We start from the raw sequence: 57,671 nt of genomic DNA, 5'->3' as shown, positions 1-57,671 counted from the left end.
CGGGCAATCATGGTGTGTTGACCAATACCAGTTGCACGAACTTTCAGTACGCCATGGTGGTTGACTGTTCCTGCAAAAAGTGAATCATCGGGCTGCTTGGAAACCGGCATGCTTTCACCCGTGAGCATTGCTTCATTTACTTCAGAATTGCCCTCAATAATTATTCCATCTACCGGAATGCTTTCTCCAGCACGAACAATAAAAATATCATTAAGCGCAAGCTGATCGACATCCACATCAATAATTTGACCATTGATCTCTTGATGTGCCTGTTTTGGCTGTAAATTTAACAGCTGCTCAATGGCTGCTCCAGTTTTGGCTTTGGCACGTGCTTCAAGTAATTTACCTAATAACACAAGGGTAATAATACTGGCACTGGCTTCGAAATAGACATGCTCTGATAAGTTGAAAAACAAAACAACACTACTAAACAAATACGCGGCACTGGTACCTAAAACCACCAATACATCCATATTGGCAGAACCGCCTCGTACTGCATTTAAGGCATGCTTATAAAAAAAACGACCACACCAAAACTGTACGGGAGTAGCCAATAGCCACTGTATACCTCGCGGAATAATTTCATGGTAGCCCAGCATCATCGCCAGCATTTCAATGAATAACGGAAGAGTAAATAATACAGCAGTTAAAAATAGCCATTTTTGTTGTTTAAACTGGGCAGATCGATTGGCACTTTCGGTATCAATACCTGTCTTTTTTTGCTGAGCTGAAAATCCAGCTTTCTCAATGGTCGAGATAATCTCTTGTGGCGTAATCAAGCCCTCTACATAACGCACAGATGCCGTTTCGGTGGCAAAATTAACCTGAGCATTCAGTATTGGCTGGCGTTTGAGAACTTTCTCGATACGTTGGCTGCAAGCCGTACAACTCATGCCCTCAATGTTTAATTCAAGCGTGTTTTCATGAAGGGCAAAACCTGCCTTTTGAATCCCCTGAATCACGTCTTCTATCGAACTGGCGCTGCCTTGCAAACGTACTTGTGCACGCTCATTGGCGAAGCTGACCTCGGCATGAACATCTGGTAAGCGATTCAGTACTTTTTCAATCCGCATGGCACAAGCTGTGCACGACATGCCGTGAACAGGAAGATTAAAGTGACGCACTTGATGTGTATGTACTGACATTTTAATTTCCTGTAAAATAAAATCAATAATACCCCAATGGGGTATGTTTGTGAAGGACTCTCAATATGTCAAAACCTCAATCCGGCACCTCGAAGCACAACACATCAGAGGCTGATTCAAGTACTCAGCTTTCAGCTTGTATGCAATGTGAGACATCTGAAACTCAAACTGGCCAAAGTCCGAAGCAGGTGATTCAACCGCATAAAAAAGCATTGCTGAATCGATTGAGTCGAGTGCAGGGGCAAGTCAATGGCGTCAGCCAAATGATTGAAAATGATCGTTATTGTGTCGATATCATCACTCAAATTTCTGCCATTCGATCTGCGCTTGACGCAGTGTCTAGGCAATTACTTGACGATCACGTTAAAGGCTGTGTGCGCCGTGCGGTGTTAGATGACAATACAGACGAGGTCATGGATGAGCTTTTAACGCTCATTAAAAAAATGCGCTAGAAAATTGATCGTATCGCTATGAAAAACTTAACCAAGTTCTAGTTGGGAAAATAACTAAATTTCAGTATCATGATTTGCAAAGGAGAGCGTTCATGAAAAAATTTCTACCGTTGACTGTCTTGGTTGCACTGGTTGGCTGTGGCGAAAAAAAACCACTTACCCCTGAAGAACAGTGGCATGGCTACTGTACCAGCATGGGCAATGCGGCGCGTTCAATTTTGCTCGATCGTCAAAATGGCATTCAGAAAACACAAGCCGTTGAACATGCCAATAAAATTGAAGAGCCGTTCACCAAAACTTTTATTTTAAGTATTGTTGAACAGGTGTATGCACTACCACAACAGCAAGTGACAGATAAGCCAGATGCAATCCGTGAGCAGATCCGAACTGAAGTGACGCAAAAATGTTTGGCAACTCCACACGATAAAGTGCCAAATTACAAGCAGTTCTAATTTTAAGAGATAAGCTTAATTACTTTATAAAATAATGCCATATGATTGATTCGCCCATGTTGGCGAATCGTCTTTGAATAAAATCAAGCAACCACATGATCGATTGGAATTCTGATTAATTCAGATCACTGGGCCTGACAATTCTACAGTTTAAAACAATTTTGATTATTGCATCATGTCTAACACGGCTTTCCTTATATTTGACATTGTGTTTGCTAAAAATTCACTCATTTTATTGGCACACTCGTGTAGATAAATAGATGATTTCTTTTAAAGGATCTGCAAGGTGGATATCGCATTTCATGATTAAATCATGCATGATGCATCTGCATTTTGATGAATGCAAAAGGGAGCAAAAAATCAGGAAGCAATTGCAAGAACTACAGGTATTTTGAATGGTTTTTAGCGCTGTTTAGGGTGTACTACTATTTCGCTATAAAATAACGAGAATCACGGAGAAATACGGTCCTTGCATTAACTTTTCACTTGATTTTTAGTAAAATTTTGCTGTCCATATTACTTGTGAAGCTTTAATAAGCAGGAATTCACAAGTAAATTTTTAAAAAGAGGAATAACACTGTGCTAGAAGCTTACCGCCAACACGTTGAAGAGCGTGCCGCACTCGGTGTACCACCGAAGCCACTTGATGATGCTCAAACTGCTGACTTAGTCGAATTACTTAAAAACCCGCCAGCAGGTGAAGAAGCATTCCTCGTCGACTTGCTTGAAAATCGCGTTCCAGCAGGTGTCGATCAAGCGGCATATGTTAAAGCTGCTTTCTTGGCAGCCTTGGCAAAAGGCGAAGCGACCTCTCCACTCGTTTCGAAAGAACGTGCAGTGTATTTACTTGGCACCATGCTTGGTGGTTACAACGTTGCACCATTGGTTGAGCTACTGGATGATGCCCAACTCGGTGCTTTAGCAGCAGATGCACTGAAAAAAACACTTCTTGTATTTGATGCATTCCATGATGTGGCAGACAAAGCAAAAGCGGGTAACACTAACGCGAAAGCAGTTTTGCAATCTTGGGCAGATGCTGAGTGGTTTACCAGCCGCAAAGATGTACCAGAAGAAATCAAATTAACCGTATTTAAAGTGACGGGTGAAACCAACACCGACGACTTGTCTCCAGCGCAAGATGCTTGGAGCCGTCCGGATATCCCATTACACGCAAATGCAATGTTGAAAAACGAGCGTGATGGCATCAACCCTGAAAAACAAGGTGAAATTGGTCCACTAAGCCAAATTAAAGAACTTATTGCGAAAGGCAATCAAGTTGCTTATGTTGGTGATGTTGTGGGTACAGGTTCATCTCGTAAATCTGCAACAAACTCTGTGCTTTGGTTCTTCGGTGACGAAATCGCGCACATTCCAAACAAGAAAGACGGTGGTTACTGCTTAGGTTCTAAAATCGCGCCGATTTTCTTCAACACCATGGAAGATGCTGGTGCGTTACCTGTAGAGATTGATGTTGCCAACATGAACATGGGCGACGAAATCGTTCTTAAGATTGACCATGCAGCAGCTAAAGTCACTGCGTTCAAAAACGGCGAGCAAATTGCTGAATCTGAACTTAAAACGCCAGTACTTCTAGACGAAGTACGTGCGGGTGGTCGTATTAACTTGATCGTAGGTCGTGGTTTAACTGCGAAAGCGCGTGAAGCTTTAGGTCTTGAGCCATCTACATTATTCCGTACGCCAGTACAACCTGCTGCAACAGGCAAAGGTTTTACTTTGGCTCAGAAAATGGTGGGTCGCGCTTGTGGTCTTCCAGAAGGTCAAGGCGTTATTCCGGGTACTTACTGTGAACCTAAGATGACGACTGTTGGTTCTCAAGATACCACTGGTCCAATGACACGTGACGAGTTAAAAGATTTGGCTTGCTTGGGCTTCTCTGCTGACTTGGTTATGCAATCGTTCTGTCACACTGCTGCTTATCCAAAGCCAGTCGACGTACAGATGCAACACACATTGCCAGATTTCATCATGAACCGTGGTGGTGTGTCGCTTCGTCCAGGTGACGGTATTATCCACTCTTGGTTAAACCGTATGTTGCTTCCAGATACAGTCGGTACTGGTGGTGACTCACATACACGTTTCCCAATTGGTATTTCGTTCCCAGCAGGTTCTGGCCTTGTTGCGTTCGCGGCAGCGACTGGTGTTATGCCACTCGATATGCCTGAATCTGTACTTGTGAAGTTTAAAGGTAAAATGCAGCCTGGTATCACGCTACGTGACCTTGTACATGCAATTCCTTACTACGCAATCAAAGAAGGCGATTTGACTGTCGAGAAGAAAGGTAAGAAAAACATTTTCTCTGGTCGTATCTTAGAAATCGACTTGTCGGAAATGGAAACTGACTTGACCGTTGAGCAAGCATTTGAATTGTCTGATGCGTCTGCTGAACGTTCGGCAGCGGGTTGTGCAATCACACTTTCTGAAGAGAAAGTAGCTGAATACTTGCGTTCAAACATTACCATGTTGAAGTGGATGATTTCACAAGGCTATGGCGATGCACGTACAATGGCGCGCCGTGTTGAAAACATGGAAAAATGGTTGGCTAATCCATCACTTCTTAAGGCGGATGCGGATGCTGAATACACCAAAGTGTATGAAATTGATCTTGCAGACATCAAAGAGCCGATTCTTTGCTGCCCGAACGACCCAGACGATGCGAAACTTCTTTCTGACGTTCAAGGCGACAAAATTGATGAAGTGTTCATCGGTTCTTGTATGACCAACATTGGTCACTTCCGTGCAGCGGGTCAGTTACTTGAGAAAGTACCAAGTGGTTCATTAACAACTCGTTTATGGTTGGCACCACCAACACGTATGGACGAACACCAGTTAATGGAAGAAGGTTTTTACAATACTTATGGTCGTGCTGGTGCGCGTACTGAAATGCCGGGTTGCTCACTATGTATGGGTAACCAAGCACGTGTTGCACCGAACACAACAGTTGTATCGACTTCTACACGTAACTTCCCGAACCGTTTGGGTCAAGGCTCTAACGTATACTTGGCATCTGCCGAGCTTGCATCTGTTGCTGCTGTACTTGGTAAATTACCAACGCCAGAAGAGTACCAACAATATGCAGCACAAATCGACAGCATGTCTGCCGATATCTACAAGTATTTGAATTTCGACCAAATGAGCGAATATACCAATGCTGCTGATCAAGTAGATACCAAGAAAATTGCTGCGGCTCAGTTAACTTAATCGATTGATGATTGAGTTTAAATGAGTTAATAATAAGGGCTGAGTAATCGGCCCTTATTATTTTAGAAAAAATGAAAAATTTCGATTGTTTAAGACAAGAATATCTGGATATATTAAGAAAAATAGATGAATCTTTCTTCAATACAAATCATGAAAATAGTAAAGTAACAGAAGGTTTATCGGGTTTATTTCTAGCTAGTGAACCAGATAACTATTGGAATGCTAAAAATAAAATTATGATAATAGGTGCAGAGACTAGAGCATGGAATATTAACTTACAGCAAGATTATTCCCTGAATAAATATTTATCAGAATCAATAAAAAAGAATAAAAATTTTTTTAAAAAAATGTTGAGTGAGCCTAGAAGTAAAAAAATCACTTTCCATGACTTTACTAGATCTATTGCAGATCATTCGGGGAGTGATGGGCTAGTTTATTGCAACTTATTTTGCTTTTCTTGGAAAGAAAAAAGTCCAATAAACTCTAAATACTTTTCTTTCATTAAAGATCTTTCTTTCGAGCTTTTAAATGCGCAGATAAATTATTTTGAACCTCATATTATTATTTTTGCAAATGGTAGTCAAAATACAGTTTATCGAAGAGAATTATTTAATCCATGTTTTTACTCAGAGGGAAAGCATTATGCTGATCAGGGCATCAGTAAAAATCAGCTTTATCAATTTATCTACAAGAAGAAAATTATATGCTATAAAATACAACACCCATCTACCATTCGTGGAAAGAGTTTAGCTAAAGCAGCTCGTGTTAAGTTGCTTGAATTGTTACCTATAAAATAATAAAAAGCCCCGCATATTAGCGGGGCTAGTCGTATACGAATCGAGTCATATACTGTATGAGGCTCATCTCAAACTGCGCGTATTAAATCATATTTAGCTGTCAGTTGCAGCAACTATCTTCAACATTATTCAATCAGCATAAAATCTGCGGTATGCGCCAATTTTAATGGACGTAGTGCAAAAGTCGAACGTGTATGCCGAATTCCTTTAATGGAATAAAGTTTCTTTCTTAAAAACCGCTCATAGTGTTCTGAATCCTTCACCGCAACTTTTACAAGATAATCATATTCTCCTGTAACCAAATGCGCCTCAATCACTTCTGGAATTTCTGCAAGTGCTTCGCTAAAGTTTTCGAGCATTTCATCGTCATGCCGTTCGAGTGTAATTTCAATAAAAAATAATTCATTAATTCCAATGGCTTTGGCATTAATATTAGCAGTATAACCATCGATAATTTTAAGTGATTCAAGCCGCTTTAGTCGTGTCCAGCAAGGTGAGGATGATAAACCGACCTCTTCGGAGAGTTGTGCAATCGTGAGTCGGCCATTACCACGAAGGGCAGATAAAATTTTCCGATCTGTACGGTCTAATGTGTATTCTGTGCTGTTCAAAATTTAAACCAAAGAAAATTATGCTGTATATTTTCAATATACATAAATTTTATGCTGTTAAAACTAAAAAAAATTGAATATTCGGTAAAATTTTTGAGAGCGTTCAAGTTAAGATGTTTTTATTCAATCAAAGTCATATGGGTAGTGATTTTGATGTGCAGCGAGTCTATTGAAAAGAAGGGTGCTTTTCAATAGGCTTACTTCACGCGCTGAAATAGTAAAATAAGCATAAAAAAACGCAGAAATATCTGCGTTTTTTTATGCAAAATACATTTATCGAGATGCCAAAAAGTCATCAATTTCTTGACGCCATGGCACAGACGGCTGGGCACCAGATCGGGTAACGGCAATTGCGGCGGCTGCATTGGCAAAGCGTGCAGCGTCTTGTGCGGTTTTTCCTTCAAGAAGTGCCGTCACAAATGCACCGTTAAAGGTATCGCCTGCGGCAATGGTATCGATTGCATTTACTTTAAACCCTTCAATCAGTTTGCCCTGACCGTATTCACTTAGCCAAACACCACGAGAGCCCATAGTAATGACTACAGTTTTAATGCCTTTTTGATGCAACACATTTGCCGCTTCAGCAGCGTCGTGATCATCATGCACAATCACATTAGTAAGGCTCAAAGCTTCAGTTTCGTTGGGCGTAATAATATCGACCAAACGTAGTAATTCTTCTGGCAACTCACAAGCTGGCGCCGGATTTAAAATCACTTTTACGCCAGCAGCTTTGGCGAGCTTTGCAGCGTGCAAGATAGTCGCCAACGGTGTTTCAAGCTGTAAAAGAATTGCGCTTGAGCGTTGAATTAGCTCTGCATGCTGATCGATATACGCAATATCAAGCGCAGCATTGGCACCGGCATGAATACCAATAAAATTCTCTGCATGCTGATTAACAAAAATCAGTGCGACACCTGTGGTGAAACCTTCAACGGCACGTACGGCTTGAGTATCAATGTGGTCTTTGATGAGCTGGTGACGAATTTGTTCGCCCACGGCATCGCCACCTACACAGGCAATAAAACTGGTATTGGCGCCACTTCGGCCTGCTGCTACTGCCTGATTTGCACCTTTGCCACCAAACGCGACCTGATACTCCTGACCATTCAGGGTTTGTCCCGGATGAGGGAAGTGTTCAAGAGAAAGGATATGGTCAACATTGATGCTGCCAATTACAGTAAGCAAAGGACGGGTTGAACTCATTAGAAACTCTAAATTAAAAAAGCGGCGTATTATGCCTTTAATTTTAAGCGATGTATAATTTAACAAACAAGCGCTTAAAAAAAGTGGCCCATATTGCTGATTAGTTATTCAGCTTTTTTAAGCAAAGTAACAAAAATTAATAATGTTATCGTATTGTGAGAATGATATGCATAAGGAGGTGTTTTAAGACTAATTTAAGATAGAAATCCTAAAACGAATGAGTGGCATACAAACAATGATATTCTAGACTGTTGAAGGAGTCAGAGATGAATCTGCATTATACTCATAAGCCGAACTACTATTTCTTTGCACACAAACTTGTTTTGTTCCTAGAAAACTACATCAAGCATCATCCAAATCATGTGCAAGAAACCTTCAACCTAAATACGATTTATGATCTCTTTGATCATGACTTCGCTTCGAGCAGTACCAACTTAGAAGGTATTCTCAATATCGTGGACGAATACGTGATTGAAACCAATAATGGAAATGAACCATTGGTGAAATCTTACCATATCAGCCATGACAACCATATTTTAACTATCGATTTTAACAGTAACGCAATTGCGCATCTGGCACAGGGTAAAGTGATTACCTATCCAAAGGCGGCATAACAAATGAATTCTCCATAAAACAAGCACATTTCGTGCTTGTTTTTTTGAATCTCAGTGCTGTATTTCACTAAGTTCATAAAATTAAATGTATAAAAACGATTCAATACGCACTGTTTTTTACCGTTAGTTCAAAAAAGGCAACGTCTTAGACCATCACTGGTATTCATAAGCAGAATTTTGTAATGCTATAAATTTTTATTATGAGTTTGATATAATTAAGTCACGATTATAAAAAGAAAAAAATAAAAAAATGCGATACTGCTTTTTAATTTGATCAAAATTGATCGGGCAGTCTAAAAAAAACATTCGAAATCTCTGCAAAATTTTGTTAAATTTACCGCCCGATAAATAGCCCAATTAAATATTTGTTTAAAAACAAATGCTTATTTTTAGGCTTTTTGCATTATTTGCCCCTTGTATAAAGCTGGCAAAATCATGATTGGTAAGATAATTTTCAGATTCATGCTGTTTTTTGAGATGGCATGATCTTTGTATTGTCTCCAATTCCTCATTTTACAAATCAGTGATTATGAAGCATCACTGAATGGCGCGATAAGGTAATTCGAGTACAGGGCGATCAGTAACGACATCTTGGTTTGTTTATACAGCAGGTACAACGATGTTGACATGAGTTGCTGGAATGGGGTGTGCTCAGGTTACGGAGATGAAAATGTTTGAATATCGTGGATTGATCGGTATTTTTATTCTTTTGTTGATTGGATATATTTTTTCCAATAACCGAAGCATGATTAAAGTGAGAACGATTTTACCGGCTTTGGGCTTGCAGTTCCTGCTTGGAATTATCATTTTGTATGTTCCATTAGGAAAATACATTTTTGAACAGCTTGCCAATGGCGTAAACCATGTGATTGGTTATGCAGATTCAGGTAGCGCTTTCTTGTTCGGTGCCTTGGTCGGCGATCAGATGAACACAGTATTTAATGGCGCAGGTTTTATTTTTGCACTGAAAGTACTGCCAACCATTATTTTTGTTACTGCCCTGATTTCGATTTTGTATTATTTAAAAATCATGACGGTATTTATTAAAGTACTGGGTGGTTTGTTTCAAAAAGCGCTGGGTATCAGTAAGGTTGAGTCCTTTGCTGCGGTGACGACCATCTTTATTGGTCAAAACGAATTACCAGCTGCGTTGCGTCCATTTTTGTTACGTATGAATAAAAATGAACTGTTTACCGTCATGTGTAGTGGTATGGCTGCTGTTTCTGGTTCGGTATTGGTTGGCTATGCCGGATTAGGCGTACCCATGGAATACTTATTGGCGGCTTCGCTGATGGCGATTCCTGGCGGTATTCTGTTTGCACGTTTATTGAGTCCAGCCACTGAGCCTTCAACTGTTGAAGTATCGGATCTTGAGTTTGGCGAACAACGTCCATCCAATATCATTGAGGCCGCTGCGAATGGCGCCATGATGGGGCTTAAAATTGCAGCAGGTGTCGGAACCGTGATTATGGTTTTTGTTGGCCTGCTCAGTCTGGTGAACGGTATCTTCGGTTTCGTGGGTGGATGGTTTGGCTATTCAGGCTTGAGTTTAGATGCCATTTTTGGTTATGTCCTTTCTCCTTTAGCTTATGTGATGGGCGTAGACTGGAATGAAGCGCAGTTAGCAGGTTCTTTGCTTGGGCAAAAGCTGGTCATCAATGAGTTTGTTGCTTACCTAAACTTAGCGCCGCATCTGGCAGATCAAACCATTTCGGCACATACCGCAGCCATTATTTCTTTTGGGTTGTGTGGTTTTGCCAACTTCAGCTCGATTGGTGTAGTACTCGGTGCTTTTGGTATGGTAGAACCAAAATTGACGCCCGTATTATCTAAACTTGCCATCCGTGCGTTGTTGGCCGCGACTTTGTCAAACTTGATGAGCGCAACAATTGCCGGTATTTGTCTAGGCTTCGCGCTCTAATTGCGTTGTCGCAGATAGTTTTAATGCATTCAGTTTTGACCAAATACTGACAAAAATAGCCGTATTTCATTCTATAAATACGGCTTATTTTTTGCTTCCATAAACACAATAACATGGAGTTCTTATGCACATTGCAACCATTGATTATACGCATCCCCAAGCAGGGGCTGCATTTGCACAGTCGTTACGTGAAACTGGTTTTGCCGTGATTATCAATCATCCGCTGGACTGGTCATTAATCCAGTCGATCTACACTGAGTGGCTGACATTTTTTAAATCTGAGTATAAAAACAATTACCGTGTTCGCCCCGAACAAAAAGGCGGATTTTTTCCAACCGACTTATCCGAAACAGCCAAAGGTGAAACGGTCAAAGATTTAAAAGAATTTTTTCATATTTTCCCTTCTGGTGTATTTCCTTCCGAATTATCAGCGCTGAGCTTAAATTATTATCAACAAGCATTCGGCTTGGCTAAACATCTTTTACAATGGATTCAGGAGTTTACACCCGAGCATATTCGCGCTGCCTATAGTGAGCCGTTGCCAAGTATGATTGAGGGCGCGGAGGGTTTATTACGCGTATTACGTTATACACCTGTAGCGACAGATCAAGATTATGTTCGTGCTGCTGCGCATGAAGATATTAATCTCATTACCATTTTGCCTGCTGCGACAGCACCGGGGCTTCAGGTAAAAAATGCAGCAGGTGAGTGGTACGATGTGCCTGTCGAGCCGAATTCACTGGTTATTAATATTGGCGATATGCTTCAAGAAGCGTCCCAGTTCTTTTACCCGTCGACCACCCATCGTGTGGTGAAATTCAAAGATCAAGATGCACAGCAAGAACGAATTTCGATGCCATTCTTTTTACAACCACGTGGTGATGTGGTGCTCTCGTCACGCTATACCGCCGGTGAATATCATGCAGAACGAATGCGCGAACTCAAAGTAATCCAAGATGGCAAAATTTTGCTATAACGTTTAGATCGATTTATATATTGCGTTTTGGCTTGAGCACGAGTTCAGGCTGTTTTTTAAAAAAAGGTAGTGGAATGACTAATACACCTCGTCAAATTATTATTGATACAGATCCAGGGCAAGACGATGCAGTTGCGATCTTACTGGCGCTGGCCAGCCCGGAACTTGATGTTTTGGCAATTACGACAGTTGCTGGAAATGTACCTTTAAGTTTGACCAGCGTAAATGCCAGAAAAGTGTGTGAATTGGCTGGTCGTCCAGACATTCCTGTATTTGCAGGATGTGATCGTCCGCTCAAACGTCCATTAATTACTGCAGAAAATGTGCATGGCAAAACGGGTTTAGATGGAATTGAATTACCTGAACCGAAAATGCCGCTTCGTCCTGAGCATTCAGTCGAATTTCTAATTGAAACCTTTCGCCGTGCACCAGAAAAATCGATTACGATTTGCTCGTTAGGCCCAATGACCAACACGGCTCAGGCACTGCTCAAAGCCCCTGATATCGCCACGCGTATTGAGCGAATTGTCCTCATGGGGGGTGGTTTCTTTGAAGGCGGAAATATTACACCATCAGCTGAATTTAATATGTTTGTCGATCCTGATGCAGCAAAAGTTGTGTTTGCAGCGGGCATTCCACTTACCGTCATTCCATTAGATGTGACTCATCAGGCATTAACCTCAAAAGAGTGGGTGGATGGTCTGCGTAAAATGAACAATAAGGTTGGACCGGCTGTTGCAGCATGGACTGACTTCTTTGAGCGTTACGATATGGAAAAATATGGCTCGGAAGGTGCGCCATTACATGATCCATGTGTGATTGGCTACATGATTAATCCAGCGTTATTTACAGGCCGTTGGATTAACGTTGAAATTGAAACAGATAGCCCGCTGACTGTGGGTGCAACGGTTGCCGATTGGTGGAATGTGACTGGGCGTAAGGCCAATGCCGAGTTTTTACGTAGCATTGACCGAGATGCCTTCTTTCAATTACTGTCAGAGCGACTGGCGACTTACGCGTAATTGAAGTTGTATCAGCTATGATTAAACCCGATCAGTGTACTGCTCGGGTTTTTTTCTCAACTGCAAAGGCAATCAATAAAATAATCAGCCCACCTAGGCTGAGTACAAATCCCACCCAGATAGGTGCAATCCAGCCCATATTATGGCTCAATACCCAACCACCCAAATAGGCACCTAGTGCATTGGCTATATTGAAGGCAGAGTGATTCAGCGATGCTGCCAAGCCTTGTGCATCTCCGGCTACATCCATCAGGCGCATTTGTAATCCACCACCCAAACCCATCACCGTAATACCAATCATAAACAAGCCAGCAATGGCGGTGTATACGTTGTGCATCATGAAGCTGGCAGCAATAAAAGCCAGTGACGCACTGATGAGAACGCCAATAATGGTTCTATTGAGATTTTTATCGGCCAGCCAACCTGCCACCAAGCCGCCAATCACCATACCGATGCCCCAGATTGCCAAGGCAATCGGCACAATCTGAATACTAACTTTAGTATATTCAGTCAAAATTGGCGATACATAGCTATATACCGAAAACATGCCGCCAAAGCCAATTGCACCAACTGCAAGGGTCAGCCACATGTTGATATTTTTTAAACCGGATAGCTCACTTCGTATACTGGCCGTGCTACGGACTTGTATTTGAGGTACAAAAACTGCAACAGACACTAAGGTAACAAGGGCAATGAGGGCTGAAAATTCAAATCCTGAGCGCCAGCCAAACTGCTGGCCTACCCAAGTTGCCAGCGGTACGCCAAGTACGGTTGCAACGGTTAAGCCCATCATCATTTGCGCCACTGCAGATGCACGACGATTTGGCCCTGCCAGTTCTGCCGCCACTAAAGCGCCCACACCAAAGTAGGCGCCGTGCGGAAAGCCTGCGATAAATCGCGAGACTAAAATCATATCCGGTGTTTTTGCCAGTGCAGTCAGTGCATTTGCAATGCCGTAAAATAGCATCAGGCCAAGCAGTAAAGTTTTACGTGGTACACGTGCACCCAAAATTGCAATGACTGGCGCACCAATTACCACTCCAAGTGCGTAAGCACTAATAAAATGACCCGCTTGTGGCACAGTAATCTGTAGATCAGACGCTATTTCCTGTATCAGACCCATCGCGACAAATTCAGTGGTTCCAATACAAAAACCCCCACTGGCTAAAGCGAGAATGACCCAGAATAATGAAAATTGTCGGGCTGATCGAACAGAAGTGTTCGGTTTTAAAGACATAATAAAAAGACAAAATGGGAGAAAAAACAGTGAAAATTATAATGGAAAAAGAACATAAAAGCGAAGCGAACTCGGGCAAGAAGCTAGTGCGAATATCAACTTAAATTTAAGCATGATGTGTTTGATTGACTTTATTGTGCGTGATTGTGCGTGCAAATACGCTTGCTGAATTGCAGTCGGTTCAAGCCATCCATGATAAGATGAGTATTATTCATAATTCGGTTTTTTATTGCCTTCGCGTTGTTCGATTTTATTGCATTAAATAATGCTGGATGTATAAATCAAAATACATTTAAAATTAGCTGTTTAGAATTAAAGAATCATCATGGTCTGTTTGTCATCCAAACGGTTTCATTTCGATGAGATGCTGAGTCGGGAGCTAACGTTCACAAGATGTTTTCCCTTACGGTTGGTCATATATAGGTTATTTTCATGCTCGAAATTCGACATCTTAAAACTTTGTTAGCACTACGTGAGCATGGATCATTGGTTGCTGCTGCAAATGATTTATGTTTGACACCATCTGCTATTTCTCATCAATTAAAAGAACTCGATCATTGGTATGGGGTCGAGGTGGTTAATCGGCGCAGTCGTCCAGTCACCTTTTCAAATGTTGGGCAGCGTTTGCTGAAACTTGCAGATGATATTCTGCCGCAAATTCAGATTGCACAAAGTGATATCACTCGTATTGTGCATGGACAAACCGGTCGGATTATTTTTTCTTCTGAGTGTCATAGTTGTTTTGATTGGTTGATGCCATTACTGAATCAGTATCGCCAGCAGTATCCTGATGTTGATCTGGATTTTGCCTCGGGCTTTGAAGCCAACCCACATGAGCTATTGCAAAATGCCGAATTTGATTTGCTCATTACCGCAGATCCGATTGCTCTCAAAGGGGTTGAGTATTTTCCTATTTTTGAATATGAGTCACGTTTGGTCTTGTCAAATACACACCATCTGGTGCGTGCTGAAAAAGTCACTGTGCAGGATTTAGCAGAGGAAACACTGATTACCTATCCGGTCGATAAGCATCGACTTGACATCATGGCGCATCTGTTTCTGCCTGCAAATATTCAACCTAAAGAAATCCGTACCACCGATCTGACTCAAATGCTGATTCAGTTGGTTGCAAGTGGTCGGGGTATTTCGGCATTACCAGACTGGGTGGTGAATGAGTACGAGCAAAAGGGCTGGGTGACGAGTCGACGTCTGGAGTGTGTGGCAGAGCAAGGGTTGCGCCGTACCTTGTATGCAGGCTTTAGAACTGAGGAAAAAGAAAAAAGTTATTTTGAAGGGTTTTTAAAGCAGTTAGCTAAATTTTCGCAAAAACGCACCAATTATTATGCTGCCTAAATACTCAAGTGCTAGATAGAATTTATTGAATCATCATGGATTTTTGTATAAGGCCATGATGATTCAATATGTCATATATAGATGTATTTGCAGCAAGTTTTACTGTCAATCCTTATTAATTCCACAACACTAATGAGAGTAATCCTGCCGCTATCAGTGGCCCCACCGGAACGCCTCTTAGCAGCGCTACACCTGCAATGGTACCAATTAATAACCCTGCAATAATATCGGGCTGGCTACTCATGAGCTTGACGCCTCGACCGCCTAGCCATGCCACCAGTAAGCCGACGCCGATGGCGAGCAAAGATTTATAGCTAAAAAAGGACTTTAAAATACTTTCGCCACTGAGCTGACCGCTTGCAATTGGAGTCAGTACACCAATGGTCAAAATAATAATGCCAATGTTTAATCCATGTTGCTGTAAATAGGGGAAGAAAGTATTAAGCGGAGTGAGTTTAAATAAAATTAAAACGCCTACAGCAATGGTCACAGCTGTATTTTGGCTAAAAATTCCACAGGCTAGCAATACCAGTAATACAATTAAATTGACATCAAGCTGAGACAACATCATCAACATCTTTTTATGTAAGCGGGAGCTATAGTGTAGCGCGCTTTGATCATAAGATAAAAATAAACGCTTGATTTAAAAAAGCTGGTGTACTTAAAACAAACCTTAACGTCTGCATTTTGAGTGATAACCTCATTCAAGGCATTCACTTTTTTAGCTAATCCGTTAGACTATGCCGAAAATATATCAGGTAAATTTCGGCGATGCTTCTAGAAAAAATGTTGCAATCACAAGGCTTCGGTTCACGTAAATATTGCCAGCAGCTAATTAAAAATGGGCATGTGTCTATAGGAGAGGATACCGTTACCGATTTAAAGTTGCGCGTTCAGACCGAGCACTTGCAGTTCCGTGTATTTGGTGAATCGTATATCTATCGTGAAAAGGTGTATATCGCGCTCAATAAACCACAAGGTTTTGAATGTTCGCATCAACCTCAGCATCATCAGAGTGTATTCAGTTTGCTGCCAGATATTCTGATCGATCGTGGAATAGCAGCAGTTGGACGACTCGATCAAGATACCACTGGACTACTGCTGTTGACCGATGACGGGCAATTTCTGCATGCCTTAACCCATCCTAAAAAACATGTCCCTAAGGTATATCATGTACACACGGCAGATCCGATTACTGAAGTTCAGCTGAGTCAGCTTGAGCAAGGGGTGGAACTACGTAATGAAACAGGGCTTTTCGCTGCGACCGCGGTTCAACAGCTTGATGAATATCATTTAAGCTTGACGATTCATCAAGGGGTATATCATCAGGTCAAACGCATGATCGCTGCGGTTGGAAATAAAGTTGAATCGCTGCACCGTCAGCAAATCGGGCAGTTGGTTTTACCTGAATTAGCACAAGGGGATTGGATCTATTTGTCTGATGCACAGATTCATTTAGCCAGGCAGTCTACCTAAGAAAACAGTGATAGGTTTGAAATTCCTGATCCAGCACAAAACCCATTTTTTGATATAAACGCATTGATTCGATATTGTTTTTTTGGGTTTCCAACGAGATTCTGAGCGCATTTTCATGGCGTGCAAACAAAATGGCAGTATCGATGAGTTGCTTTGCAGAGCCTTGACGGCGATAAAGTGGCGTAACATACACATCATCTAAAATATAATAGGTCGAGCAGGCGACAGATGAAAAGCCCAAATAAAGCAGAATAAAACCAGTAAAAACATCATTTTTGACATGAATAAAAATGACACTCTGTTTGTTTTCAAAGCGTTGTTTTAAAAAATCATAGGATTGCGTTAAGTTGGATGATGCGCCATAAAACTGACGGTATTCATCAAACAATACCGCGAGTTGATTTAAATCTTCTACAGTGGCTCGTCGAACGATCATGCGATTCTCCAGCTTTATTATTATGTGTCATAGAGAAGAAGCATAACCAAAATCAAATACGAAGAACGTTAAAACTTGTTTAAAACTGCAACATTATGGCGCTTGATCACTCTCACCGAGTAAGGCATTCAGCTCATCAAAAAGTGCTTCATGATCATCTATGAGTAGATCGCTATCGGCTTGATCATTTTCACGTGGCGTAACAGCGGCAGATTGCGACTTGATTTTACGCAATTTGAGGAGCTGCTCCATATCGATGTTTTGATTTTCAATTGCAAAGGGGATGGATTTGGTTAAAACCACCTGCTTGAAAAAAAGACGCACGGCTTGTGCCGGTGTAATCCCCAATTGTTTGAAAACAGCAAAGGCCTGCTTCTTTTCGTGTGAATCAAGTCGAACCTGATAAACTTCTGTTTTTCGCATGAATAAAAACCAAACGATTTTTTAATTTTTAATGGCTTATTCTAAAGCAAGAATTTGTAATTTCAATCTTAAAACTAAAAAATAGCGTGGTTGTCATTACGATTAAATGACAAAGAAAGTGACTGTCTTGAGCAAAAGTACATTTCAGTTTGTGTAACGGGGTCGACAAACTGTAATTCTTTTGCCAAAAGCTGTAAGGGGTTGGAAAAGTCATCGTCGGCTTTGTGTGCCAAAAATGGATAAAGCGGATCGTTCTGGATAGCAAGCCCTAAATGAGCCAAATGCACACGAAGTTGATGCTGTTTTCCGGTTTTGGGGCTTAAACGATATTTTGCCCAATGATTTGAATACTCTAGGCATTCAATCCAGGTTTCACTATTCGGCTCGGCGTCTGGATTGACTTTCATGGTGTAAAACGGCTCACCTTTGCTCATGTTGAGTCGAACTGTGCGAGGAAACTGAAGCGTGTGATGATAAGGGGCGATGGCATGATAGGTTTTTTGCACATCGCGCGCTGCAAATAAAGATTGATACACACCGCGGGATTCAGGTTTTTTACAAAACATCACCACACCCGCCGTTTCACGATCAAGACGATGGATTGGAGTTAGATCGGGAGTTTGGCCACTTTGTTTTAAGCGAACCAGCAGTGTTTCTTGTACATACTTGCCCGTGGGTGTCATGGTTAAAAAATGTGGTTTATCGACCACCAGTAGATGTTCATTTTCAAATAAAATCTCATGCTGAAATGGCACTACAACTTCATGCGATAAAAAACGATAATAAAAAATATGCTGGTTGGATAAATAGGGGCTAGCTACACTCAGCGTTTGGCCTTGAGCATTGATAATTAGTCCATCATCGAAGCGCTGTTGCCATTCTGAGGCTAATATATGAGGAAAATGCGCACACAGGTAAGCAAAAGTTGTTTCAGGTGGTTTGCCATGCATGGTGGGTAAAAATACTTTGCTGGCACTTACGCCTTGACGAGTAGTAGGGATAAATTCGTGTGCGTTCATGTTGGCCATTTTGGAGATATCGCTAGAGAGTCAGGCTGTTTGAAAAGCAAGCAGCTTTTTACTTGATCATAGGCTTTTAAACATTCAGGATGGTATTATACACAGTCCGATTGAATCATGTATGAGCGTAATGCAGTATTCCCTTCGTTTAACCCTAGCGGATGAACTCGACACACAAAAACTGGCAACAGCACTCTCTGGTGTGATCCAAGAAGGTGTGGTGTATTTAATTGGCGATTTAGGCGCAGGCAAAACCACGTTTACTCGTCATTTTCTGCAAGCGCTGGGTCATCAGGGGGCAGTAAAAAGTCCAACCTATACCTTGGTCGAGCCGTATCGTATCCAGCAAAAAGAGATATTTCATTTCGACTTGTATCGCCTTAACGATCCCTATGAGCTTGAATTAATGGGAATTCGGGATTATCTGGATGTTCCGCATGCTTTGTTTTTATTTGAATGGCCATCGAAGGGAGAAAACGAGATTCCAGAGCCAGATATCATCATTCAAATTGAAAAATCTGAAGATGATCTTGAACGATATGTGACGATTGAATTGAATGATGCTCAGCAATACGTACAATTAAAGGACCTCATTTAACATGCTGCAAGATTCCCGCGATCTGCGACGTATTCATACTCTCGATCCTGCGCTGGCCAACCAGATTGCGGCTGGTGAGGTGATTGAGCGGCCTGCATCGGTTGTGAAGGAATTACTTGAAAATGCAATTGATGCAGGCGCAACCGAACTGATCATTCGCGTCGAGCAAGGTGGCGCTACGCTCATCGAAATCATCGACAACGGTCAGGGGATTCATAGTGACGATTTACCGCTGGCGGTAATGCGTCATGCCACAAGTAAGATCAAGACTTCCGAAGATTTGCATGCCATCGTAAGTTTGGGATTTCGAGGCGAAGCCTTGGCATCGATTGCCGCCGTATCTCGCTTAACGCTAATGAGTAGTCAATCTGACGATGGCGTCGGGTATCAGGTTGAAGTCAATGGTACAGCCTTTGATCATCAAGCGATTCAACCTGTTGCGCTCAGAAAGGGCACACACATTAGTGTACAGGACTTATTTTTTAATGTTCCTGCGCGGCGTAAATTTTTAAAAAAACCCAGCACCGAATTTGGACATATCGAAGAGATTATTAGACGTCTGGCACTGACACATTTTGATATTCGGTTTATGTTAGAGCACAACAATCAGGTTCGTTTGAATTTACCTGTAGCAGACAGCGGGCAACTGCGTTTTCAGCGTGTTCAGCAACTGCTTGGGCATCAGTTTACTCAAAATGCCTATTGGCTCGATACGCAAAGTATTTCCATGCGATTGTCGGGCTGGTTGGGTCATCCCTCCGACGCGCGCCCACAAGCCGATTTGCAATATGTCTATGTGAATGGCCGTATAGTCAAAGATAAAACCATTTCACATGCACTGCGCATGGCTTACGATGGAATTTTGCATGGTCATCAGTATTCGGCTTATTTACTGTTTTTAGAGGTCGATCCAGAACAAATTGATGTCAATGTACATCCCACCAAGCATGAGATTCGCTTTTTAAACCAGCGTGAAGTGCATGAGTTTGTACGGCATTATGCCAAAGAAACACTCTCACAATTTCAGACCGCAGCGGCCGAGTTGTCTCAGGCCATGAAACCTGAACAATTGTCTATTGAGCGCATGCCGCAGCCGAGCTATCAAGAACAATTTAGTTTGCACCGCGCTGAAACAGCATCAACTCAAGTACCGCATGAGGCCGATCACACACATGCGGCAACTACAGCCGTATCAACAGAGCTGTTAACCGAATTTAATGCCAGTCGGCCCAATTCTGTTGATTATTCGCGACGTCCACAACCTGTGAGTGATCCAGAGCGGCTCAACAATGCCCTTAAAAGTTATCTAGCTCCATTGCGTGAGCAAACAGAAGCGGTAGAAAATACGGCAGAACGTCAAGCAGAGTCCGAAGTAGATGAGTTTCCGCTGGGAATTGCCATAGCACAATTGCACGGTATTTATATTTTGGCACAAAATACCGAAGGCTTGATTATTGTTGATATGCATGCTGCACATGAGCGTATTTTATTACAACAGATGAAATCTGCGTGGGATAAGCCCGAGTTTTGGATTTCACAGCAATTGCTCATTCCTAAAGTGGTTTCAGTTACACGTATGCAAGCGGCACGGATTGAAGATCTAAAAGATCAGCTGGCGCGATTGGGTCTGGATATTGATCAGTATGGTGATGATCAAGCAATTGTGCGTGGAGTTCCGGCCATTTTGCATAAAGCTAATTTTGAGAAACTGATTCCTGAGCTTTTGCATGATCTGGATCCAAATGATCAGGCACAGGCGCTTATGCATAAGCGTGATGCCATTTTGGCTGGCATGGCATGTCACGGTGCAGTTCGTGCACATCGCATGCTGAGTCTGTCTGAAATGAATGCTTTGTTACGTCAAATGGAGCAGACAGAATTCGCCAGTCAGTGTAATCATGGCCGTCCAACATGGCGCGCATTTCCACTTCATCAACTTGACAAGCTTTTTGCTCGAGGAGAATAGTTTTTCATGTCAACTTCTTTGCCCGTAATCAATTTGATGGGGCCGACCGCAAGCGGTAAAACAGCCTTGGCATGTGAACTGTATGAACAGGGTCAATTTGAACTGATTTCTGTAGATTCTGCATTGATTTATCAAGATATGGATATCGGTACAGCAAAGCCCACCAAAGAAGAGCAGGCACAATATCCGCATCATTTAATTGATATTATTACGCCACTAGAAGTGTATTCTGCTGCGCAATTTGTCGATGATGCCACGCGCTTGATCGACCAGTGCCACCAGCAAGGCAAAACGCCTATTTTAGTTGGTGGAACCATGCTGTACTTCAAGGCCTTACTTGAAGGACTGTCAAGCAATCTTCCAAGTGCAAATGCTGATATTCGGGCAGAAATTGAACAGCAGGCTGCGCTTGAAGGGTGGGAAGCTGTGCATGAACAATTGCGCAAAGTGGATCCGACCGCAGGTGAAAAGTTTAATGTATCTGATCGCCAGCGTATTATTCGCGCGCTAGAAGTCTATCGATTGACTGGTATACCGATTACGCAATTACAAATGGAGCAACCGAAAAATTTACCATATCGTTACACATTTCATAACTATGCTTTGCTGCCAGATCGGGTAGAATTACATCAGCGAATTGAACAAAGATTGCTCAAAATGTGGGATATCGGTTTTTTAAATGAGGTGGAAGCTTTAATTAAAAAATACGATTTGAATGAAAATTTACCTTCAATGCGGTCTGTCGGGTATCGTCAAGCACTCGATTTTCTGTTAAAAAGTGATAAAAGTCACATAAATAGGAGGGAAATGGAAGATAAGGCATTATTCGCGACACGACAACTTGCGAAACGTCAATACACTTGGTTACGTTCGTTGCAAGAAAAGCACTATTTTAAAACTTATTTAACTATAAAGCAGGCTCAACAAGACTTGCGAAACTCTTATGGATAAAGCAAAATTTACATACTATCTTTTTTATAAATTTTAATTGAAAAATAAAGATGGTTTTTTGCGCTGATTTTAATTTTTTTGGAGTTATAAAATGTCTAAAGGTCAAACATTACAAGATCCGTTCTTAAATTCTCTCCGTAAAGAACGTATTCCTGTGTCAATCTTTCTTGTGAATGGTATTAAATTACAAGGTCACATTGAATCTTTCGACCAATACGTAGTGTTGCTAAAAAATACGGTAAGCCAAATGGTTTACAAGCATGCAATTTCAACTGTAGTTCCTGCACGTAACCCACGTCCAGCAGGCGCGCCAGCTGGTGCACCACAAGGTGGTTTTGGTGGTCAGGGTGGTGGCTTCGGCGGTCAAGGTAGCGGCTTCGGCGGTCAAGGTGGTGGCTTCGGTGGTCAAGGTGGCTTCGGTGGTCAAGGTGGCTTCGGTGGTCAAGGCGGCGGCTTCGGCGGTCAAGGCGGCTTCGGTGGTCAAGGTGGCTTTGGTGGTCAAGGCGGCGGCTTCGGTGGTCAAGGTGGCTTCGGCGGTCAAGGCGCTTCTGGCTTTGACAACGATACAAAATTCGAAGATGGACAGGACGACGATTCTAACAACCGTTAATCTGTTTCAGTAAAAAACCTCAGTCGATATGACTGAGGTTTTTTTTATCTAAAATATAAAAAAAGAACCAGCATTTAGCTGGTTCTTTTAAAAAATGATTACTGTGCTGCTATGGCTTTTGCTCGCTGCAATTTTGTATCAAGTTCCGGATCCTTGATTTGTACATACGCATGGGCACGTACTTCACGCAACCAGCTATCCAGTTCACTATCAAACTGTCGCTCACCCAAGATCTGGCGTGCCATACGCTCTTGATATTCTTGAGTCATGTCTTTTTCACGAACGCCAGTGACTTCAAGAATATGCCATCCATATTGGGTCTGGAATGGCTGGCTAATTTGTCCGACTGGTGTATTTTTCATTTTCTCTTCGAACTGTGGCACCATACTGCCCGGCGTTACCCAGCCCAAACTTCCGCCATCACGTGCTGAGCCTGTATCAGAAGAGTAGGTTGCAGCGAGTGTGGTAAAGTCTTCACCCGACTTTAAACGATTATAAATGCTATCAATAGTTTGTTTGGCCATATCCGGACTGATGACTTCAGATGGCTGAATTAAAATATGGCGCGTCTGGTATTGGGTCACCATGGCTTTTTGATCGCTACTTTTTCGTTCGATCAATTTCAAAACATGAATGCCATCACGAACATTAATCAGCTCGGTAGTTTGACCTTGCTGAAGTGGACTAACACGCGCAGCTAATTCAGAAGGCAGGTCGGCAAGATCACGGTATCCCATGTCTGCACCTTCGACCTTAACGTCTTTGGTTGAGAATTTTTTACCAATCGCCGCAATGTCATTACTTTCATTCAAGGCTTGTTTTACATCTTGCGCAACTTTGGCAAGCTGCTGCGGATCTACTCCTTGTTGGGCAGAGATACGCGCATGAATAACATGAACCTGACTACCAAGCATTGCCTGACCTTGAGGTGACTTCAAAAAGTTTTCAACGTCTTGATCACTAATTTTGATACGTGACATGACTTGCTGCTGACGTAAGCGATTGATTGCCAAATCTTGACTGATACGAGCACGCAGTGCTGCATAAGTTCCCGGTGCTATACCATCGAGTTTCTGTTGAAAGGCAGGGAGTGATTTAATACCTGACTGACCAGCCACTTTGAGTACAGCATCATTGAGTGTGTTTTCATCAATCTTGATGTTGTAACGTTTCACCATTTCAAGTTGGGCTTCACGTAAAATCAACTGATCAAGCACTTGGCGCTGCAAGAAGTTTTGTGGTGGAAGCCCTTTTTTTTGTGCTTCAAGCTGGTGTGTTGCTTCAGTGACACCTTGATCTAAATCGCTTTTAAGAATGACGCTATTGTCCACAATTGCAACGACTTCGTCTGTTGGCGCTGCAAAACTTTGCATTGATGAAGAAACAACCAGAGCCAGCGCGGTTGTTTTAAATAACTGTTTCAAATACTTTGTCTTCATTAACGTTGTGTCCAAGATTGATTAATTTCTTTAAAGCCTAAAACGCGATTTTCCAATAAAGAAGCTAACTTGTTGTTTAAGCCGCCTAATCCTTTAAATGTGATTTCTGCCATCACCGCGCGCTTAACGTTGACGTTCGGATCTTTCGGATCGTCTAGATCGTTGTAGTAAGAACGGCCGTAAACAGAAACCGCATAACAACATGATTCATAATTTACGCCAAGCAGGTATTCACGTGCGACGTTGTTTCTGAAGTCATATTGAACATGGCCCATAATACGCCAGTTGTTCTTGATTGGTTGTACAAATGATGCAACAGCCGCATCGTACGCCACTTGACGATCTACAATTTCCTTGCGGTTAAAGTAACCAACGTTATAAAGATTTCCGTTGTCACCTGTGAAATAGGCTTGGAAATCGTGCTGAGAATTATTGCCATTAGACATCCATGCCGAGTTGGCACTTACTGTAAACTTGTTTGTCAGCTGGCTCGAGATACTGACAATCGGCCCTGATGTTTTAGACGTATCTTCAGTGTCAGTGCTGTTTGTTAGCGTCACACGGCGATCAGAGAAATAAAAACTTTGGCCAACACCTGCACGAATTCGTTCAAGGCCTTCGGTATCAAACAAGCTATAGCTAACGCCCAGAGAAAGGAAGTTGTTGTCTTCTAAACGGTCATGACCATAAAAACGATACGGGCTAAACAGCTGATCGTAGTTGATTGAAGCGGATGTGGTATCAAAGTTGGCATAGCCATTTTGATTTTCATACGGCGCGTATGCATAAAATGCACGTGGTGTAATGGTTTGAAGGTACTTACCATCACGCTGGAAAATCAAACCTGAATCGAGGGTAAACTGCGGTACGACTACCGACTTAGTTTCCGAGCTGGCATCTAGGTTTTGTGAGGCAATACTGTCTTTATCATAGAAAGTATTGATGCTTCGAACAGAAGCTTCTGGAATCACAAAGGCCCAAGGGGTGCGGTAGTTATAACGCACTGCAAACTGGTTATAAAAACGTGTACCGCTGCTTTCTTGTGCAGAGTTGTCATTAATCGATTTTTTGAAATACGCGGTGTCGTTATTATATTCATATTGCAAACCAAGCGGATTGCCCGTCACATAGTTGAGCAAGAACTGCGGCAAGCGTGCATAAGGCTTGTCTGCATCCAAAATGGTTTTATCTAAAGTTTGATAGTCTTCAACTTTTAACTGCGCAGTCAGGCCAGGAATTTGATTTTTATACTTTAGAGTGACCGCACGGCGTAGATTCAAATCGGTTTTAGAATCTGGATTGGTATCTAAGTCAGTGATGTAATCTTTATCAGAGGCGTAGTGATATTCTGCATCTGCCGTTAAATAATCGTTAATTTGCCATTTGTGCAAAAGGTTAAAATCTTTACGATCTTGATTATTGTATCGATCATCACTTGGTAAGTAGCCACCCCAGATTTTACCTTGACCATAATTCTCGGTGAGGTATCTAAATTCGCCTTGCATCATCATGCCACGATCTGAAATATATCGCGGAGTAACCGTTGCATCGTAATTTGGCGCAAGATTCAAATAAACCGGTACGGTGAGTTCAAGCCCACCATCGTTTGAGAAACCTAGGTTTGGGTTAAGAATCCCGGTGGTTCGGCGGTCATCAATCGGGAAATTAAAATACGGTACTGCCAAAACAGGGACATCTTTTACATATAACTTGGTGCCTTTGGTTACACCACGCCCGGTTTCCTGATTTAGTTCAATTTCTTTGGCTTGAATTTTCCAAGTTGGCTTTTGCTCGGGTGGGCAAGTGGTATAGGTGGCATTGTGCAGCACCAGTACATCCGGTGAGGTACGCTGAATCAGGTCTGCACGGCCATGCGCATGTTGCTGCTCAGAAATGTAATAGCTATTTTTTAAATCACCTTGCTGGGTTTTCAGGTTGTAATTAACCTGATCGCTTTTGGCCAGCAATCCAGCTTGTGCAAGCTGCACATTCCCTTGCGCGTTGGCATAGGTTTGGCTTTTATCGATCGTGACTTTATCGGCACGCACAGATCGGCCTTGCTGATCAATCAGGACATTGCCTTCAAGTTCTGAATCGCCATTCGGATTGTAATGTGCATAGTCTGCTGTGACTGTAGATGTGGCCTCTTTAGGGTCAACAGCTTGTGTGGTCGGACTGATCGGGGTAATCCAGGTGCCGCTACAAAAAGCGGAACTCAATGATTTGGTATCACGCACCTGAGCTTCTGGAGATGACTTTTCGACATAATACTGCTCAAAAAACTCTTGTCCCGGATAGGCTTTTTGAATGCTGTCCTTGAGTCTTTTATTGTCCACAGTCGAAGCTGTATCGTTGGCTTCAGCATAGCTTGATTGTATGGTGCTACCACACAAAAGTGTAAAAATAGCAGCTGCTAACGGATTAAATTTAAACTGATACTTCATTTGTGTCATTAACCAAGTATGCTAAAACGCAATTAATTATTGTCGCATCATAGAGAAAAAGTTTATAAGTGGCTACACTTAGAACTTCAAAATCTCAGCCCGTTTTAGATTTTATTGCAAATGAATACACAACGTGAACAATTGATACATATCTGGCTTACTTCGATTCTAAATTCAAGCGATTTTAGAATTCAATTTCTTGCCGGAGACGCAAGTTTTCGCCGTTATGCGCGAGTCGAATACAAAAATAATACCTATATGTTAATGGATGCGCCACCAGAAAAAGAAGATTGTGTGCCATTTGTTCAAATTGACGAGTTTTTTGATCGGCATGGTGTTCGTGTTCCGCATATTGTGGCCAAAGATCTAGCTCAAGGTTTTTTATTGCTTGAAGATTTTGGCGATGTGTTGCTTTCGACTTTACTTAATGAGCAGACAGTTGATGCCTACTATTTGCAGTCGTTTAAGCAGCTCATTCATTTGCAATCGATACCGTCTCAAGATCAATTTCCAGTATATAGCTACGAAAAACTGATGGCAGAAATGCATTTACTTACTGAGTGGATGCTACCTGCGCTAGAGATTCAACCTGATTCAGATGAGCAACAATTGATTCAGCAGACCTTTGATTCGCTCGCCAAAAATGCACTGGCTCAGCCACAAGTCATTGTGCACCGAGATTTTCACAGCCGTAACCTCATGAAACTGGGCAATGAAGAGACACTCGGTGTGATTGACTTTCAGGATGCAGTAATTGGTGCTGACACGTATGATTTGATCTCGATTACACGTGATGCTTACGTACAGTGGGACCCAAGCCGTGTTTACCAATGGTTTGAAACTTTTTATACGTTGTTGCCAACTCAAGTAAAAGTAGCGCGTAGTTTTGAAACCTTTAAGCGTGATGCTGACTGGATGGCCATTCAGCGACACATCAAAATTTTAGGGATTTTTGTGCGCTTATTCGTACGTGACGGTAAATCAGGATATTTGAAAGATCTTCCGCGAGTCATGTGGTATTTGCTGGAAGAAAGTCAGCCTTACCCAGAACTTGCCGAATTTAGACGTTATATGATGGAACAAGTTTTACCTAAGTTTGAAGAAACTTACGGCACCTTTGAGAGTGTTGCAGCATGAAGGCGATGATTTTGGCCGCCGGACTCGGCAATCGCATGCGTCCATTGACCTTGCACACGCCTAAACCGCTACTTCAAGTTGGCGGCAAACCGTTAATCGTATGGCATATTGAAAAGCTCAAAAAAGTCGGTATTACTGATATTGTCATCAATACGGCGTGGCTTGCAGATAAACTGGTCGAGGCGCTTGGAGATGGTACTGCTCTGGGGGTAAATATCCTCTGGTCGCATGAAGGTGAAGGGCTTGAAACGGCAGGTGGAATTATTCGAGCATTACCGCTTTTGGGGCAAGATCCCTTTTTGCTGGTTAATGGCGATGTCTGGACCACCATGGCGTTTAATGAACTTACTGAAATTGAACTGCATGATAATTTGGTGCATCTGGTTTTGGTCGATAATCCTGTGCAGCATCCAAGAGGTGACTTTATACTGGCCAAACAGCGCGCCTTTACCTTTGAGCAGGCAGTAGCGGGTGAGGCATTAACCTATAGTGGTTTGGCAGTAATATCGCCTCAACTGTTTGCGGGTTTAAGTGACGGCAAAAGACCTTTGGCACCTTTATTGCAAAAAGCCATGCTTGATGGACGCGCAAGCGCACAGAAAATGCAGGCAGATTGGGTTGATGTAGGTACCCCAGAGCGATTAAGCCTGTTAGATCAACAAATTAAGCAAGGTTTCTACAGTCAACTGTGTATTCACTAAGCGGTAGAGACTAGGCGTAGACCGAGAAATCGGTATACTTCCCCTAAATTTTTAAGATGTGAAGCGGATATGCATCCATTTTTCCAAGAGTTAAAACAGGGCAGTCAGTCCCTTGGGTTGAATCTAAGCGATGATGCTTTAGGATTGTTATTAAAGTATCAAGATGCCTTGGTATTATGGAACAAGGCATATAACCTGACCGCAATTCGAGATCCAAAAGAAATGCTGGTCAAGCACTTGCTTGATAGTTTAAGCATTTTAAAAGATTTACCAGCGGGGCGTCTTTTAGACGTTGGTACAGGCGGCGGAATGCCCGGCATGATTGTTGCCTTGTGTCAGCCTGAGCGTGATTGTGTATTGCTCGATTCGAACGGTAAAAAAATTCGTTTTCTCAAGCAATTTATTGCAGATTTAAAATTAAAAAATGTCATTGCAGTACAAACCCGCGTTGAAAACGAAGACTCGATCCAAGATTTGGGTAAATTTGATGTGGTGACCAGTCGTGCTTTTGCATCGCTGTCAGATTTTGTTGCGGCAGCACGTCCGTATATGCACGATTCAACCGTGATTGCAGCAATGAAAGGCTTGGTACCGACCGAAGAGGCCGAACAGTTAAAAACTGAATTTTCATGTCAAGTGATCGAACTGCGTGTTCCACGTTTGGACGAGCAGCGTCATTTGCTTTTATTGCAACAATTAAAAAATTAAGTTTGGGGTTCTCATGGCTCAGATTATTGCGATTGCAAACCAGAAGGGTGGCGTAGGTAAAACCACGACAGCTGTAAATCTGGCGGCCTCTTTAGCGGTATTGAAAAAACGGGTATTGCTGGTGGATATGGATTCACAGGGTAATGCCACAATGGGGTCGGGTGTTCAAAAAAATGACCTGTTGTATTCAGTAACCGATGTTTTACTGGGTGAAGTTCCGATTGAAACCGCTATTACCAAGGCTGAGGTCGGCTACAAAGTTTTAGGTTCTAACCGTGACTTGGCAGGCGTCGAATTGGCAATTGCAGAGCAGGATGGTCGCGAGTTTATTCTAAAAAAAGCGTTAGATACCGTTCGTGATAAGTTTGATTACATTGTGATCGACTGTGCACCAAGTTTGAGTCTCATTACAGTCAATGCGCTTGCTGCGGTCGATAGTGTGATCATTCCGATGCAGTGCGAATATTATGCGCTAGAAGGTCTGGCTGACTTAACCCAGACTATTGATCGTATTCAGCAGGCGCTCAATCCGAATTTGCAGATCACTGGTGTCTTGCGTACCATGTATGATGCTCGAAACGCATTGACGCGTGATGTATCGGCAGAGCTTGAGCAGTTCTTCGGTAAAAAGCTTTACGATACGGTTATTCCACGTAATGTTCGATTGGCCGAGGCGCCTGCACACGGCTTGCCGATTATTTACTTTGAAAAAAGTTCTAAAGGCGCAGTGGCGTATTTAAACTTGGCTGCCGAGATGTTGAAGAAAAGCAAAGTGAAAAAAGGAACCAGCGCATGACCACAAAAAAACGAGGTTTGGCAAAAGGTCGCGGACTCGATGCATTACTTGGTTCGATTCAAAAAGAAAAACTCCAGCTTGAAGCACAGGCAATTGATCATGGTCAGCTAAAACAAGTCGATGTTAATCTGTTAAAACGTGGTGAGTATCAACCACGCCGATTTATTCAAGAACAAGATTTAAAAGAGCTTGCAGCATCAATTGAAAAACATGGTGTGATGCAGCCGATCGTGATTCGTCCGATTCAAGATGATCAGTTCAGTTATGAAATTATTGCGGGTGAGCGTCGCTGGCGTGCAGCACAGTTGGCTGGATTAAAACAGGTTCCTGCAATTGTTCGTGATTTAAATGATCAGGTTGCCATTGCATTGGCTCTGATTGAAAATATCCAGCGTCAAGATCTCAATCCAATTGATCAAGCCTTGGCATTGCAACGCTTTCATGACGAATTTGGTCTGAGTCATCAAGAAATTGCCGAAACGGTAGGCAAGGCAAGAACAACAGTCAGCAATCTTCTGCGTTTACTCAGTCTCGATGATGTGATTAAAGACTTCATGCAAGAAGGGCAACTCGATATGGGTCATGCCCGTGCCATTCTGGCCTTGAAGGCAAAAGATCAAATTTCGATTGCAAAAGTCATCATTGATAAAAACCTGTCGGTTCGTCAAACCGAACAGTTGGTTCGCGAGTGGAATCAACCGAAACAGTCAAAGCCTAAAGAGGCAACACCACCAGATATTGAGCAATTAACCCAGCGTTTATCTGAGCGTTTTGGTGCTCAGGTTAAAATTGACCACAATAAACAAGGTAAAGGTAAGTTGGTGATTCAGTACCATTCACTTGATGAGCTAGATGGTATTCTCACCCTGTGTTTGCCAGATGCGTAATTATTTGGTTTAAATACGCGGACTGATTTGCTATAGCTTTTATGTATGAAATAAGGCGTCGATATGAACGGTATTGATGCCTTATTTTTATTGAAAATTCATACTTTTTTAAGCTTAAGACAACAACATCTGCCACCAAAACCATACGGTGCAAGTATTGAAGTATGTTAAACTCCAGCTCGCATCTAGTATGTTTATTTGTTCAAGGTGAATGTTGGTGGTTTACACTGCTGTTGTTGGCTCATTGAGATGAGTGAAGCAAGCTAAGGAACGCTAAGCACTACTTGATATTATGCTAGTGCCGAATTAGAGGTTGATTGAGTGAAGCAAGATTTTAAGGTTTATATACGTCTAATATCCTATTTAAAACCTTATTGGGGTATCGCTTTGTTGGTGCTGATTGGTTTTGGTTTAAATGCCGCAACCGAAGTATCAGTCGCAAAACTCTTAAAATATATTATTGATGCCATTCAACTCGGTAGTCGAGAAGACTTAGACTGGTTTCCTTTGCTAATTGTATTACTGGTCTTCTTCCGTGGTCTTGGCTTATTTATGGGTGGATACTACACTGCGGTGATTTCGCGTCGACTCATTTTTAGTATTCGACAAGAAGTTTATGCCAAACTTATGCGTCTGCCCTCGCAGTACTACCTCGACAATTCCTCTGGGCATATCTCTGCCAAGATCATGTACAACGTCGAGCAACTCACGGCAGCTTCCTCTGAATCATTAAAAATTATGGTGAAAGATGGTTTGGTGACCATGGGGTTATTGGGTTATCTGCTCTACACCAACTGGCGTCTTACGCTATGTATCTTTATTTTTATGCCGATTATTGGCTTTTTGGTGCGTAAAGCATCGAAGCGCATGCGTAAACTGTCTATACAGGTGCAAAACACCATGGGCGATGTGAACCATGTGGTTCAAGAAAGTATCGCGGGTCAGGCCGTGGTCAAAAGCTTTGCAGGTGAAGCTTCAGAACAAAAGCGTTTTTATACGTCATCTGAAGACAACTTAAAGCGCGGCTTGAAAATGGTGATCGTGCAAAATCTAAACAGTCCGCTGGTTCAGTTGGTCATGGCGATGGCGATGAGCTTGATTGTATGGTTGGCACTTCGTCCACAAATTTTAGGCGATACCTCTGCGGGTGAATTTGTGGCATATATTACCGCAGCGGGACTTTTGGCTAAGCCTGTAAAGAACTTGACCGATGTCAATGAAAAACTTCAGCGCGGTATTGCGGCGGCGTATTCGGTATTTGAAGTACTCGATTTGCCGACAGAAGAAAATAAAGGTGTATTAACGCCAAAACTTGAAGGCGGTGTACGCTTTGATCATGTGACACTTGAATATGCAGCCGGTGTAAAGGCCATTCAAGATTTTACATTGGATATTCAGGCAGGCCAAACGATTGCTTTGGTGGGTCGTTCGGGGGCAGGTAAAACCTCTTTGGTGAATTTGTTGGTTCGCTTTCAGGAAACCACTTCGGGTGGGCTATATCTTGATGGTATTCCAATTCGAGATATTGAGCTCTCGGTGTTGCGTCAGCAAGTGGCGATGGTGAATCAGCAGGTGGTGTTGTTCAACCGTTCAGTGCGTGAAAACATTGCCTATGGCCAGCTTGAAGGTGCGGCAGATGAAGATATCATCGCGGCAGCAAAAGCCGCCTATGCGCACGAATTTATTATGAATTTACCTCAAGGCTACGACACTGTACTCGGTGCTCAAGGCCTGAATCTTTCTGGCGGTCAGCGCCAGCGTATTGCCATTGCACGTGCAATTTTAAAAAATGCGCCAATCTTGATTTTGGATGAAGCAACCAGTGCGCTAGATAATGAATCCGAGCATTTCATTCAAAAAGCCTTCGATGAAGCGATGCAAAATCGAACCACACTGGTGATTGCGCATCGTCTGTCCACCATTGAAAATGCTGACATGATTGTGGTGATGGATAAAGGACAGATTGTTGAAAAAGGTACACATCAAGAGCTGTTAGATAAACAGGGCGCTTACTTCCAGTTGCATCAGCGTAATTTTGAGGAATAAAGATTCATGTCTCTGGCACAGATCATTCAAGATGCATGGAACCGTCAAGCCAAATGGTTGGTGTTGCTGCGTCCACTGTCTTGGTTGTATTGTGCCGGTTCAAAGCTAAATAAATCTTTATTCGATACAAAACTGAAATCGGTATATCGTGCGCCGCTACCTGTACTGGTGATTGGGAATATTACGGTAGGAGGAAGCGGCAAGACGCCATTACTGATTCGGTTGGTCAACTATTTGCAGCTCAAGGGCGTCCGCGTGGGTGTAATTAGTCGGGGTTATGGTGCTGAAGGCCCGTTTCCGGCGCTGGTTACTCAAACCTCGACACCCGAACAAGTGGGTGATGAACCTTGTTTAATTGTTCAGTCTACCCATGTGCCGATGGCTGTCGGCCCGAATCGTCAAGCATCAATCGAATTACTCATCAAACATCATCAGCTTGATCTCATTATTAGTGATGATGGATTACAGCATTGGGCGCTGGCACGTGATCTGGAGTGGATTGTACTGGATTTAAACCGCGGTTTGGGCAATGAAAAATTATTGCCCGAAGGATTTCTACGGGAGTCCAAACAGCGCTTGGTTGGCGCGACAGTAATCGAGCATGGTCATGCGTCTAAGTCGCCGTTGAATATGTTTTTACAGCCAAGTGAACCTTATTTAATGTCGCCTACCCATGATGTCTCTCTTTTTAATCCTCATGAGAGTTTTTATGCAGTGGTGGGGATTGGTTTTCCGCAGCGGTTTTATACCACTTTAGAATCGATGGGAATCCATGATTTTCAATGTCATGAGTTTCCAGACCATCACGACTACCAGCTGGCAGATCTTGAATTTGACGATCGGCACGCCATTATTACCACTGAAAAAGATGCTGTAAAATTACTGCCCTTGCTAAAACAGCACCCGGAATTTAGTCGAAAAATTTGGGTGGTTCCCGTCGAGGCAGTTTTATCCGACGCCTGCTACACTTTGCTCGAAGAGCAGCTTACAACACTTGGAATTCGCTTTTCTTAGGACATTCATATGAAACATATTGTCATCCCGGCTCGATTTTCCAGTACTCGTTTGCCTGGAAAGCCATTGCTTGAGATTCATGGGCGTCCGATGATCTTACGTGTGGTTGATCAGGCCAAAAAAGTAGAGGGTTTTGATGATCTATGCGTTGCAACCGATGATGAGCGAATTGCCGAAGTCTGTCGTGCAGAGCAAATCGAAGTGGTTATGACCAATCCTGCTCATCCTTCAGGAACAGATCGATTAAGTGAAGTAGCGCGTATTAAGGGCTGGGGCAAAGACGATATTATTGTCAATGTTCAAGGCGACGAGCCGCTTTTACCTGCAGCACTGGTGCAACAGGTCGCATCACTGTTGGTGGCTAAGCCAGATTGCTCGATGTCGACTTTATGTGAGTCGATTCATTCTTTAGATGAGTTCGCGCGTGACAGTATTGTCAAAGTGGTGATGAACAATGTGCAAGAAGCCCTGTATTTTAGTCGCGCCACAATACCGTACGACCGTGATGCAGCCCAGAAACAGGTTTCATCAAGTTTTGATCACGCTTACCGTCACTTGGGTTTGTATGCGTATCGCGTGAGCCTGTTACAAGAATATGTGAAATGGTCGCAAGGTGTGCTTGAGAAACTTGAGAGTTTGGAGCAGCTTCGTGTACTCGAAAATGGACATCGTATTGCTATTGCTGTTGCAGACAGCGCACTTCCACCGGGTGTGGATACACCTGAAGATCTGGCGCGTTTAAACGCATTGCCTGTTTCATATTTTGATTAAATGGAAATGATGGCGTGAAACAGCATCAAGCAAAGGTTTATCCTTGGCAAGCTACAGTGTGGAAATCGCTCACAGGACGTTTCCCTCAATTGGGTCATGGCCTGTTATTTTATGGAAAGTCGGGCAGTGGCAAACACGCTTTTGTATTGCATTTTTTAAGCTGGGTGCTGTGCACGCAAAAAAAAACAGAAGGTGCGTGCGGTGAATGCATCAGTTGTCAGTGGCTTAAATCGGATACTCATCCAAATTATGTGTATATCACTACCGATGACGACAATAAAAAACAGAATGCCAAGATCAAGATTGAAAAAATCCGTGATCTGCTGCCGTTTGTGCAGCAAACCGTCGATGGCTGGCGCGTTATTGTGATTGAGCCGGCAGAGGCTTTAAATATCGCGTCTGCAAATGCACTACTGAAAACGCTTGAAGAACCCGGCGAGAAAGTATTGATTATCTTGATTGCTGATCATTATCTGAAGCTTCCGGCAACCATTCGAAGTCGCCTTCAGCATTTTTCACTGGATCGAATGACCTTTGATCAGGCACAGGACTATTTAAGCGAACAACTACCAACGCTCGATCCAGCAGAAATTCAGCTTCTGTTAAATTTGAGCAATGACATGCCGCTCAAGGCGATAGAGCTTGCAGAAGCTGACTGGTTTAACAAGCGCCGTGATTTTGTATCTGACTGGATTAAACTGGTCAAACAGAAAAATATGCCTTTGATGATTGCATCGAAGTGGCAAAAAGAGCTAGCGGCGGCAGATTGGCTGATCATGTTTGAATACTTGTTGGGTGATTTAATTTGTGTCAAGCTAAATCAGGATCCTAAGAATATTGATTTGGACTTTAAGGAACTGTCTGGTGAGTATGCACTTGAACAACTCTTTGATCTATATGCGCAGATCCAGCATTCAAAACAATTGATCGGACAGAATGTTCAAACCAATCTTGTGATCGATCAATTGTTTATTCAGCTCATGAACGTCAATGGGAGTTGAACATGGAATCGAGAATTAGTGGCGGCCTGATTCATGTGCACATTCCGGATCGGGCAACCTTGCAAGCCAGTTACATGCATTTTGTACAAGGTGGCGGTTTGTTTATCCCTTCTAGAGAATCAGTCACGTTAGGTGAGGAGATATTTGTTCTTGCAACCTTGCCTGAACAAACACTGAAAATTCCACTTACAGGAAAAGTCATTTGGATTTCTCGTAAGCAAGCTGGAATCAAACCACAAGGGTTTGCCATACAGCTCTCTGGAGAGCGAGGTATATACTATAAAACTGAAGCCGAAAAAATTTTGGCAGGTAGTATGTCCTCAGATCGCTCAAATTTTACCATGTAGTTTTAGGAAAGAATTGTGTTTGTAGATACGCATTGTCATTTAACCATGCTCGACTTAACGCCATATGGTGGCGATTTGGATCAGGCACTAAACGAAGCGCGCGCGGCAGGTGTATCTAAATTTATGAGCATCTCTGTCGATCTTGATGACCATATCGCATTATCAGCGATTGCAGCGCGTCATGAAGATGTCGGGTATACGGTAGGGGTGCATCCGTGTGAAGATGTTGAAGTCATGGCACGAGCAACGACAGAGTATCTGGTCGAGTTGGCTCAACCCGAAAAAGTATGGGCACTTGGTGAAACAGGGCTTGACTATTATCACAGTGCGGAATTCGTCGATCAGCAAAAGGCCTGTTTTGCGCGACATTTGCAGGCATCCAAACAGGTCGGAAAGCCTGTGGTGGTGCATACACGTTCTGCCAAGACCGATACCATTGATATCATTCGTGCAGAGCAATCGACACACGGTATTTTGCATTGTTTTACCGAAGACTGGGAAACCGCTAAAGCTGCTTTGGACTGCGGTTATTATATTTCGTTCTCGGGAATTGTATCGTTTAAAAATGCGCAAGATTTACGCGATGTTGCCAAACAAGTGCCGCTTGATCGTCTGCTGATTGAAACCGATAGTCCATATCTTGCGCCAGTACCGTATCGCGGTAAATCAAATGAACCAAAATACGTGCCATATGTAGCCAAAGCGTTGAGTGATGTATATGATAAATCACTCGAGGAGATTGCATTGATTACACGTCAAAATTTTGAAAATCTCCTTGCAAACACATAACTTTAAAATGACATAGATAAGCGAGTGACAGCGTGAAGATGGATCGACAAGCTCAGTTCAGGGCAAGAGAAGCATTAATATTTGAAGTGGCAGAGCAACTTCTTCTCGACAATGGAGAAGCCGGTATGACACTTGATGCCTTGGCTGCTGAACTGGATCTCGCCAAAGGAACGCTGTACAAGCATTTTCAGAGTAAAGATGAATTGTATATGCTGCTTATTGTTCGTAATGAGCGCATGTTGCTAGAAATGGTACAGGACAAAGAAAAAACCTTTCCAGAGCATCTGGCATTCTTTATGTTGCATCATTTACATCATCCCGAACGTACAGTGTTATTTCATCAAATCGAAGAACGCTTATCGACCACTGGTCAGGGAATTTATCATCTGTTTCAAGAGTTGTATCAGGTGCGCAAACAGCGCTTGAGAATCATCATCAACATGACTGAAAAATATCTTGAAGAAATTCATAGTACCATGCCGGTGCGGGACTATTTGGCTGCAATTTGGTCGCTGACCCATGGCGCAGCGGCTATTTTAAATTCGAGCTTTTATCAGCGCTATTTAGGATCTCGCGATACTTTACGCGTGGCCTATATTGATCAGGCATTGGCGCTTCCAAAACATCTTCAAGAACCTCATTTTGTTTAGAGTATCCACATGAACAATAAACCACTGCGGCAGTCCGGTTTTACCTTGGTCGAGCTGATGGTGGTCATTGTAATTGTTGGAATTTTAGCGTCACTGATTGTGTTGAATATAAGTGGTGTAGATCAGCGTAAAGCCATGCAGGCGCGCGAGTTCTTTCTCTTGGATTTACAGCGTATTAATCGCGAAGCTACAGATCAGGGGCGAATTCTAGCGCTGGCAACACTTCCACAAACCGATGTACGCCCATTTGGCTACCAGATACTTGAATACATAGAACCGTCTGCTCAAACCGTCATTCAGGCCAATAACAAATGGCAAGTCTACAAAGACCTTCCGGTACGCTCATTGCCTGCCAATGTCAGCTTTCAAATTCAGCCTGTAGATTACGATTACCGTGCCGCATCGAATCAGGATCTGGTGGGGCAACAGGCGCCTCAGTTGGTCTGGTTAGGAAATGGCGAAGTTAAACCTGTTCGCATCCAGTTTTATTCTGCCCAGACACCAGTCGGTGCAGAAATTGAAGTAGATCACTTGGGTAAAATAAATGAAAACTAAAGGGTTTACATTATTAGAAGTGATGGTGGCGCTCGCGATTTTTGCAACCGCTGCGGTGGCCTTGACCAAGCTCGGTATGCAGTATACTCAGTCTACAGCCAATGCCGTATTAAGAACCAAAGCACAATTCGTGGCAATGAACGAAGCCGCCATGATGCAAATTAATCGTGAATGGATGCAAGGCACATCCTCAAAGCAAGTGACGTCTCAGGGTGAAACATGGCAAGTCGATAAAACTGCGCAGGCGACGATTAGCCCAAACGTACAGCGGATTGAAATTCAGATCAGCCGCTTTGATCCTCAGCAAAACAAAGTTGAAGCGGGAATTACGCATATGGTGTTTTTCAATTATCCGCCTAAAGAAAACGTCTCATGAAAAAAAGATCGGGATTTACGCTGGTTGAGCTCTTGGTGGCGATTGCGATTTTTGCGGTTCTTTCTGCATTGGGCTGGAAAATTTTTGACTATCTGATTAAGACCAAGGAACGCAACCAGCAACATGAGCTTCAGATTTTTGAGTTGCAAGATGCCTATCAAATTATACTTCGAGATTCACTTCAGCTCATCCCGATGACGGCGAATATCAACGGACAAATCCGGCCTGCACTCAGCCTGAGTGATACCAGTTTGCAATTTAGCAAGGCAGGAGTGAGTGATCCGCTCAAAGAGGGCCTCGCGCCATACGAACGTATTGAATATCGTTATGTACCCAGTGAAAAGATGGTATATCGGTTGAAATACCGTAGCCTGAATATCACCAACAACGAGCAGCCAGAATCGAGTGTACTGCTTAAAAATGTAGATCAATTTCGAATAACCGTGTTGAATCCGCAGATACTCAACCAGTGGCCTGAGGCGGGTGCAGATTTAAGTCAGCCTACCAGCATGCAGCGCCTGCCGCGAGGGCTTAAGATTGATGTACAGCGTTCAGATGTAAACTATGAATGGATTTTTCCGCTTTTAGATACTCAATTTATGAGTGTAAACGGATCATAGGCCAAAGGATAAACCGATGAAACGACAGCAAGGCGTTGCGTTAATCACGATTCTGGTAATGGTGGCTTTGGCAACGATTTTGGCAGCATCTATTGTAAAACATCAGAGCAATACGGCACAAAATACAGGATATCTAATCCGTCAAAACCAATCCCTGTTATATGCAAAAAGTGCCGAAGCATTTTTTTCCGAATTGTTGGTGCAAGATGCACAAAATGCGGCTGAAGCAGATCATCCAGCAGAAATCTGGGCTCAGCCCATGCCGCCGTTTCCGGTTGAAGATGGTTTTGTCTCTGGCGTATTAAAAGACGAATCGGGAAAATTTAATCTGAATAATCTGGTCGATGCGCAAGATAAAGTTGATGAAAATGCCAAAGCATGGTTTGAGCAGTTACTGGTACGTGTGGGATTGTCACCACAGTTAAGTGAAGCAGTGATTGACTGGCAAGATCGTAATGATGAAGTGTCGGGTTCTGCTGGCGCAGAAAGTAGCTATTATCAAGGTTTGAGCCGTCCTTATTTGGCAGCCAACACAAAATTTCATAGTGTGGATGAGCTGCGTATGGTTCGCGGATTTGAGGGTAAAAATTTTGATTTAATACGTCCTTATGTCACAGCATTACCTTCAAATGCACCGACCAAAGTCAATATCAATACGGCATCTACGCTACTCTTGACCAGCTTGGATACCAGTTTAAATCCGGCAGCCGTTCAAAACGCACTACAAGAAAAAATGTCCAATATGGGATACTTTAAAAGTGTAGATGAATTGTGGACGCTTGATGCCTTTAAGGGGGTCAGTGCGGAAAACCGGAACAAATTTAAAAATTTGCTCGATGTTCGCTCAGATTATTTCAGAGCTTACATTGAGGTGTTGTTAAGTGAACGTAAACGTCAGTTTACGAGCGATCTGGTACGTATCAATAAAAAAGTTTATGTGTATTCTCGTAGTTTAGCATCTGTGCCCAAAGCTGTTATGGACTAATTTTTAGTAGAGCAATCATGAATTTTGAGGTATTTGAAGAAGAAAAATACGTAATTGAGTTGAATTAAGACGTTTTGCTAATTGTCAGTAACGTTAAAAGAAATGTAATGCCTGACGAATTGATCTATAATGTACGATCTAGTTGTCGAAGTTTGATCGGACGCATGTTAATTCGTAAGTTATTCAAATTTGAAAATGCGCATATTGTGCGTAACTGTACCTCAGATCGTTGCAAACGTTCAATCCACGGTCACAGCTATAAAGTTGAATTGCTACTTAAAGCCAATAAACTCGATCATGGTCAGATGGTTTACGATTTTGGGTTGCTTAAAGGTGTGATTAAAGAGCTGTATGACAGTTTTGATCATGCGATCTGTTTCTGGCAAGACGACAGTCCTGAATATATTCAGGCGTGCAAACAGTTTAGTGCGCGTTGGGTATCATTGCCAGTGTCACCATCTGCGGAGCAATTTTCACGTATTTTCTTTTATCTAGCGCAACAGGTGCTTAACTCAACCATCACGCAAAATGGTGAAGGGGATGTCGAGGTATATTCTGTGATTGTGCATGAAACAGATACAGGATATGCGCAAAGCTTTATTGAAGATATTGAAAACCCGCAAATGGGACAACTTCATTTGCAAGATATTATTTTCTCAGAACAAGTGCAAACTGAATGGACAGATGCACTAATGTATGAGAAGTTAAAGCAAGGTAATCGATTTAAAAATCCACAGGTTGAGTTACAGGTTCAGGTTTAACTCAACCTATCACTCATCATTACATGGTATGAAATAAGCGTTTAGGATGAAAAAATGCAGTTGACTGAGCAACAACATGAAAAACTCAGTAAAGTTCAGTTGGATGAAAGTTGGAAGTATTCTTTAGCGGAATTTTTGTTAAGTTCACGCATGGATGACCTGCGTGAATTCTTGATGCAGCAAAAAAATCAAGACAAGATCATCTATCCGCCAAGTAAGCAAATCTTCAATGCGCTTAATACAACACCGTTGGCTGATGTCAAAGTGGTGATTTTAGGACAAGATCCCTATCACGGGCCCAACCAAGCCAATGGGCTAAGCTTCTCTGTGCAAAAAGGCATTACACTGCCACCCTCACTTCGAAATATTTTTCACGAGCTCAATACTGACTTAGGCATACCATTGTCCAAGCATGGTGATTTAACCAAGTGGGCAGATCAAGGTGTATTACTGCTGAACAGTGTTTTAACCGTTGAGGCAGGACAGCCGACTTCACATCAGGGCAAAGGTTGGGAGCAGTTTACCGATGCCGTGATTGATGTATTGAATGAGCAGTGTGAACATATTGTTTTTATTTTATGGGGTGCTTACGCACAACGTAAAGGTCAGCGTATTGATCGTGAAAAACATTTGGTATTAAAAGCAGCGCATCCATCTCCACTTGCTGCAAATCGTGGTGGATTTTTTGGATGTAAAGTATTCTCCAAAGCAAATAATTATCTGAAACAACATGGCATTGAGCCAATAGACTGGCAGCTGGACGCATGAGTAATTCTTCCGACGTAACACGTTATCATCCGGATTTAATTGTTGAAGAAGCAAGTAATGGTTGGCGTATTATCCGTCTTAACCGTCCGAAATCCCTACACGCACTTGATGAGTCGATTGTCACCGCGCTGTTGCAGGTGTTTGAAGAGTTTCATGAAGATGACGAAGTAAAAGCCATTTGGTTGGATTCCACTACGCCAAAAGCATTTTGTGCAGGTGGAGATGTACGCAAATTAAGACAACTGGTGATTAATCAGGAAGTCGACAGTGCAAATCGTTTCTTTGAAAAAGAATATGCGCTTGATTTGCTGCTACATAACTATGCCAAACCCATCATTGTTTGGGGTGAGGGTTATGTAATGGGTGGTGGTCTTGGTCTATTTATGGCTGCACCGTTCAGACTGGTGACCCCGTACTCACGCTTGGCAATGCCAGAAATCAATATCGGACTTTATCCTGATGTAGGAGCCAGTCGTTTTCTGGCCGACCGTGGGCCTGTAGGGTTGTTTACCGGATTAACGGGTTCCATCATGACCGCGGCAGGGGCTTATAGTATCGGCTGGGCGACCCACATTTGTGATGCGCAGCGTGACAATGTACTTAAAAAAGTACTGGATATCGACTGGACTCATTATCCAGCAGGAAATTTTAGAGCCATTGATGACACGTTAAATAGTTTGCATCGTCCTGTTGCAGCGGGTCCGCTACAAAATTCACTCGATGTGATTCATAGTGTATGTAAGGGTCAAAACTTCGAACAGGATTATCAGTCGATTGTCGGGTTAATCGATGCTCGAAGCGACTGGCTACGTCAGGCCAGTGAAAACTTGCAAAAAGGCTCTCCAAGCACTGCTGCAATCACTTGGTTGTTGTGGCAATGGGGCAGAAAAGTACATGCATGGGACGAAGTGTTTAAGCTTGAAGCGCAAATCTCAGACTGGAAAATTCGGCATCCTGACTTTGTAGAAGGAGTGCGTGCGCGTCTGGTCGATAAGGATTTGTCTCCTGCATGGAAAAATACCCAAGATTTAAGTTTGAAAGGGATTTTAGGTGACCATCCGCCAGTAACGGATATTGCAAGCTGGAATGAGCTATTGAAGCATTACGGCATTATGAATTAAGCAAAATGTCTGATCAAAAAAAAACAGATGAACAGTGGATGCGGCTTGCTTTCGAGCAAGCCGCTGTTGCTGGTGCATGTAACGAGGTGCCAGTGGGTGCCATTATTGTGAGCCAAAATAAGATCATTGGCTCAGGTTATAATGCGCCAATCAGCTTGCATGATCCTACTGCACATGCAGAAATCCGTGCCATCCGAATGGCATGCGAGTCAATTCAGAATTATCGACTCCCTGAAGATGCGACCCTTTATGTCACTTTAGAGCCATGCACAATGTGCGTGGGGGCTTTGGTACATGCGCGCATACATCGCGTCGTGTTTGCCACTACTGAGCCAAAAGCTGGTTCGCTTGTGAGTGCGCGTCAACTTTTAAACTTGGGCTATTTCAACCATAAATTCATTTATGAGTATGGGTGTTTGCAAGAAGAATGTTCGACTCAACTGAGTGACTTTTTTAAAAAGCGCCGTGAACAAAAGCGATTACTCCGATTGCAATATAGTGCGCAAAGCTCAGATTAAATTGACCTGAATGCACACATTTTCTGAAAATGATGACCTTGCGTAATTGCATTAAATTGAGTATGTTGATTTGACAATTCGAATTGTCAAAGGAAAGCATATGAACGCAATAACGGTAAAAAAAGAATTTAATGCGTCTATCGATCAGGTTTTTGATGTTTTGTCTAAACACTCTGCCTATAACAAGCTATTTGCTCCTATACAGGTTGTGCGTGTGAAAGACTCATCTGATCCAGCACGGCCAGATGGAGTTGGATCAATTCGAAGAATGGGGTTGGGTCCAGTTAAACCCATACAAGAAGAAATCACTTATTTAGAAGAAAATAAGCGTATTGAATATAAATTGATTCATAATCCATTAATTAAGCATCATATTGGGATTATCGAGTTTGAAGCACTCTCAGATACACGTACGCGAGTGATTTATACGATTGAATTAACAGCAAAAGTACCCTTTGTAAGTAAATTAATTCTTGCACAACTCAAGTCAGCCATTACACTAGGTTTTTCAAAATTAGCAAAATTGATAGGTTAGCCATAATTCAATGACAGCGCATATCATCACAATCGATGGTCCAAGTGGATCAGGTAAGGGAACGCTTGCGGCAAAGCTTGCATCACATTACGGATTTCATCTTCTAGACTCGGGCGCATTGTATCGTTTGCTGGGGCTGTCATTGCACAACAAACAGCTACTCGATCAGCTTTCAGATCAGCTAGATGAATGTGTGAAGATTGCACAGCATTTGGATATTCAATTTAATACTCAATCTGGTGGAATATCGATCGATCTGGAGGGGCAAGATGTCACCAAAACGATTCGAACAGAGCATGTGGGTGAATACGCATCGAAGGTGGCTGCTGTGCCAGAGCTTCGTCAAGCATTGTTTGATCGCCAGCGCGCATTTATTCAAGCACCTGGTTTGGTCGCCGATGGTCGTGATATGGCCACTGCGATTTTTCCGGAAGCACAAGCGAAAATTTACCTCACTGCATCGGCAGAATCTCGCGCAGAGCGCCGTGTAAAACAGTTGCAGGGTATGGGGCTTGATGTTAAAATAAACGACATTTTGGCCAATATACAGGCACGTGATAAGCGTGATATGGAACGAGAGGTTGCCCCTCTGCGTCCTGCACCCGATGCCTATATTATCGACAGTTCGGCGTTATCTATCGACGATGTTTTTCAGTTAATGATAGATTACATCGATCTTCGTCTGGCCTAAAACAAATTAACAATCAGTTGAAGCATAGCTTGATCAGTTTTACACGGACTATGTAGAGACTTAACTAAACCGGCCTTGTCTGATCCAAGACCGCTGACTTTATCAGGTATATCATGACCGAATCTTTTGCAGCCCTCTTTGAAGAAAGTGAATTAAACCTCAATGTAGAAAAGGGTGCAGTCATCCAAGGTGTTGTTGTTAGCATCGATAGTGACTGGGTAACTGTTGACACTGGCCTTAAATCTGAAGGCGTTGTTGACCGTACTGAATTTTTAAATGATCAACGTGAACTTGAAGTTCAAGTTGGTGATACTGTTGACGTTGTTGTTGAAGCGCTTGACAACGGTATGGGTCAAACAGTTTTGTCACGTGAAAAAGCTAAACGTGCTGAAACTTGGACTAAACTTGAAAAAATCTTTGAAGACGGCGAAATCGTTACTGGTGTTATCTCTGGTAAAGTAAAAGGCGGTTTCACTGTTGACATCGGTCCAGTTCGTGCGTTCCTACCAGGTTCATTGGTTGACACTCGTCCTATCCGTGACACGACTCACCTTGAAGGTAAAGAGCTCGAGTTCAAAGTAATCAAGCTTGATGCAAAACGCAACAACGTTGTTGTTTCTCGTCGTGCGGTAATGGAAGCTGAATCTTCAGCTGACCGTGAAGCGCTTCTTGCTCAGCTTGAAGAAGGTCAAACTGTTACTGGTACCATCAAAAACCTTACTGATTACGGCGCGTTCGTTGATCTTGGCGGTATTGATGGTCTTCTTCACATTACAGACATGGCTTGGAAACGTATCAAGCATCCATCTGAAGTGGTTGAAGTGGGTCAAGAAGTTACTGTTAAAGTACTTAAATTTGACCGCGAGCGTAACCGTGTATCACTAGGTCTTAAACAACTTGGTGAAGATCCATGGTTAGCGATCATGAGCCGTTACCCTAAAGGTTCTATCGTTAAAGCACGTGTAACTAACTTGACTGACTACGGTTGCTTCGCAGAAATCGCTGAAGGCGTTGAAGGTCTTGTTCACGTATCTGAAATGGACCACACTAACAAAAACATCCACCCATCTAAAGTTGTTCAGATTGGTGACGAAGTTGATGTTATGGTTCTTGAAGTGGACGAAGAGCGTCGTCGTATTTCTCTTGGTATCAAACAAACTCGTGCTAACCCATGGGAAGAGTTTGCTAAAGCACACGAGAAAGGCGAAAAAGTTTCTGGTACGATCAAGTCAATCACTGACTTCGGTATCTTCATCGGTTTACCAGGTGGTATCGACGGTCTAGTACACTTGTCTGATATTTCTTGGAACGAACAAGGCGAAGAAGCTATCCGTCGTTACAAGAAAGGTGACACTGTTGAAGCGGTTATCTTGTCTGTAGACGCTGAAGGCAACCGTATCAGCCTTGGTATCAAGCAATTGAACAGCGATCCATTCAACGATTTCTTAGCTGCGAACGAACGTGGTGCGTTGGTTAAAGGTACTGTAACTGCTGTAGACGCTAAAGGCGCTACTGTTAAGTTAGGTGACGAAATCGAAGCGACACTAAAAGCATCTGAAATCAACCGTGATCGCGTTGAAGATGCAACTAAGTTCCTAGAAGTTGGTCAAGAAGTTGAAGCGAAAATCATCAACGTAGATCGTAAATCTCGCTCTATCAACTTGTCTATCAAAGCGAAAGACGAAGCTGAAGAGAAAGAAGCGGTTGCGAACCTTCGTACAGCTTCTGTATCTCAAGACAATGGTCCTAAGACTATTGGTGACTTGATTAAAGCGCAAATGAAATAAGTACTGTTAAAAAAGTACGGTTAGTGTAACTAATTGGTACTTTTTATACAATTACTGTAAACGGTAGCGTAGTATTAGTGTACTGCGCTACCGTTTTGTATTTAAACAGGTTATTATAAAACTTAATTCAAAGCAGCAATAATTAAAGAGGTCATCGATGACTACTGAAGCACTTAACAAGTCTGACTTAATAGAACGTATTGCTTTAAAAAATCCACATTTGGCTGAACCTTTGGTTGAAGAAGCAGTCAGAATCATGATCGACCAAATGATCGATGCATTATCAAATGATAATCGTATCGAGATTCGTGGTTTTGGGAGCTTTGCGTTGCATCATAGAGAACCTCGTGTAGGCCGTAACCCTAAAACAGGCAGATCGGTTGAAGTTGCTGCAAAAGCTGTTCCTCATTTTAAGCCCGGTAAAGCACTTCGTGATGCCGTGAATGAGGCAATTACTAAATAAATTATAAACTCAATAAAATGAGGTCTTTATGCGTTATATACTTGTCGCATTACTCGTTATTTTGTTCGGATATTCATTAGCATTGGTACTTCAAAATCCAACAGAATTACCGGTCGACTTATTGTTTACTCAAGTTCCTGCTATGCGATTGGGCTTGTTACTCTTACTGACTTTGGTGCTCGGCGTTGTCATCGGCCTATTGTTAGGGGTGTTAGTCTTTAAGGTAATCCAGAAAAGCTGGGAAATTAAAAGACTACGTAAAGATATTGAATACTTACGTAAAGAGCAGATTCAAACTGCTCAGATCGCTGCTGCCGAGGCCGCAGCCAGTGTAAGACATGAAAAAACCGTATTAGATGTGCAACCTGAACCTCAAAACCGTAATCCACTTTAAATAGCATACAGACTAGTTTTTTAAGTTGTGATGATTACAAATAAAATGGCTCTCTTATCTAAGGGCCATTTTTTTATTTAATTCCGAGAAAGCGTAAAATTGCAGTGGTGCCTACGGCTGAAAGAATGACAAATACCAAAGAGCCATTTTTCCAAGCAATACCGATTGCCACGAGCACACCGATTAGCTTACTCATTCCACTAAACTGATCTTGTTCAAATAACGTGTTAAAAACGGCTAACGTGAATAACAATACGCATGCAGCATCAGACATGAGTTGTTTGTGTTTTTCTTGAAACGAAATTTGGTGGGCAAGGTAGAAGCCAGTATAACGAATCAGATAAGTACCCGCTGAAAGCACGATTATTCCAATAAAAATAATGATTTCATTAGTATTCATTTTGATTTTCTTCCGAGTAAAAGGCCCAACATTGAAACTAAAACAGGCAATCCTGTTGCAAGAAACGGGATTGAGGTCAGCGAAAGTCCTGCACCAAGAAAAGCGCGTTTCCGGGTGGTCTTGTTTTTTAACATCGGCATGATAAGCGCAAATAAAATTGCTGGAAAAGCGGCATCGATACCAAACGCATAAATATCTGGAATAAATCGACCCAAAATATAGCCTAAGATAACGCCTAAAGGCCAAAAAATTGCAACGCAAATACCGCAGAACCAGTAGGCCTTAGCTTTGAGTGCCAGATCCGATTGACTTAAACCGAACATGACACTTTCGTCATTCATAATATGGCAGGCCAAAAATTTTAAACGATTATTTTGGATAAATTCTGCGACTGATAAGCCAAAAGGCAAGTGACGTAAATTAATCAGGATACCTGTACATGCCGCAAAAATTGGATGTGCACCAGAAGCAACCATACCAATAAAAGTAAACTCTGCCGCGCCCGCTAAAACACTCACAGATAACAGTACTGGAATCCACATAGGAAGCCCAAAGCTGGCAGCGACCGAGCCAAGTGATAGACCAACGATACCAATCGCAATTGAAATTAATATGATGGCTTTAGCGAGAGAAATGTATGTTTTGGTTGACATGATTGTTTTTTATATCAAACGAACGTACGTTATAATAGTTTATTCTACATCGTTCGTCAAAACGAACAATCGTTTTTTATGGTGAGTTATGTCGTTGCCCATTGAAATTGTCTCTAAAAATTTACAGCGAGAAAGACAAAAAGCTAGTTTGTCACTGGCAGAAGTAGCACGGCGCGCTGGAGTTGCAAAATCTACCTTATCGCAACTTGAAGCTGCTCAAGGTAATCCAAGCCTTGAGACATTATGGGCGCTGTGTGTTGCACTGGATATTCCTTTTGCAAAATTAATGGAAAGTCATAGCCCCCAGACTCAAATTATTCGATTTGGCGAGGGGCCATCGGTTTCATCCGAAGTAGCGCACTATCAGGCCATCCTTCTTGCGGTATGTCCGACGGGTGCTCGTCGAGACCTATATATTTTAACCACGCAACCGGGAGAACCAAGATTAAGTCATCCACATCCGATTGGAAGTGTTGAGCACATTGTCATTATGAAAGGGCAAGCCAGAGTGGGGCTGACATCTGAGCCTAAGATTCTGAACGAGGGTGATTACATTTGTTATCCGGCCGATCAGGAACACATTTTTGAGGCGCTTGAAGCAGATACGCGTGCAATACTGATCTCTGAACAAAGATAAGGTCGATTGGACTTGTCTTAGACGCTTTTTTTAATAAAAACCACATTCATGCTTTGTGCAAAGCATGAATACATCTATAATTACCCGAATTTTAAGCTGTGGAATTAGATTCGTGAGTATTATTGTTGCCTTAGACGCAAAGAGCCAATATGACGCTTTGAGCATTGTAGATCAGCTCGATCCATCACTTTGTCGTGTCAAAGTAGGCAAGGAGCTATTTACTCACGATGGGCCGCAAACAGTCAGAATTTTGCAAGATCGCGGTTTTGAACTATTCCTCGATTTGAAATTTCATGACATTCCAAACACCACAGCACAAGCCGTATGTGCGGCAGCAGATTTGGGGGTGTGGATGGTGAACGTTCATGCCTCGGGTGGTCGTAAAATGATGGAAACCTGCGTTGAACGTCTTAAAGCAGGAAACTATCAGACACAACTGATTGCCGTGACTGTATTAACCTCGATGGGTCGTGAAGATTTACGTGATATTGGTCTAGATATTGAGCCGTCTGAACAGGTAAAACGCTTAGCTCAACTTACTAAAGAAAGCGGTCTTGATGGTGTGGTATGTTCGGCGCAAGAAGCAAAGATGTTGCGTGATCTTTTAGGTCAAGATTTTGCGTTGGTGACCCCAGGTATTCGACCTGAAGGCGCCAATGCTGATGATCAAAAGCGCATCGTGACACCGAAACAGGCCATGCTGGATGGCTCGACGCACTTGGTGATTGGTCGCCCAATCACGCGTGCAGAAAATCCAAATGAAATGCTCAAAAGTATTTTATCTAGCCTTGCTTAAAGCATAAGCACCAAACTCATCAGAATTGGTGCAAGCAATGACAGAATAATGCCGCTGACCATCGCATACGGCACATAATGTGTGCCGCATGACTGCTTGACCATGGCCAGCGTAGCATCCATCGATGTAGCGCCTGCGCTAGAAATTGCCGAGCGAGGGAATCGCCAGCCAAAACAATACATCAACAATATTGCAAAAATTTCGCGAAACAGATCGGTCAAGAGCGCCATTCCACCGAGTTCACTAGAATGTAGCTGTGTCAGTAAAATACCAGACATCGAGTACCAGCCGTACCCTTGGGAGAGCGCGAAGGTCTCTTTAAGTGAAAGGTCATGTAGAAAGTAATGACATCCCAACGCTGCCAAGCAAGACCCTAAAATTGCAGCACATGGCACCACCAGTATTTTCCAGCTGAGCCATGATCTGTCTAAGCGTGTAAAAGCCAGTTCAATCCCAATGAGGAAAATAAACAATAACAATAAATACCAGCTATTAAAGTGCGGATCCCAGTTTTGCCATAAACAGATGGCGCCAATAGCTCCCCCTAGCATTAAGGCCAGACAGGCATGACTGATATTTTTAATTGCGTTTAAAAATAGTGAAAATGAAATTTTACCTTGCACGCTATCACGATCTAAAAGCTGATAGGCAAGCATACACACTACAAACGAAGCACATGTGGTCGTGAAAGCCAGAATCAGCGCAGTTGGCAAAATTTGTTGTGGATCTTTGAGCTGATGAAATGCAAAGCTAAATTCAAAAGCGACCGCCATAAGTAGCAAATAAGAAAAATAAGGCAGTACTTTAAATACGAGCTTCTGCAATGTTTGAGATAAACGAGGCCCCAAAAAATAACCCAGAGTACCTACAATTAAAATTTGTGTAATAAGAAGAAGAGATTGCATGAAATAAGTAAGCTGTAGACAACTTACTTATTATGACGATCATCAATTATACTGCAATCTTTTTTGCATCCCGACTTGACCAGAGATGATAATCCGCGATATCAACTTTACGGGTTTGAAGCCAGTATTGCCAAGTATACGTTGGCCAGAGTGAAAAGTTTTTTCCTTCTTGGGTTTGATACCAACTGACACATCCTCCTGCTTGCCATACCGTACCTTGCAATTGCTGTTGAATTTTTTGATTGAATCGATCTTGTTGTTCTTGTTTAACCTCAATGGCGCTGCATTGTGACAGATCGACTTTTCTAATTAACTGTAGAATATACTCGACTTGTGATTCAATCATGAAAATCACTGAATTATGACCCAATACGGTATTGGGGCCGAGTAACTGAAACAGATTTGGAAAGCCTGCTGTACAAATACCATAATAGCTTTCTGGACCATTTTTCCACGCTGTTTTGAGTTCGATATTTTGCTTGCCATAGCATTCAAACTTTTTTAGATAAATGCGCGGATCGGTTACAAAGCCCGTGCCATAGATCAAACAGTCAATGGGGCGTTCTTTACCGTCATTGGTCACTATGCTATGTGCTTTTAATTCCCGAATGCCGTCTGTAACAAGTTCTACATTTTCTCGATTAAACGTCGGGAAGTATTTGTTCGATATTAGAATTCGCTTACACCCCATGACAAAATCGGGTGTAAGTTTTTGGGCAAGTTGTTTATCTTTTACCTGATAACGAATAAATGCTTCTGCCAGTTTTTGCCCGTATTTCATAATGGTGGGTTTAACAATCGGTACAACCCGCGATTCATTACTCCAGTACAGTCGAGTACGATGCAGCTTGCGATACGCTTCAGAGTGTTTAAATAATGCTTGATCCAGCTTTGAATAACGTCGTTCATCGCGCGGAATAACCCATGCTGCAGTGCGCTGCATCACGTAAAGCTGTTTGACTTGAGGTGCAATTTCGGGGATATATTGAATTGCACTACCACCTGTGCCAATCGATGCAACATGTTTATTACTTAGATCGTAGCTGTGATCCCATTGAGATGAGTGAAACACTTTTCCTTTGAATGTTTCAATGCCTTGAATATGCGGGATTTGCGGAACATGTAAAGGCCCCGAAGCAAAAATTAAGAATTGGGCTTGAAGTGGTGCTTGGTCTTTAATGTCGATATGCCAATAACATCCATCTTCATCATATTTTGCGCAAATGACTTCATGTTCAAAACGACAAAATTCTTTGAATTGATAACGCGCTGCTAGATCTTGCATATATCCAAAAATTTCATCGGCTTCTGCATAGCGTTTAGACCAGTCAGTTTTGGGAGCGAATGAAAGGGAATACATATGCGACTGAACATCGCAGGCTGCCCCTGGATACTGATTGTCTCGCCATGTTCCACCTAAATCTGCTGCTTTTTCTAACACGACAAAATCACGAATATTGTTTTGGAGTAGTCGAATGGCCATGGCTAAACCGCCAAAACCTGCTCCAATAATGGCAATCTTTATTGTTTGAATCTTTTGATGGGATGCATGCTGCATGATTTATTCCTTGGTTAAACCTTAAGCATGAGATTAAAGACTGCTATCTGTAAATTCCATGATTGCACTGCCATTAAAATTGATAGATTCGGCAATTAAAATTAATTGGTATTTATAGTAAAACATTTTGGTAGTTTTAATATAGTTGAAAGAATGAAGCGCTCCATCCTCGGACTTATGTATCTTATCCAAGGTATGCGAAATGCGGGTATCGACGTAGATACACGCTTGGCATCCATTGGAATTAAGCTCGATGCAATCGATCCGAACTCGATCATTCATGACTCACTTGAGTGGGACATCCAGTATGTGATTGGAAAAGATGTTGCGCCTGAAAACGGACTGTTTATTGGGCAGCATTATGCATTGGCAGGTTATGGCCCTCTATTGATGCTGCTTGTTACGAGTGACAGTATCCGCACAGCGATTTGTAAAGGCATTGAATATCAAAAACTGACTCATCTTTCAGGTGAACTAGACCTAATCACGACCACAGCAAAAACTTCTTTGGTATACCGACCATCAGATTTAAACTCTTCAATAGGTTTGCTCAGAGCACAGTGTGAAGTCTCAGGCACTTATAAATTTATTCAAGATATTTATAAAATGATGGGGCTCATGGCGCCAGAGATTCGGGTTGAATTGCCATTTTCAGCACCTCAGGATCTTCAAATACTGCATCAATATTACGATTATTATGGTCCTAATCTGCATTTTGGCCATACGTGTGCGGCTTTTAGTCTTGATGCGGATGTGTTGGATGTAACAATTCCATCTGCCGATGCAATTACGCATCGTGTATATGAGGTGAAATGCCAGACAGAAATTGATCGCTTAAATGCCGAGCAAAAAAAGCAACCACTGCTCGTGCAGCAAGTGCATGATTATCTGGAGTTACAACAAGGTGTTATTCCAACGATGGCAGAAACGGCTTTTGCGCTAAATATACCTGAGCGAACACTTCGACACCAATTACAGCAACACGATACCAGCTATAAAAAAATACGTGAACAATTAATTAAGGATAAAGCACTCAAACTTATGGAATATAAAGAATACTCAATTGAAATGATTGCTGAATTGCTTGGTTACTCTGAACCTGCTGCATTTAATCATGCGTTTAAGCGATGGTTTGGACAAAGCCCCCGGCGCTATGGTAAATAAGTTGTGTTGCATTATGCAGCTAAAGTTCTATATGTATTCAACCAACATCTAATATACTTTTCATCAGACCCAGATAGCACAGAACGATATGTCAAATAGTAGCGCTTCGCACAATACCGCTTTTACGCCCTTATCGCCAGCAGAACGCTATGCACAAGCGCTAGCGTCCGGACAATTCATGCCAGATGAAGCTCAAGCCCAAGCGGTCAGTGAGCTTGAGCGTGTTTGGCAAGAACTGTTAAATCGTTATAAGGCATCTAAAAAGGCTTTTCGCCGTTTTCGCCGTCAAACTTCACCAAAAGGTGTATATATGTGGGGCGGTGTTGGACGTGGCAAAACTTGGCTGATGGATCAATTTTTTGAGTCAATTCCATTTCGTCGTAAAACACGCATGCATTTTCATCATTTCATGCAGCATGTACATCGTGAGCTCAACAAGCTTTCGGGGCAGCGTAATCCTCTCGATCAAGTTGCAGACAAAATTTATAAAGATGCCGTGATTATCTGCTTTGATGAGTTTTTTGTATCGAATGTCACCGATGCTATGATCTTAAGTGACCTGTTTCAAAAGCTGTTTGCGCGTGGCGTGACTTTGGTGGCTACCTCCAATATTGCACCGGAAGGATTATATAAAAACGGTATTCACCGTGATCGCTTTTTACCTACCATCGATTTATTGCAAAAAAACTGTACTATTTTAAATGTCGATGCAGGTGTGGATTATCGACTTCGTGTTCTCAAGCAGGCACAGCTGTTTAAATATCCGTTAAGTGCCGATGCAAGTGAGTGGATGACACAGCGTTTTGAGGCAATTACCCGTTCACAAACGGTTTCTCAAGAGCTGATTACCATTAATAACCGGATTGTCGAAACCTTAGGCCATACCGAAGATGTACTGTGGTGTGAATTTTCAGAATTGTGTGTTAAGCCACGTAGTCCAGCCGATTTTATTGAGATTGCCAATATCTACAATACAGTCTTGGTAAGCAATGTTCCGCATCTTAATGATTACCTCTCCGAAGGCACACGTCGTTTTATTTATCTGGTTGATGAATTTTACGATCGCGGCGTAAAGCTCCTACTTACTTCGCAAGATTCAATTATTGAGTTATACGAAGGCGAGAAACTGGCGTTTGAAATTGAGCGAACCCGTTCGCGTTTGCTTGAAATGCAGTCGGACGATTATTTACACGCAGCTCACCGACAAATTGATGACGCAAAAACATCATAATTAAAGATAAGGCATTCATTTTGAATGCCTTATTATATTTAAATCCACATAAAAATTATTTTTCAAATCTGTTTAATAATCTAAAAATTTTGCTATAACTAATCATGTTGTTTTGGATATGTTGAATAAACCAGCCAATTTTGGCTATTTTTTAACATGGATCATACTTTATATACTTTAAATCAAGAATTCAGTTTCTGAGATTGCAAGACACAACGAAGTAAATTGGGTGCTTAATTTTACTGTGAAATGTTTGTTATTTCACAATGTGATTCTGCTATTCAGGATGGTATAAATGGTTATACTAGAATCTCTTGTATAAAAAGTAGCAATATCAGGAAAGACGATGACGGCACGTATTCAAAAAGGCAAGCTCGCGATTGCGAAAGAACTTTACGATTTTATAGAAAATGAAGCGTTAACTGCTTCGGGGTTAGACAGTGAAACCTACTGGAAAAACTTTGAGCAGGTCGTTGTCGATCTAAGCCCAAAAAATAAGGCACTTTTGGCGAAGCGAGATGATTTACAAGCTCAAATTGATGAATGGCATCGCAATAACACATTTGAACTAGGTGCTTATAAAGCCTTTCTCAAAGAAATTGGTTATTTATTACCTGAAGTCGAAGATTTTCAAATTACCACAGAGAATGTGGATGAAGAAATTGCACTGCTGGCTGGACCACAATTGGTGGTTCCTGTGCGTAATGCACGCTATTCACTGAATGCTGCCAACGCGCGTTGGGGATCACTCTATGATGCGCTATATGGCTTTGATGTGATCTCTGAAGAAGGAGGAGCTGAGAAAGGCAAGGGATACAATCCTGCGCGTGGTGCCAAAGTGATTGCATTTGCAAAAAACTTTCTAGACGAAACATTCCCATTGGCACAAGGCTCTCATTCAGATGCAGTGAAATATAGCGTTGAGCACAATGCACTGGTGATTCAACTAAAATCTGGTGAAAACACGACCTTGAAACATGAAGCCTTATTTGTTGGTTTTAATGGCGATGAACAAGCACCAACTGAAATCGTGCTTAAAAATAATGGTTTACATGTCATTATCGAAATTGATGCGACCAGTCCAATTGGTCAAACAGATGCAGCAGGGGTGAAAGACCTTGTGCTTGAAGCTGCGATCACGACCATTCAGGATTTAGAAGATTCAGTCGCTGCGGTAGATGCAGAGGAAAAAGTCGAAGGTTATCGTAACTGGCTAGGGCTCATGCAAGGCACATTGCAAGAGTCAATTGAAAAAAATGGCAAAACTATCACACGTAAACTCAGTGAAGATCGTACATGTAAAAACTTGATTGGTGGAACCACAACTTTACATGGCCGTTCGTTGATGCTGCTACGTAATGTGGGGCACCTGATGACTAACCCTGCAATTTTGGTTGATGGTGAAGAAATTTACGAAGGTATTATGGATGCCTTGATTACGCCACTGCTTTCCGTGGTGGATATTAAAGGTCAAAATACCATTAAGAACTCGCGCAAAGGATCGATGTATATTGTAAAACCAAAAATGCATGGCCCAGAGGAGGTTGCATTTACGGTTGAGCTGTTTGAGCGCGTTGAAAAGGCGCTTGGCTTACCTGAAAAATCGCTCAAAGTCGGTATTATGGATGAAGAGCGTCGTACTTCAGTCAACCTGAAAAACTGTATTGCCCAAGCCAAAGATCGTACCATCTTTATTAATACAGGCTTCATGGACCGTACTGGTGATGAGATTCATACTTTCATGGAAGCCGGTCCTTTTGTTCGTAAGGGTGAGATCAAAGGACAAAAATGGTTCCCAGCTTATGAAAACCGCAATGTTATGATTGGTTTGCAAGCAGGTTTACGTGGAAAAGCACAAATTGGCAAGGGCATGTGGCCAAAACCAGACATGCTGCTAGACATGTATAACACCAAGATTGAACATCCTGAAGCAGGTGCATCATGTGCTTGGGTGCCTTCACCATCTGGTGCGGTGATCCATGCCATCCATTACCATCAGTGCAATGTCACAGAGCGTCAACAAGAGCTGTTAAGTACACAGCCGATTTCACTTGATGACTTGCTGACACCACCATTAGCCATAGAAACCAACTGGTCTGCCGATGAAATTACCAAAGAGCTAGAAAATAACTGCCAAGGTATTCTTGGTTATGTTGTACGCTGGGTTGATTTAGGTGTGGGTTGTTCGAAAGTGCCAGACATTAATAACGTTGGTCTAATGGAAGATCGCGCGACTTTACGTATTTCCTCACAGCACGTTGCAAACTGGCTGCGTCACGGTATCGTGACAAAATCACAGGTTGAAGAGGTGCTTAAGCGTATGGCGAAAGTAGTGGATGAACAAAATGCCAATGATCCAGAGTACACGCCGATGTCGCCTGGATTTGAAGGAATTGCATTCCAAGCTGCTTCAGATTTGATTTTTAAAGGTGGTGAACAACCTTCAGGTTATACCGAACCTCTACTACATGCTGCACGTTTAAAACTTAAAGGTTACACAGGCGACTAAGTAAGCTGCCGTGTGCCGCGAAAAGCCGCAACATATGTTGCGGCTTTTTTATCGATTTATGTGTAATCAATTGACCCTCAATCCGTCTCGGTTTTACACTAAGACACCAATCAAAATAGGTCATCAGATAACATTAATGTGTGCCAATTTTAAACCGTTGACATTGGAGCAATTGAAACAACAGCAGTTGCCCATGATTGATTTTGAATATGTGGATGAGGTTTATCCGGGCTATAGCTTGCCATTAATGTTTAAAAAAGACGGTGAATATCAATGGCGCGAGGTCATGTTTGGTCTAGTACCTAAATGGGCAACAGATCTTACGATCGCCAAGAAAACTTATAATGCCAGAAGTGAAACGCTACTACAGAAAGCAAGTTTTTTTGAGCCAACCACCAAATGTCAATTTGGCGTGATTCCAGTCACTGAGTTTTATGAAGCCAAATATATTCAAGGCAAACCACAGCGTTGGTGTGTAAGGCGTAAGGATAAAAAAGCGTTTTTTATTGCGGCACTTTATGAGATTTGCAAGATTGATGACCAGGTGATTCGTTCAGCGACCATGATTACCATGGATGCAAGTCATCATTGTTGATTTAAGTTGTTGTAATATAATATTAAAAATATTTTATTGTTATTTATTACTCACAATATTACTCACATTTATTTTTATTGAAAGAAAAAGGTCGCTATTTGCGACCTGTATTTTATGAACTTATCTTGTCGTCATCTGGCCTAACAATACATTCTAAAACATAACTATTCAACCAATAGTTTTTTCGCCCATCTTTTTTTGGCGATTGGATACGACCGTCATTAATTCTGGCATAAAGTTCCTTTTTTGAAATATTCATTCTCAAAGCAAACTCGGCAGTTGAAATACGACGTTCAGTATTTGTTAAATCAATTGCAATTCCCATAATCAACCTCCTTCAGCTTCTTCTGGTTCATATTCTTCATCAAATATTCTATTAAGAAATCTATTGAGTGATGGAGATGCTAATCGATCTTGCTCTGTCTCTTCACCGCAACA

59 protein-coding genes and 1 pseudogene (1 of these 60 running past the window's edge) are annotated in these 57,671 nt (G+C 42.3%); 45 read left to right on the top strand and 15 right to left on the bottom strand.

Going from position 1 to position 57,671, the window contains the following annotated elements; genetic code table 11:
• Nucleotides 1-1,145, bottom strand: partial view of a heavy metal translocating P-type ATPase gene (locus ADA42_RS03240; protein ID WP_048763553.1) — the 5' end (the start) only. Its footprint begins 1,249 nt before the window's first position; only the first 1,145 of its 2,394 coding nucleotides appear in the window; the start codon lies at nt 1,143-1,145; its stop codon lies beyond the left edge, outside the window.
• A gap of 65 nt (nt 1,146-1,210) precedes the next feature.
• Here ADA42_RS03240 and ADA42_RS03235 point away from each other — a divergent pair, with 65 nt between their 5' ends.
• The 4 genes from ADA42_RS03235 (at nt 1,211) to ADA42_RS03220 (ending at nt 6,065) form a co-directional block, all read left to right on the top strand.
• Entirely contained in the window at nt 1,211-1,597 is a 387-nt protein-coding gene (locus tag ADA42_RS03235) for a metal-sensitive transcriptional regulator (RefSeq protein ID WP_004938826.1), read from the top strand.
• Nucleotides 1,598-1,689: 92 nt separating this feature from the next.
• Entirely contained in the window at nt 1,690-2,049 is a 360-nt protein-coding gene (locus ADA42_RS03230; RefSeq protein ID WP_048763551.1) for a hypothetical protein, read from the top strand.
• 579 nt (nt 2,050-2,628) lie between these two features.
• Entirely contained in the window at nt 2,629-5,268 is a 2,640-nt protein-coding gene (locus tag ADA42_RS03225) for a bifunctional aconitate hydratase 2/2-methylisocitrate dehydratase (RefSeq protein ID WP_004948202.1), read from the top strand.
• A 71-nt stretch (nt 5,269-5,339) separates the two neighbouring features.
• On the top strand, nt 5,340-6,065 hold the full coding sequence (locus ADA42_RS03220; protein WP_004948200.1) for a hypothetical protein: 726 nt from the start codon (nt 5,340-5,342) through the stop codon (nt 6,063-6,065).
• Nucleotides 6,066-6,190: 125 nt separating this feature from the next.
• On the opposite strand, the gene ADA42_RS03215 is transcribed toward ADA42_RS03220, so the two are convergent.
• The gene (locus tag ADA42_RS03215; RefSeq protein WP_004948198.1) at nt 6,191-6,676 is read right to left on the bottom strand and encodes an Lrp/AsnC family transcriptional regulator; all 486 of its coding nucleotides are present in this window, start codon (nt 6,674-6,676) and stop codon (nt 6,191-6,193) included.
• A gap of 273 nt (nt 6,677-6,949) precedes the next feature.
• Nucleotides 6,950-7,879, bottom strand: coding sequence for a ribokinase (rbsK, locus tag ADA42_RS03210; protein ID WP_004938810.1), 930 nt, complete (start codon nt 7,877-7,879; stop codon nt 6,950-6,952).
• A 266-nt stretch (nt 7,880-8,145) separates the two neighbouring features.
• On the opposite strand from rbsK, the gene ADA42_RS03205 reads away from it, so the two are divergent.
• The 4 genes from ADA42_RS03205 (at nt 8,146) to ADA42_RS03190 (ending at nt 12,412) form a co-directional block, all read left to right on the top strand.
• Entirely contained in the window at nt 8,146-8,493 is a 348-nt protein-coding gene (locus tag ADA42_RS03205) for a hypothetical protein (RefSeq protein ID WP_004938807.1), read from the top strand.
• Nucleotides 8,494-9,163: 670 nt separating this feature from the next.
• Nucleotides 9,164-10,414 carry a NupC/NupG family nucleoside CNT transporter gene (locus ADA42_RS03200; protein ID WP_004938801.1) on the top strand — a complete coding sequence of 417 codons (1,251 nt, stop codon included), beginning with the start codon at nt 9,164-9,166 and terminating at the stop codon, nt 10,412-10,414.
• Between the two features lie 124 nt (nt 10,415-10,538).
• The gene (locus ADA42_RS03195) at nt 10,539-11,390 is read left to right on the top strand and encodes a 2OG-Fe(II) oxygenase family protein (protein WP_004948196.1); all 852 of its coding nucleotides are present in this window, start codon (nt 10,539-10,541) and stop codon (nt 11,388-11,390) included.
• A gap of 74 nt (nt 11,391-11,464) precedes the next feature.
• Nucleotides 11,465-12,412 (top strand): nucleoside hydrolase, encoded by a 948-nt coding sequence (locus ADA42_RS03190; protein ID WP_004948193.1) that lies wholly within the window; start codon nt 11,465-11,467, stop codon nt 12,410-12,412.
• Nucleotides 12,413-12,443: 31 nt separating this feature from the next.
• Here ADA42_RS03190 and ADA42_RS03185 read toward each other — a convergent pair whose 3' ends face one another.
• Nucleotides 12,444-13,649, bottom strand: a complete 1,206-nt coding sequence (locus tag ADA42_RS03185) for an MFS transporter (RefSeq protein ID WP_004938790.1) — start codon at nt 13,647-13,649, stop codon at nt 12,444-12,446.
• 432 nt (nt 13,650-14,081) lie between these two features.
• On the opposite strand from ADA42_RS03185, the gene ADA42_RS03180 reads away from it, so the two are divergent.
• Nucleotides 14,082-15,002, top strand: a complete 921-nt coding sequence (locus ADA42_RS03180; protein WP_004938788.1) for a LysR family transcriptional regulator — start codon at nt 14,082-14,084, stop codon at nt 15,000-15,002.
• Nucleotides 15,003-15,117: 115 nt separating this feature from the next.
• Here the strand turns inward: ADA42_RS03180 and ADA42_RS03175 are convergent, their stop codons facing one another.
• On the bottom strand, nt 15,118-15,570 hold the full coding sequence (locus ADA42_RS03175; RefSeq protein ID WP_004948191.1) for a DUF441 domain-containing protein: 453 nt from the start codon (nt 15,568-15,570) through the stop codon (nt 15,118-15,120).
• Nucleotides 15,571-15,773: 203 nt separating this feature from the next.
• Between ADA42_RS03175 and ADA42_RS03170 the strand changes: the two genes are divergently transcribed.
• Complete coding sequence (locus ADA42_RS03170; RefSeq protein WP_004948189.1) at nt 15,774-16,478, top strand: pseudouridine synthase; 705 nt, start codon at nt 15,774-15,776, stop codon at nt 16,476-16,478.
• On the opposite strand, the gene ADA42_RS03165 is transcribed toward ADA42_RS03170, so the two are convergent.
• The 3 genes from ADA42_RS03165 to ADA42_RS03155 form a co-directional block, all read right to left on the bottom strand.
• Nucleotides 16,471-16,914, bottom strand: coding sequence for a GNAT family N-acetyltransferase (locus ADA42_RS03165; protein ID WP_004938777.1), 444 nt, complete (start codon nt 16,912-16,914; stop codon nt 16,471-16,473). The two genes, ADA42_RS03170 and ADA42_RS03165, sit on opposite strands and share 8 nt — an antisense overlap.
• Nucleotides 16,915-17,007: 93 nt before the next feature.
• Nucleotides 17,008-17,337 (bottom strand): type II toxin-antitoxin system RelB/DinJ family antitoxin, encoded by a 330-nt coding sequence (locus ADA42_RS03160; protein ID WP_004948186.1) that lies wholly within the window; start codon nt 17,335-17,337, stop codon nt 17,008-17,010.
• Between the two features lie 74 nt (nt 17,338-17,411).
• On the bottom strand, nt 17,412-18,356 hold the full coding sequence (locus ADA42_RS03155) for a pseudouridine synthase (protein WP_048763569.1): 945 nt from the start codon (nt 18,354-18,356) through the stop codon (nt 17,412-17,414).
• Nucleotides 18,357-18,486: 130 nt separating this feature from the next.
• Between ADA42_RS03155 and tsaE the strand changes: the two genes are divergently transcribed.
• The 4 genes from tsaE to hfq all read left to right on the top strand — a co-directional run bounded on the left by tsaE (nt 18,487) and on the right by hfq (nt 22,481).
• Nucleotides 18,487-18,954 (top strand): tRNA (adenosine(37)-N6)-threonylcarbamoyltransferase complex ATPase subunit type 1 TsaE, encoded by a 468-nt coding sequence (gene tsaE, locus ADA42_RS03150; RefSeq protein WP_004948179.1) that lies wholly within the window; start codon nt 18,487-18,489, stop codon nt 18,952-18,954.
• A 1-nt stretch (nt 18,955) separates the two neighbouring features.
• The gene (mutL, locus tag ADA42_RS03145) at nt 18,956-20,920 is read left to right on the top strand and encodes a DNA mismatch repair endonuclease MutL (RefSeq protein ID WP_048763549.1); all 1,965 of its coding nucleotides are present in this window, start codon (nt 18,956-18,958) and stop codon (nt 20,918-20,920) included.
• 6 nt (nt 20,921-20,926) lie between these two features.
• The gene (gene miaA, locus ADA42_RS03140; protein ID WP_004948174.1) at nt 20,927-21,871 is read left to right on the top strand and encodes a tRNA (adenosine(37)-N6)-dimethylallyltransferase MiaA; all 945 of its coding nucleotides are present in this window, start codon (nt 20,927-20,929) and stop codon (nt 21,869-21,871) included.
• 91 nt (nt 21,872-21,962) lie between these two features.
• Entirely contained in the window at nt 21,963-22,481 is a 519-nt protein-coding gene (gene hfq, locus ADA42_RS03135) for an RNA chaperone Hfq (RefSeq protein WP_004948171.1), read from the top strand.
• Between the two features lie 98 nt (nt 22,482-22,579).
• On the opposite strand, the gene ADA42_RS03130 is transcribed toward hfq, so the two are convergent.
• Nucleotides 22,580-23,920 (bottom strand): peptidylprolyl isomerase, encoded by a 1,341-nt coding sequence (locus ADA42_RS03130; RefSeq protein ID WP_004938760.1) that lies wholly within the window; start codon nt 23,918-23,920, stop codon nt 22,580-22,582.
• Nucleotides 23,920-26,364 carry an LPS-assembly protein LptD gene (locus ADA42_RS03125; protein WP_040053996.1) on the bottom strand — a complete coding sequence of 815 codons (2,445 nt, stop codon included), beginning with the start codon at nt 26,362-26,364 and terminating at the stop codon, nt 23,920-23,922. The genes ADA42_RS03130 and ADA42_RS03125 overlap by 1 nt, the downstream gene beginning before the upstream one ends.
• A 120-nt stretch (nt 26,365-26,484) precedes the next feature.
• On the opposite strand from ADA42_RS03125, the gene ADA42_RS03120 reads away from it, so the two are divergent.
• The 25 genes from ADA42_RS03120 to ADA42_RS03000 all read left to right on the top strand — a co-directional run bounded on the left by ADA42_RS03120 (nt 26,485) and on the right by ADA42_RS03000 (nt 46,785).
• Nucleotides 26,485-27,501, top strand: coding sequence for an aminoglycoside phosphotransferase family protein (locus ADA42_RS03120; protein WP_048763547.1), 1,017 nt, complete (start codon nt 26,485-26,487; stop codon nt 27,499-27,501).
• Entirely contained in the window at nt 27,498-28,202 is a 705-nt protein-coding gene (gene murU, locus ADA42_RS03115) for an N-acetylmuramate alpha-1-phosphate uridylyltransferase MurU (protein ID WP_048763546.1), read from the top strand. Before ADA42_RS03120 ends, murU begins: the two co-directional genes overlap by 4 nt.
• A 69-nt stretch (nt 28,203-28,271) precedes the next feature.
• Complete coding sequence (rsmG, locus tag ADA42_RS03110; RefSeq protein WP_004938752.1) at nt 28,272-28,910, top strand: 16S rRNA (guanine(527)-N(7))-methyltransferase RsmG; 639 nt, start codon at nt 28,272-28,274, stop codon at nt 28,908-28,910.
• A 13-nt stretch (nt 28,911-28,923) separates the two neighbouring features.
• Nucleotides 28,924-29,706: a ParA family protein gene (locus ADA42_RS03105; RefSeq protein ID WP_004948156.1), complete on the top strand. Its 783-nt coding sequence runs from the start codon at nt 28,924-28,926 to the stop codon at nt 29,704-29,706.
• On the top strand, nt 29,703-30,593 hold the full coding sequence (locus ADA42_RS03100; RefSeq protein WP_048763544.1) for a ParB/RepB/Spo0J family partition protein: 891 nt from the start codon (nt 29,703-29,705) through the stop codon (nt 30,591-30,593). Before ADA42_RS03105 ends, ADA42_RS03100 begins: the two co-directional genes overlap by 4 nt.
• Nucleotides 30,594-30,914: 321 nt before the next feature.
• Nucleotides 30,915-32,639 carry a lipid A export permease/ATP-binding protein MsbA gene (gene msbA, locus ADA42_RS03095; protein WP_004938741.1) on the top strand — a complete coding sequence of 575 codons (1,725 nt, stop codon included), beginning with the start codon at nt 30,915-30,917 and terminating at the stop codon, nt 32,637-32,639.
• A 6-nt stretch (nt 32,640-32,645) separates the two neighbouring features.
• Nucleotides 32,646-33,653 carry a tetraacyldisaccharide 4'-kinase gene (gene lpxK / locus ADA42_RS03090; RefSeq protein WP_004948153.1) on the top strand — a complete coding sequence of 336 codons (1,008 nt, stop codon included), beginning with the start codon at nt 32,646-32,648 and terminating at the stop codon, nt 33,651-33,653.
• 9 nt (nt 33,654-33,662) lie between these two features.
• On the top strand, nt 33,663-34,424 hold the full coding sequence (kdsB, locus tag ADA42_RS03085) for a 3-deoxy-manno-octulosonate cytidylyltransferase (protein ID WP_004948149.1): 762 nt from the start codon (nt 33,663-33,665) through the stop codon (nt 34,422-34,424).
• A 14-nt stretch (nt 34,425-34,438) separates the two neighbouring features.
• The gene (locus tag ADA42_RS03080) at nt 34,439-35,425 is read left to right on the top strand and encodes a DNA polymerase III, delta' subunit (RefSeq protein ID WP_004948147.1); all 987 of its coding nucleotides are present in this window, start codon (nt 34,439-34,441) and stop codon (nt 35,423-35,425) included.
• Nucleotides 35,426-35,427: 2 nt separating this feature from the next.
• Entirely contained in the window at nt 35,428-35,772 is a 345-nt protein-coding gene (locus ADA42_RS03075) for a PilZ domain-containing protein (protein ID WP_004948143.1), read from the top strand.
• Between the two features lie 15 nt (nt 35,773-35,787).
• Nucleotides 35,788-36,561 (top strand): TatD family hydrolase, encoded by a 774-nt coding sequence (locus ADA42_RS03070; RefSeq protein ID WP_004948140.1) that lies wholly within the window; start codon nt 35,788-35,790, stop codon nt 36,559-36,561.
• Nucleotides 36,562-36,599: 38 nt separating this feature from the next.
• A complete protein-coding gene (locus tag ADA42_RS03065; protein WP_004938726.1) occupies nt 36,600-37,211 on the top strand; it encodes a TetR/AcrR family transcriptional regulator in 612 nt (203 codons plus the stop codon).
• 9 nt (nt 37,212-37,220) lie between these two features.
• Nucleotides 37,221-37,766: a prepilin-type N-terminal cleavage/methylation domain-containing protein gene (locus ADA42_RS03060; protein ID WP_048763541.1), complete on the top strand. Its 546-nt coding sequence runs from the start codon at nt 37,221-37,223 to the stop codon at nt 37,764-37,766.
• A complete protein-coding gene (gene gspI, locus ADA42_RS03055; protein WP_004948134.1) occupies nt 37,756-38,142 on the top strand; it encodes a type II secretion system minor pseudopilin GspI in 387 nt (128 codons plus the stop codon). The genes ADA42_RS03060 and gspI overlap by 11 nt, the downstream gene beginning before the upstream one ends.
• Entirely contained in the window at nt 38,139-38,762 is a 624-nt protein-coding gene (gspJ, locus tag ADA42_RS03050; RefSeq protein WP_004938718.1) for a type II secretion system minor pseudopilin GspJ, read from the top strand. The genes gspI and gspJ overlap by 4 nt, the downstream gene beginning before the upstream one ends.
• 16 nt (nt 38,763-38,778) lie before the next feature.
• Nucleotides 38,779-39,747 carry a type II secretion system minor pseudopilin GspK gene (gene gspK / locus ADA42_RS03045; RefSeq protein ID WP_048763539.1) on the top strand — a complete coding sequence of 323 codons (969 nt, stop codon included), beginning with the start codon at nt 38,779-38,781 and terminating at the stop codon, nt 39,745-39,747.
• Between the two features lie 164 nt (nt 39,748-39,911).
• Nucleotides 39,912-40,508, top strand: a complete 597-nt coding sequence (locus tag ADA42_RS03040) for a 6-pyruvoyl trahydropterin synthase family protein (protein WP_025095495.1) — start codon at nt 39,912-39,914, stop codon at nt 40,506-40,508.
• Nucleotides 40,509-40,562: 54 nt separating this feature from the next.
• Nucleotides 40,563-41,276 carry a uracil-DNA glycosylase gene (ung, locus tag ADA42_RS03035; RefSeq protein WP_004938711.1) on the top strand — a complete coding sequence of 238 codons (714 nt, stop codon included), beginning with the start codon at nt 40,563-40,565 and terminating at the stop codon, nt 41,274-41,276.
• Nucleotides 41,273-42,397, top strand: a complete 1,125-nt coding sequence (locus ADA42_RS03030) for an enoyl-CoA hydratase/isomerase family protein (protein WP_004948124.1) — start codon at nt 41,273-41,275, stop codon at nt 42,395-42,397. Before ung ends, ADA42_RS03030 begins: the two co-directional genes overlap by 4 nt.
• A 5-nt stretch (nt 42,398-42,402) precedes the next feature.
• The gene (gene tadA, locus ADA42_RS03025) at nt 42,403-42,915 is read left to right on the top strand and encodes a tRNA adenosine(34) deaminase TadA (protein WP_004948121.1); all 513 of its coding nucleotides are present in this window, start codon (nt 42,403-42,405) and stop codon (nt 42,913-42,915) included.
• A gap of 100 nt (nt 42,916-43,015) precedes the next feature.
• Nucleotides 43,016-43,450: an SRPBCC family protein gene (locus ADA42_RS03020; RefSeq protein WP_004938706.1), complete on the top strand. Its 435-nt coding sequence runs from the start codon at nt 43,016-43,018 to the stop codon at nt 43,448-43,450.
• A gap of 10 nt (nt 43,451-43,460) precedes the next feature.
• Nucleotides 43,461-44,141, top strand: a complete 681-nt coding sequence (gene cmk, locus ADA42_RS03015) for a (d)CMP kinase (protein ID WP_004948118.1) — start codon at nt 43,461-43,463, stop codon at nt 44,139-44,141.
• Nucleotides 44,142-44,254: 113 nt separating this feature from the next.
• Nucleotides 44,255-45,928, top strand: a complete 1,674-nt coding sequence (gene rpsA / locus ADA42_RS03010; protein WP_004938702.1) for a 30S ribosomal protein S1 — start codon at nt 44,255-44,257, stop codon at nt 45,926-45,928.
• Between the two features lie 157 nt (nt 45,929-46,085).
• Nucleotides 46,086-46,391, top strand: coding sequence for an integration host factor subunit beta (locus ADA42_RS03005; RefSeq protein WP_004938699.1), 306 nt, complete (start codon nt 46,086-46,088; stop codon nt 46,389-46,391).
• Nucleotides 46,392-46,419: 28 nt separating this feature from the next.
• Nucleotides 46,420-46,785 (top strand): lipopolysaccharide assembly protein LapA domain-containing protein, encoded by a 366-nt coding sequence (locus tag ADA42_RS03000; RefSeq protein WP_004938696.1) that lies wholly within the window; start codon nt 46,420-46,422, stop codon nt 46,783-46,785.
• Between the two features lie 73 nt (nt 46,786-46,858).
• Here ADA42_RS03000 and ADA42_RS02995 read toward each other — a convergent pair whose 3' ends face one another.
• Both ADA42_RS02995 and ADA42_RS02990 read right to left on the bottom strand, forming a co-directional pair.
• Nucleotides 46,859-47,185 (bottom strand): AzlD domain-containing protein, encoded by a 327-nt coding sequence (locus ADA42_RS02995; RefSeq protein ID WP_025095499.1) that lies wholly within the window; start codon nt 47,183-47,185, stop codon nt 46,859-46,861.
• Complete coding sequence (locus tag ADA42_RS02990) at nt 47,182-47,838, bottom strand: AzlC family ABC transporter permease (RefSeq protein ID WP_048763535.1); 657 nt, start codon at nt 47,836-47,838, stop codon at nt 47,182-47,184. Before ADA42_RS02990 ends, ADA42_RS02995 begins: the two co-directional genes overlap by 4 nt.
• 88 nt (nt 47,839-47,926) lie before the next feature.
• On the opposite strand from ADA42_RS02990, the gene ADA42_RS02985 reads away from it, so the two are divergent.
• Both ADA42_RS02985 and pyrF read left to right on the top strand, forming a co-directional pair.
• Complete coding sequence (locus ADA42_RS02985; RefSeq protein WP_048763533.1) at nt 47,927-48,475, top strand: helix-turn-helix domain-containing protein; 549 nt, start codon at nt 47,927-47,929, stop codon at nt 48,473-48,475.
• A 64-nt stretch (nt 48,476-48,539) separates the two neighbouring features.
• On the top strand, nt 48,540-49,271 hold the full coding sequence (gene pyrF, locus ADA42_RS02980; RefSeq protein ID WP_004948107.1) for an orotidine-5'-phosphate decarboxylase: 732 nt from the start codon (nt 48,540-48,542) through the stop codon (nt 49,269-49,271).
• Here pyrF and ADA42_RS02975 read toward each other — a convergent pair.
• Together ADA42_RS02975 and ADA42_RS02970 are read right to left on the bottom strand one after the other, a co-directional pair.
• On the bottom strand, nt 49,268-50,176 hold the full coding sequence (locus ADA42_RS02975; protein ID WP_025095503.1) for a lysine exporter LysO family protein: 909 nt from the start codon (nt 50,174-50,176) through the stop codon (nt 49,268-49,270). The two genes, pyrF and ADA42_RS02975, sit on opposite strands and share 4 nt — an antisense overlap.
• A 46-nt stretch (nt 50,177-50,222) precedes the next feature.
• Nucleotides 50,223-51,734, bottom strand: a complete 1,512-nt coding sequence (locus ADA42_RS02970) for a flavin-containing monooxygenase (RefSeq protein ID WP_048763531.1) — start codon at nt 51,732-51,734, stop codon at nt 50,223-50,225.
• Nucleotides 51,735-51,887: 153 nt separating this feature from the next.
• Between ADA42_RS02970 and ADA42_RS02965 the strand changes: the two genes are divergently transcribed.
• The 4 genes and pseudogenes from ADA42_RS02965 to ADA42_RS02950 all read left to right on the top strand — a co-directional run.
• Nucleotides 51,888-52,898: an AraC family transcriptional regulator gene (locus ADA42_RS02965; protein ID WP_048763530.1), complete on the top strand. Its 1,011-nt coding sequence runs from the start codon at nt 51,888-51,890 to the stop codon at nt 52,896-52,898.
• A gap of 88 nt (nt 52,899-52,986) precedes the next feature.
• On the top strand, nt 52,987-54,129 hold the full coding sequence (gene zapE / locus ADA42_RS02960) for a cell division protein ZapE (protein WP_048763528.1): 1,143 nt from the start codon (nt 52,987-52,989) through the stop codon (nt 54,127-54,129).
• A 346-nt stretch (nt 54,130-54,475) separates the two neighbouring features.
• Entirely contained in the window at nt 54,476-56,638 is a 2,163-nt protein-coding gene (locus ADA42_RS02955; protein ID WP_048763527.1) for a malate synthase G, read from the top strand.
• A gap of 136 nt (nt 56,639-56,774) precedes the next feature.
• Nucleotides 56,775-57,227: pseudogene (locus ADA42_RS02950) on the top strand (SOS response-associated peptidase family protein); the annotation flags it as partial.
• Nucleotides 57,228-57,345: 118 nt separating this feature from the next.
• On the opposite strand, the gene ADA42_RS02945 reads toward ADA42_RS02950, so the two are convergent.
• Entirely contained in the window at nt 57,346-57,558 is a 213-nt protein-coding gene (locus tag ADA42_RS02945) for a hypothetical protein (protein WP_048763524.1), read from the bottom strand.
• Between the last annotated feature and the right edge of the window lie 113 nt (nt 57,559-57,671).

Source organism: Acinetobacter sp. 243_ASPC (assembly GCF_001054715.1).
Taxonomy (GTDB): domain Bacteria; phylum Pseudomonadota; class Gammaproteobacteria; order Pseudomonadales; family Moraxellaceae; genus Acinetobacter; species Acinetobacter soli.
This window is presented reverse-complemented; position numbering and strand designations above follow the sequence as displayed.

Bases quoted from the DNA above. Each gene is read 5' to 3' on its own strand.
- ADA42_RS03235 (WP_004938826.1), top strand. From the start codon at position 1,211: ATGTCAAAACCTCAATCCGGCACCTCGAAGCACAACACATCAGAGGCT.
- ADA42_RS03230 (WP_048763551.1), top strand. From the start codon at position 1,690: ATGAAAAAATTTCTACCGTTGACTGTCTTGGTTGCACTGGTTGGCTGT.
- ADA42_RS03220 (WP_004948200.1), top strand. From the start codon at position 5,340: ATGAAAAATTTCGATTGTTTAAGACAAGAATATCTGGATATATTAAGA.
- rbsK (WP_004938810.1), bottom strand. From the start codon at position 7,879: ATGAGTTCAACCCGTCCTTTGCTTACTGTAATTGGCAGCATCAATGTT.
- ADA42_RS03205 (WP_004938807.1), top strand. From the start codon at position 8,146: ATGAATCTGCATTATACTCATAAGCCGAACTACTATTTCTTTGCACAC.
- ADA42_RS03200 (WP_004938801.1), top strand. From the start codon at position 9,164: ATGTTTGAATATCGTGGATTGATCGGTATTTTTATTCTTTTGTTGATT.
- ADA42_RS03195 (WP_004948196.1), top strand. From the start codon at position 10,539: ATGCACATTGCAACCATTGATTATACGCATCCCCAAGCAGGGGCTGCA.
- ADA42_RS03190 (WP_004948193.1), top strand. From the start codon at position 11,465: ATGACTAATACACCTCGTCAAATTATTATTGATACAGATCCAGGGCAA.
- ADA42_RS03185 (WP_004938790.1), bottom strand. From the start codon at position 13,649: ATGTCTTTAAAACCGAACACTTCTGTTCGATCAGCCCGACAATTTTCA.
- ADA42_RS03180 (WP_004938788.1), top strand. From the start codon at position 14,082: ATGCTCGAAATTCGACATCTTAAAACTTTGTTAGCACTACGTGAGCAT.
- ADA42_RS03175 (WP_004948191.1), bottom strand. From the start codon at position 15,570: ATGTTGTCTCAGCTTGATGTCAATTTAATTGTATTACTGGTATTGCTA.
- ADA42_RS03170 (WP_004948189.1), top strand. From the start codon at position 15,774: ATGCTTCTAGAAAAAATGTTGCAATCACAAGGCTTCGGTTCACGTAAA.
- ADA42_RS03165 (WP_004938777.1), bottom strand. From the start codon at position 16,914: ATGATCGTTCGACGAGCCACTGTAGAAGATTTAAATCAACTCGCGGTA.
- ADA42_RS03160 (WP_004948186.1), bottom strand. From the start codon at position 17,337: ATGCGAAAAACAGAAGTTTATCAGGTTCGACTTGATTCACACGAAAAG.
- ADA42_RS03155 (WP_048763569.1), bottom strand. From the start codon at position 18,356: ATGAACGCACACGAATTTATCCCTACTACTCGTCAAGGCGTAAGTGCC.
- tsaE (WP_004948179.1), top strand. From the start codon at position 18,487: ATGCAGTATTCCCTTCGTTTAACCCTAGCGGATGAACTCGACACACAA.
- mutL (WP_048763549.1), top strand. From the start codon at position 18,956: ATGCTGCAAGATTCCCGCGATCTGCGACGTATTCATACTCTCGATCCT.
- miaA (WP_004948174.1), top strand. From the start codon at position 20,927: ATGTCAACTTCTTTGCCCGTAATCAATTTGATGGGGCCGACCGCAAGC.
- hfq (WP_004948171.1), top strand. From the start codon at position 21,963: ATGTCTAAAGGTCAAACATTACAAGATCCGTTCTTAAATTCTCTCCGT.
- ADA42_RS03130 (WP_004938760.1), bottom strand. From the start codon at position 23,920: ATGAAGACAAAGTATTTGAAACAGTTATTTAAAACAACCGCGCTGGCT.
- ADA42_RS03125 (WP_040053996.1), bottom strand. From the start codon at position 26,364: ATGAAGTATCAGTTTAAATTTAATCCGTTAGCAGCTGCTATTTTTACA.
- ADA42_RS03120 (WP_048763547.1), top strand. From the start codon at position 26,485: ATGAATACACAACGTGAACAATTGATACATATCTGGCTTACTTCGATT.
- murU (WP_048763546.1), top strand. From the start codon at position 27,498: ATGAAGGCGATGATTTTGGCCGCCGGACTCGGCAATCGCATGCGTCCA.
- rsmG (WP_004938752.1), top strand. From the start codon at position 28,272: ATGCATCCATTTTTCCAAGAGTTAAAACAGGGCAGTCAGTCCCTTGGG.
- ADA42_RS03105 (WP_004948156.1), top strand. From the start codon at position 28,924: ATGGCTCAGATTATTGCGATTGCAAACCAGAAGGGTGGCGTAGGTAAA.
- ADA42_RS03100 (WP_048763544.1), top strand. From the start codon at position 29,703: ATGACCACAAAAAAACGAGGTTTGGCAAAAGGTCGCGGACTCGATGCA.
- lpxK (WP_004948153.1), top strand. From the start codon at position 32,646: ATGTCTCTGGCACAGATCATTCAAGATGCATGGAACCGTCAAGCCAAA.
- kdsB (WP_004948149.1), top strand. From the start codon at position 33,663: ATGAAACATATTGTCATCCCGGCTCGATTTTCCAGTACTCGTTTGCCT.
- ADA42_RS03075 (WP_004948143.1), top strand. From the start codon at position 35,428: ATGGAATCGAGAATTAGTGGCGGCCTGATTCATGTGCACATTCCGGAT.
- ADA42_RS03065 (WP_004938726.1), top strand. From the start codon at position 36,600: ATGGATCGACAAGCTCAGTTCAGGGCAAGAGAAGCATTAATATTTGAA.
- ADA42_RS03060 (WP_048763541.1), top strand. From the start codon at position 37,221: ATGAACAATAAACCACTGCGGCAGTCCGGTTTTACCTTGGTCGAGCTG.
- gspI (WP_004948134.1), top strand. From the start codon at position 37,756: ATGAAAACTAAAGGGTTTACATTATTAGAAGTGATGGTGGCGCTCGCG.
- gspJ (WP_004938718.1), top strand. From the start codon at position 38,139: ATGAAAAAAAGATCGGGATTTACGCTGGTTGAGCTCTTGGTGGCGATT.
- gspK (WP_048763539.1), top strand. From the start codon at position 38,779: ATGAAACGACAGCAAGGCGTTGCGTTAATCACGATTCTGGTAATGGTG.
- ADA42_RS03040 (WP_025095495.1), top strand. From the start codon at position 39,912: ATGTTAATTCGTAAGTTATTCAAATTTGAAAATGCGCATATTGTGCGT.
- ung (WP_004938711.1), top strand. From the start codon at position 40,563: ATGCAGTTGACTGAGCAACAACATGAAAAACTCAGTAAAGTTCAGTTG.
- ADA42_RS03030 (WP_004948124.1), top strand. From the start codon at position 41,273: ATGAGTAATTCTTCCGACGTAACACGTTATCATCCGGATTTAATTGTT.
- tadA (WP_004948121.1), top strand. From the start codon at position 42,403: ATGTCTGATCAAAAAAAAACAGATGAACAGTGGATGCGGCTTGCTTTC.
- ADA42_RS03020 (WP_004938706.1), top strand. From the start codon at position 43,016: ATGAACGCAATAACGGTAAAAAAAGAATTTAATGCGTCTATCGATCAG.
- cmk (WP_004948118.1), top strand. From the start codon at position 43,461: ATGACAGCGCATATCATCACAATCGATGGTCCAAGTGGATCAGGTAAG.
- rpsA (WP_004938702.1), top strand. From the start codon at position 44,255: ATGACCGAATCTTTTGCAGCCCTCTTTGAAGAAAGTGAATTAAACCTC.
- ADA42_RS03005 (WP_004938699.1), top strand. From the start codon at position 46,086: ATGACTACTGAAGCACTTAACAAGTCTGACTTAATAGAACGTATTGCT.
- ADA42_RS03000 (WP_004938696.1), top strand. From the start codon at position 46,420: ATGCGTTATATACTTGTCGCATTACTCGTTATTTTGTTCGGATATTCA.
- ADA42_RS02995 (WP_025095499.1), bottom strand. From the start codon at position 47,185: ATGAATACTAATGAAATCATTATTTTTATTGGAATAATCGTGCTTTCA.
- ADA42_RS02990 (WP_048763535.1), bottom strand. From the start codon at position 47,838: ATGTCAACCAAAACATACATTTCTCTCGCTAAAGCCATCATATTAATT.
- ADA42_RS02985 (WP_048763533.1), top strand. From the start codon at position 47,927: ATGTCGTTGCCCATTGAAATTGTCTCTAAAAATTTACAGCGAGAAAGA.
- pyrF (WP_004948107.1), top strand. From the start codon at position 48,540: ATGAATACATCTATAATTACCCGAATTTTAAGCTGTGGAATTAGATTC.
- ADA42_RS02975 (WP_025095503.1), bottom strand. From the start codon at position 50,176: ATGCAATCTCTTCTTCTTATTACACAAATTTTAATTGTAGGTACTCTG.
- ADA42_RS02970 (WP_048763531.1), bottom strand. From the start codon at position 51,734: ATGCAGCATGCATCCCATCAAAAGATTCAAACAATAAAGATTGCCATT.
- ADA42_RS02965 (WP_048763530.1), top strand. From the start codon at position 51,888: ATGAAGCGCTCCATCCTCGGACTTATGTATCTTATCCAAGGTATGCGA.
- zapE (WP_048763528.1), top strand. From the start codon at position 52,987: ATGTCAAATAGTAGCGCTTCGCACAATACCGCTTTTACGCCCTTATCG.
- ADA42_RS02955 (WP_048763527.1), top strand. From the start codon at position 54,476: ATGACGGCACGTATTCAAAAAGGCAAGCTCGCGATTGCGAAAGAACTT.
- ADA42_RS02945 (WP_048763524.1), bottom strand. From the start codon at position 57,558: ATGGGAATTGCAATTGATTTAACAAATACTGAACGTCGTATTTCAACT.